Source organism: Pseudomonas sp. HN11 (assembly GCF_021390155.1).
Classification (GTDB): domain Bacteria; phylum Pseudomonadota; class Gammaproteobacteria; order Pseudomonadales; family Pseudomonadaceae; genus Aquipseudomonas.
Genome location: NZ_CP089985.1, coordinates 5,172,662 through 5,228,148, shown reverse-complemented (window position 1 = coordinate 5,228,148; position 55,487 = coordinate 5,172,662). Strand labels below are relative to the sequence as shown.

Annotated in this window: 54 protein-coding genes, 1 tRNA gene and 4 pseudogenes (2 of these 59 running past the window's edge); 31 read left to right on the top strand and 28 right to left on the bottom strand. The window is 58.4% G+C overall.

The genetic code is table 11. The annotated features are described in order from the left end of the window. Positions 1-159, top strand: the final stretch of a protein-coding gene (trxB, locus tag LVW35_RS23960; protein WP_016976180.1) for a thioredoxin-disulfide reductase. Its footprint begins 804 nt before the window's first position; only the last 159 of its 963 coding nucleotides appear in the window; the start codon falls outside the window, past its left edge; it ends in the stop codon at positions 157-159. A 79-nt stretch (positions 160-238) separates the two neighbouring features. On the opposite strand, the gene LVW35_RS23955 is transcribed toward trxB, so the two are convergent. From LVW35_RS23955 to LVW35_RS23930, 6 genes are all read right to left on the bottom strand, one after another. Further along, complete coding sequence (locus tag LVW35_RS23955) at positions 239-580, bottom strand: HopJ type III effector protein (RefSeq protein WP_233892311.1); 342 nt, start codon at positions 578-580, stop codon at positions 239-241. After that, positions 573-869, bottom strand: a complete 297-nt coding sequence (locus LVW35_RS23950) for a DUF1244 domain-containing protein (RefSeq protein WP_233892310.1) — start codon at positions 867-869, stop codon at positions 573-575. The genes LVW35_RS23955 and LVW35_RS23950 overlap by 8 nt, the downstream gene beginning before the upstream one ends. Positions 870-934: 65 nt before the next feature. Then, positions 935-1,339, bottom strand: a complete 405-nt coding sequence (gene folX / locus LVW35_RS23945) for a dihydroneopterin triphosphate 2'-epimerase (RefSeq protein WP_233892309.1) — start codon at positions 1,337-1,339, stop codon at positions 935-937. Positions 1,340-1,341: 2 nt separating this feature from the next. After that, positions 1,342-1,902, bottom strand: a complete 561-nt coding sequence (folE, locus tag LVW35_RS23940; protein WP_233892308.1) for a GTP cyclohydrolase I FolE — start codon at positions 1,900-1,902, stop codon at positions 1,342-1,344. Positions 1,903-1,922: 20 nt separating this feature from the next. After that, positions 1,923-2,633, bottom strand: coding sequence for a dihydromonapterin reductase (gene folM / locus LVW35_RS23935; RefSeq protein ID WP_233892307.1), 711 nt, complete (start codon positions 2,631-2,633; stop codon positions 1,923-1,925). Between the two features lie 57 nt (positions 2,634-2,690). After that, complete coding sequence (locus tag LVW35_RS23930; protein ID WP_233892306.1) at positions 2,691-3,251, bottom strand: antibiotic biosynthesis monooxygenase; 561 nt, start codon at positions 3,249-3,251, stop codon at positions 2,691-2,693. A gap of 215 nt (positions 3,252-3,466) precedes the next feature. Between LVW35_RS23930 and LVW35_RS23925 the strand changes: the two genes are divergently transcribed. Further along, entirely contained in the window at positions 3,467-4,417 is a 951-nt protein-coding gene (locus LVW35_RS23925) for a MerR family transcriptional regulator (protein ID WP_233892305.1), read from the top strand. A gap of 2 nt (positions 4,418-4,419) precedes the next feature. On the opposite strand, the gene LVW35_RS23920 is transcribed toward LVW35_RS23925, so the two are convergent. Both LVW35_RS23920 and LVW35_RS23915 read right to left on the bottom strand, forming a co-directional pair. Beyond that, a complete protein-coding gene (locus LVW35_RS23920) occupies positions 4,420-5,025 on the bottom strand; it encodes a hypothetical protein (RefSeq protein ID WP_233892304.1) in 606 nt (201 codons plus the stop codon). Positions 5,026-5,083: 58 nt separating this feature from the next. Further along, a complete protein-coding gene (locus tag LVW35_RS23915) occupies positions 5,084-5,551 on the bottom strand; it encodes a PAS domain S-box protein (protein ID WP_233892303.1) in 468 nt (155 codons plus the stop codon). Positions 5,552-5,681: 130 nt separating this feature from the next. Here LVW35_RS23915 and LVW35_RS23910 point away from each other — a divergent pair, with 130 nt between their 5' ends. The 7 genes from LVW35_RS23910 (at position 5,682) to LVW35_RS23880 (ending at position 15,458) form a co-directional block, all read left to right on the top strand. After that, a complete protein-coding gene (locus tag LVW35_RS23910; RefSeq protein WP_233892302.1) occupies positions 5,682-6,137 on the top strand; it encodes a flavodoxin in 456 nt (151 codons plus the stop codon). 206 nt (positions 6,138-6,343) lie between these two features. Continuing rightward, on the top strand, positions 6,344-7,126 hold the full coding sequence (locus LVW35_RS23905; RefSeq protein ID WP_233892301.1) for a class II aldolase/adducin family protein: 783 nt from the start codon (positions 6,344-6,346) through the stop codon (positions 7,124-7,126). After that, positions 7,126-8,028 (top strand): alpha/beta fold hydrolase, encoded by a 903-nt coding sequence (locus LVW35_RS23900; protein ID WP_233892300.1) that lies wholly within the window; start codon positions 7,126-7,128, stop codon positions 8,026-8,028. Before LVW35_RS23905 ends, LVW35_RS23900 begins: the two co-directional genes overlap by 1 nt. Positions 8,029-8,145: 117 nt before the next feature. Further along, positions 8,146-9,057 (top strand): SDR family oxidoreductase, encoded by a 912-nt coding sequence (locus LVW35_RS23895; RefSeq protein ID WP_233892299.1) that lies wholly within the window; start codon positions 8,146-8,148, stop codon positions 9,055-9,057. A gap of 483 nt (positions 9,058-9,540) precedes the next feature. Continuing rightward, positions 9,541-11,331, top strand: a complete 1,791-nt coding sequence (locus LVW35_RS23890; RefSeq protein WP_233892298.1) for a DUF1302 domain-containing protein — start codon at positions 9,541-9,543, stop codon at positions 11,329-11,331. 26 nt (positions 11,332-11,357) lie between these two features. Continuing rightward, on the top strand, positions 11,358-12,716 hold the full coding sequence (locus LVW35_RS23885; protein WP_233892297.1) for a DUF1329 domain-containing protein: 1,359 nt from the start codon (positions 11,358-11,360) through the stop codon (positions 12,714-12,716). Between the two features lie 240 nt (positions 12,717-12,956). Beyond that, positions 12,957-15,458 (top strand): LuxR C-terminal-related transcriptional regulator, encoded by a 2,502-nt coding sequence (locus LVW35_RS23880; protein ID WP_233892296.1) that lies wholly within the window; start codon positions 12,957-12,959, stop codon positions 15,456-15,458. Here LVW35_RS23880 and LVW35_RS23875 read toward each other — a convergent pair. Next, positions 15,455-16,330, bottom strand: coding sequence for a helix-turn-helix domain-containing protein (locus LVW35_RS23875; protein WP_233892295.1), 876 nt, complete (start codon positions 16,328-16,330; stop codon positions 15,455-15,457). The genes LVW35_RS23880 and LVW35_RS23875 overlap by 4 nt on opposite strands. A gap of 138 nt (positions 16,331-16,468) precedes the next feature. Here LVW35_RS23875 and LVW35_RS23870 point away from each other — a divergent pair, with 138 nt between their 5' ends. Then, positions 16,469-17,377, top strand: a complete 909-nt coding sequence (locus tag LVW35_RS23870) for a DMT family transporter (RefSeq protein ID WP_233892294.1) — start codon at positions 16,469-16,471, stop codon at positions 17,375-17,377. On the opposite strand, the gene norR is transcribed toward LVW35_RS23870, so the two are convergent. Beyond that, positions 17,363-18,886, bottom strand: coding sequence for a nitric oxide reductase transcriptional regulator NorR (gene norR / locus LVW35_RS23865; protein ID WP_233892293.1), 1,524 nt, complete (start codon positions 18,884-18,886; stop codon positions 17,363-17,365). The two genes, LVW35_RS23870 and norR, sit on opposite strands and share 15 nt — an antisense overlap. 146 nt (positions 18,887-19,032) lie before the next feature. Between norR and hmpA the strand changes: the two genes are divergently transcribed. The 8 genes from hmpA (at position 19,033) to ptaA (ending at position 27,723) form a co-directional block, all read left to right on the top strand. Beyond that, the gene (gene hmpA, locus LVW35_RS23860) at positions 19,033-20,214 is read left to right on the top strand and encodes an NO-inducible flavohemoprotein (protein WP_233892292.1); all 1,182 of its coding nucleotides are present in this window, start codon (positions 19,033-19,035) and stop codon (positions 20,212-20,214) included. A 145-nt stretch (positions 20,215-20,359) separates the two neighbouring features. Next, entirely contained in the window at positions 20,360-20,866 is a 507-nt protein-coding gene (locus tag LVW35_RS23855) for a disulfide bond formation protein B (RefSeq protein ID WP_065874484.1), read from the top strand. Between the two features lie 792 nt (positions 20,867-21,658). Next, on the top strand, positions 21,659-22,600 hold the full coding sequence (gene cyoA / locus LVW35_RS23850; RefSeq protein ID WP_233892291.1) for a ubiquinol oxidase subunit II: 942 nt from the start codon (positions 21,659-21,661) through the stop codon (positions 22,598-22,600). Positions 22,601-22,603: 3 nt separating this feature from the next. Continuing rightward, positions 22,604-24,622 (top strand): cytochrome o ubiquinol oxidase subunit I, encoded by a 2,019-nt coding sequence (gene cyoB / locus LVW35_RS23845; RefSeq protein ID WP_233892290.1) that lies wholly within the window; start codon positions 22,604-22,606, stop codon positions 24,620-24,622. 3 nt (positions 24,623-24,625) lie between these two features. Then, positions 24,626-25,252, top strand: a complete 627-nt coding sequence (locus tag LVW35_RS23840; protein WP_010206435.1) for a cytochrome o ubiquinol oxidase subunit III — start codon at positions 24,626-24,628, stop codon at positions 25,250-25,252. Continuing rightward, positions 25,252-25,593 carry a cytochrome o ubiquinol oxidase subunit IV gene (gene cyoD / locus LVW35_RS23835; protein ID WP_016979640.1) on the top strand — a complete coding sequence of 114 codons (342 nt, stop codon included), beginning with the start codon at positions 25,252-25,254 and terminating at the stop codon, positions 25,591-25,593. Before LVW35_RS23840 ends, cyoD begins: the two co-directional genes overlap by 1 nt. Positions 25,594-25,604: 11 nt before the next feature. Continuing rightward, positions 25,605-26,492, top strand: a complete 888-nt coding sequence (gene cyoE, locus LVW35_RS23830; protein ID WP_003194050.1) for a heme o synthase — start codon at positions 25,605-25,607, stop codon at positions 26,490-26,492. A gap of 145 nt (positions 26,493-26,637) precedes the next feature. Beyond that, positions 26,638-27,723, top strand: a complete 1,086-nt coding sequence (gene ptaA / locus LVW35_RS23825) for a pyoverdine biosynthesis transaminase PtaA (RefSeq protein ID WP_233892289.1) — start codon at positions 26,638-26,640, stop codon at positions 27,721-27,723. Positions 27,724-27,792: 69 nt separating this feature from the next. On the opposite strand, the gene LVW35_RS23820 is transcribed toward ptaA, so the two are convergent. Both LVW35_RS23820 and LVW35_RS23815 read right to left on the bottom strand, forming a co-directional pair. Beyond that, entirely contained in the window at positions 27,793-28,512 is a 720-nt protein-coding gene (locus LVW35_RS23820; RefSeq protein ID WP_233892288.1) for a hypothetical protein, read from the bottom strand. Positions 28,513-28,624: 112 nt separating this feature from the next. After that, entirely contained in the window at positions 28,625-29,878 is a 1,254-nt protein-coding gene (locus LVW35_RS23815) for a 2-aminoadipate transaminase (protein WP_233892287.1), read from the bottom strand. A 173-nt stretch (positions 29,879-30,051) separates the two neighbouring features. On the opposite strand from LVW35_RS23815, the gene LVW35_RS29275 reads away from it, so the two are divergent. After that, entirely contained in the window at positions 30,052-30,216 is a 165-nt protein-coding gene (locus tag LVW35_RS29275) for a hypothetical protein (protein WP_442799702.1), read from the top strand. 12 nt (positions 30,217-30,228) lie between these two features. Here the strand turns inward: LVW35_RS29275 and LVW35_RS23805 are convergent, their stop codons facing one another. Beyond that, entirely contained in the window at positions 30,229-31,242 is a 1,014-nt protein-coding gene (locus LVW35_RS23805; RefSeq protein ID WP_233892286.1) for a sensor domain-containing diguanylate cyclase, read from the bottom strand. A 140-nt stretch (positions 31,243-31,382) separates the two neighbouring features. Then, positions 31,383-33,281 carry an alkaline phosphatase D family protein gene (locus LVW35_RS23800; protein ID WP_233892285.1) on the bottom strand — a complete coding sequence of 633 codons (1,899 nt, stop codon included), beginning with the start codon at positions 33,279-33,281 and terminating at the stop codon, positions 31,383-31,385. A 137-nt stretch (positions 33,282-33,418) separates the two neighbouring features. Here LVW35_RS23800 and LVW35_RS23795 point away from each other — a divergent pair. Further along, positions 33,419-33,709: pseudogene (locus LVW35_RS23795) on the top strand (ATP-binding protein); the annotation flags it as partial. Between the two features lie 70 nt (positions 33,710-33,779). Here LVW35_RS23795 and LVW35_RS23790 read toward each other — a convergent pair. The 3 genes from LVW35_RS23790 to LVW35_RS23780 form a co-directional block, all read right to left on the bottom strand. Next, the gene (locus LVW35_RS23790; protein ID WP_233892284.1) at positions 33,780-36,023 is read right to left on the bottom strand and encodes an ATP-binding protein; all 2,244 of its coding nucleotides are present in this window, start codon (positions 36,021-36,023) and stop codon (positions 33,780-33,782) included. Next, on the bottom strand, positions 36,020-36,634 hold the full coding sequence (locus LVW35_RS23785) for a biliverdin-producing heme oxygenase (RefSeq protein ID WP_233892283.1): 615 nt from the start codon (positions 36,632-36,634) through the stop codon (positions 36,020-36,022). Before LVW35_RS23785 ends, LVW35_RS23790 begins: the two co-directional genes overlap by 4 nt. A gap of 195 nt (positions 36,635-36,829) precedes the next feature. Beyond that, on the bottom strand, positions 36,830-37,210 hold the full coding sequence (locus LVW35_RS23780) for a response regulator (protein ID WP_233892282.1): 381 nt from the start codon (positions 37,208-37,210) through the stop codon (positions 36,830-36,832). A gap of 225 nt (positions 37,211-37,435) precedes the next feature. Here LVW35_RS23780 and LVW35_RS23775 point away from each other — a divergent pair, with 225 nt between their 5' ends. The 3 genes from LVW35_RS23775 to LVW35_RS23765 all read left to right on the top strand — a co-directional run bounded on the left by LVW35_RS23775 (position 37,436) and on the right by LVW35_RS23765 (position 40,545). Further along, positions 37,436-37,810, top strand: a complete 375-nt coding sequence (locus tag LVW35_RS23775) for a c-type cytochrome (protein ID WP_233892281.1) — start codon at positions 37,436-37,438, stop codon at positions 37,808-37,810. A 52-nt stretch (positions 37,811-37,862) separates the two neighbouring features. Next, a complete protein-coding gene (locus tag LVW35_RS23770; RefSeq protein WP_233892280.1) occupies positions 37,863-39,911 on the top strand; it encodes a hypothetical protein in 2,049 nt (682 codons plus the stop codon). Positions 39,912-39,978: 67 nt separating this feature from the next. Further along, positions 39,979-40,545, top strand: coding sequence for a hypothetical protein (locus tag LVW35_RS23765; RefSeq protein WP_233892279.1), 567 nt, complete (start codon positions 39,979-39,981; stop codon positions 40,543-40,545). 144 nt (positions 40,546-40,689) lie between these two features. On the opposite strand, the gene LVW35_RS23760 is transcribed toward LVW35_RS23765, so the two are convergent. The 5 genes from LVW35_RS23760 to LVW35_RS23740 all read right to left on the bottom strand — a co-directional run bounded on the left by LVW35_RS23760 (position 40,690) and on the right by LVW35_RS23740 (position 43,757). Next, a complete protein-coding gene (locus tag LVW35_RS23760) occupies positions 40,690-40,977 on the bottom strand; it encodes a colicin E3-like toxin immunity protein (protein WP_233896543.1) in 288 nt (95 codons plus the stop codon). A 100-nt stretch (positions 40,978-41,077) separates the two neighbouring features. Further along, positions 41,078-41,701, bottom strand: coding sequence for a DUF3916 domain-containing protein (locus LVW35_RS23755; protein ID WP_233892278.1), 624 nt, complete (start codon positions 41,699-41,701; stop codon positions 41,078-41,080). Between the two features lie 24 nt (positions 41,702-41,725). After that, entirely contained in the window at positions 41,726-41,983 is a 258-nt protein-coding gene (locus tag LVW35_RS23750; RefSeq protein WP_233892277.1) for a colicin E3-like toxin immunity protein, read from the bottom strand. Between the two features lie 7 nt (positions 41,984-41,990). Next, complete coding sequence (locus LVW35_RS23745; protein ID WP_233892276.1) at positions 41,991-43,145, bottom strand: S-type pyocin domain-containing protein; 1,155 nt, start codon at positions 43,143-43,145, stop codon at positions 41,991-41,993. A gap of 240 nt (positions 43,146-43,385) precedes the next feature. Beyond that, positions 43,386-43,757 carry a PH domain-containing protein gene (locus LVW35_RS23740; protein ID WP_065926020.1) on the bottom strand — a complete coding sequence of 124 codons (372 nt, stop codon included), beginning with the start codon at positions 43,755-43,757 and terminating at the stop codon, positions 43,386-43,388. A 141-nt stretch (positions 43,758-43,898) separates the two neighbouring features. Between LVW35_RS23740 and LVW35_RS23735 the strand changes: the two genes are divergently transcribed. Then, positions 43,899-44,534: a LysE family translocator gene (locus tag LVW35_RS23735; RefSeq protein ID WP_233892275.1), complete on the top strand. Its 636-nt coding sequence runs from the start codon at positions 43,899-43,901 to the stop codon at positions 44,532-44,534. 5 nt (positions 44,535-44,539) lie between these two features. On the opposite strand, the gene LVW35_RS23730 is transcribed toward LVW35_RS23735, so the two are convergent. The 5 genes and pseudogenes from LVW35_RS23730 to LVW35_RS23710 all read right to left on the bottom strand — a co-directional run bounded on the left by LVW35_RS23730 (position 44,540) and on the right by LVW35_RS23710 (position 49,333). Next, positions 44,540-44,869: a hypothetical protein gene (locus tag LVW35_RS23730; protein WP_233892274.1), complete on the bottom strand. Its 330-nt coding sequence runs from the start codon at positions 44,867-44,869 to the stop codon at positions 44,540-44,542. Positions 44,870-45,088: 219 nt separating this feature from the next. Next, complete coding sequence (locus tag LVW35_RS23725) at positions 45,089-45,754, bottom strand: DUF4276 family protein (protein WP_233892273.1); 666 nt, start codon at positions 45,752-45,754, stop codon at positions 45,089-45,091. Beyond that, positions 45,751-46,878 carry an AAA family ATPase gene (locus LVW35_RS23720; protein WP_233892272.1) on the bottom strand — a complete coding sequence of 376 codons (1,128 nt, stop codon included), beginning with the start codon at positions 46,876-46,878 and terminating at the stop codon, positions 45,751-45,753. Before LVW35_RS23720 ends, LVW35_RS23725 begins: the two co-directional genes overlap by 4 nt. A 411-nt stretch (positions 46,879-47,289) precedes the next feature. Further along, positions 47,290-48,039, bottom strand: coding sequence for a hypothetical protein (locus tag LVW35_RS23715; RefSeq protein ID WP_233892271.1), 750 nt, complete (start codon positions 48,037-48,039; stop codon positions 47,290-47,292). 132 nt (positions 48,040-48,171) lie between these two features. After that, positions 48,172-49,333 (bottom strand): annotated as a pseudogene (locus LVW35_RS23710) (IS3 family transposase). Positions 49,334-49,419: 86 nt separating this feature from the next. Here LVW35_RS23710 and LVW35_RS23705 point away from each other — a divergent pair. After that, a pseudogene (locus LVW35_RS23705) lies at positions 49,420-49,808 on the top strand (IS5/IS1182 family transposase); the annotation flags it as partial. A gap of 405 nt (positions 49,809-50,213) precedes the next feature. Then, positions 50,214-50,521: pseudogene (locus LVW35_RS23700) on the top strand (DUF3077 domain-containing protein). A 166-nt stretch (positions 50,522-50,687) separates the two neighbouring features. On the opposite strand, the gene LVW35_RS23695 reads toward LVW35_RS23700, so the two are convergent. Then, positions 50,688-50,772: transfer RNA gene (locus LVW35_RS23695), tRNA-Leu, on the bottom strand. Positions 50,773-50,880: 108 nt separating this feature from the next. Between LVW35_RS23695 and queA the strand changes: the two genes are divergently transcribed. The 5 genes from queA to secF all read left to right on the top strand — a co-directional run. Further along, positions 50,881-51,930 carry a tRNA preQ1(34) S-adenosylmethionine ribosyltransferase-isomerase QueA gene (queA, locus tag LVW35_RS23690; protein ID WP_233892270.1) on the top strand — a complete coding sequence of 350 codons (1,050 nt, stop codon included), beginning with the start codon at positions 50,881-50,883 and terminating at the stop codon, positions 51,928-51,930. Positions 51,931-51,935: 5 nt separating this feature from the next. Then, positions 51,936-53,051, top strand: coding sequence for a tRNA guanosine(34) transglycosylase Tgt (gene tgt, locus LVW35_RS23685; protein WP_233896542.1), 1,116 nt, complete (start codon positions 51,936-51,938; stop codon positions 53,049-53,051). Positions 53,052-53,094: 43 nt separating this feature from the next. Then, positions 53,095-53,433 (top strand): preprotein translocase subunit YajC, encoded by a 339-nt coding sequence (gene yajC, locus LVW35_RS23680; protein ID WP_003175975.1) that lies wholly within the window; start codon positions 53,095-53,097, stop codon positions 53,431-53,433. A 62-nt stretch (positions 53,434-53,495) separates the two neighbouring features. Further along, on the top strand, positions 53,496-55,364 hold the full coding sequence (gene secD / locus LVW35_RS23675; protein ID WP_233892269.1) for a protein translocase subunit SecD: 1,869 nt from the start codon (positions 53,496-53,498) through the stop codon (positions 55,362-55,364). 9 nt (positions 55,365-55,373) lie between these two features. After that, positions 55,374-55,487 carry the beginning of a protein translocase subunit SecF gene (gene secF, locus LVW35_RS23670; RefSeq protein ID WP_233892268.1) on the top strand. Its footprint extends 801 nt past the window's final position, so the window shows 114 of its 915 coding nt (coding positions 1-114); its start codon is at positions 55,374-55,376; the stop codon falls past the right edge of the window.

Genomic DNA, 55,487 nt, shown 5'->3' with positions numbered 1-55,487 from the left:
GAAGGTAATGCGACTGCCACTAACATCGAAGGTATCTTCGCTGCCGGTGACGTGGCCGACCACGTCTATCGCCAGGCCATCACCTCGGCTGGCGCCGGTTGCATGGCGGCACTGGATGCCGAGCGTTACCTCGACGGCCTGCAGAACGCGTCGTTCTGAACCCGTTGAAGTAAAAAAACCGGCTGCGAGGCCGGTTTTTTTATGCCTGCGATATGACCCAAATTTTGATCTATCTGACTCAGGATTTACGGGTCAGTGGCTGTGCAGTGAACTTCACGCCGGCCAAACCGTGTGCAATCAACGCACGAATGTTGCCATGGTCGTTGCCCTCAGGCGTCCCCACCACCGAACGATAATGTTCACCAAACGCCAGCAGTGTTTCCTGATCGCTCAGACCTTCCAGCAGCGCCAGGCCCAGGGTCTTGCACGACCCTTCGTTTTGCCCGGCGGCATTTTCCACGTCGCCATTGGTAAAGGCTTGCGGCTGGTAGTCGTAACCGGCAGCTATAAACGCCAGGGTATCGGCAAAAACGTGTTCGCCGCTGTTAAGACTGGCGCGCAGGGTGTTCAAATCAGTCATGGGTATTTCCTTTGACAAACGCCGCCTGTTGGTCGGCGCTGGCTTCTTTCTGGTACTGGGCTTTCCACTCGGCGTAAGGCATGCCGTACACCACCTCACGGGCGTCATCGAGGCTCAGCTCGATCTGGCGCTCGTCGGCCTCGGCCTTGTACCACTTGGACAAGCAGTTGCGGCAGAAGCCCGAGAGGTTCATCAGGTCTATGTTCTGCACATCCTTGCGGCTGTCCAGGTGGGCCACCAGCCGGCGGAAGGCGGCGGCTTCGAGTTCGAGGCGTTGTTGGTCGTTCATGACGGTCTCTTCGAGACAGCTTCAAGCGGGTAGGCTTCAAGCTGCAAGTTGGAATGAAATTGGCTTTAACTTGTGGCTTGAAGCTTATCGCTTGAGGCTGAGCGGCTCGCCGCGAGTGTTATCGACACCGACTCGGCAAAGCGCAGCGCATGGGGCTTGTCCACTTCGACTTCGGCGTACAACACCGACTCATTGCTCATAACCAGGTCCAGCAATTCCTGGGTCAGGCGCTCAAGCAGGGCAAAGCGGTTGCCCTCGACGTGGGCAATGATCGCCTTGGTGATGGTGCGGTAGTTCAGCGCGTGGTCGATATCATTGTCGCGAACGGCTTCCTGGGCGGCATACAGGATGGTCAGGTTGATCAGCACGTCCTGCTTGTTGAGGATCTCATCCTCGTTAATGCCGATGTAGGTGCGCAGGCACAGGTCCTTGACCCGGATGCGCGCCATGCCTGGTTGAAGTTGTGGCATTGCTACTTGCTCCGTCCGATCAGTTGCAGGAACTCCATGCGCGTGGTGCTCGATTCGCGGAACGCGCCGAGCATCACCGAGGTGTTCATGGTTGAATTCTGTTTTTCCACGCCGCGCATCATCATGCACATGTGCTGGGCTTCGATCACCACCGCCACGCTGGTGGCCTGGGTCACGTCCTGGATGGCGTCGGCGATCTGCCGCGTGAGGTTTTCCTGGATCTGCAGGCGACGTGCGAACATGTCGACAATGCGCGCCAGCTTCGACAGGCCCAGCACCTTGCCGGTCGGAATATAGGCCACATGGGCCTTGCCGATAAAGGGCAGCAGGTGGTGCTCGCACAGTGAGTACAACTCGATGTCCTTCAGGATCACCATTTCGTCGTTGTCAGAGGCAAACAATGCGCCGTTGACGATTTCTTCGAGGTTCTGTTCGTAGCCATGACACAGGTATTGCATGGCCTTGGCGGCGCGCTTGGGAGTTTCTCGCAGTCCTTCACGCTCAGGGTCTTCGCCCAGGCCTTTGAGAATCTCACGGTAGTGTTGGGGCAGGGACAAGGTCATACAACATCCTCATAAACGGCTTACTTGATATGCCGCCCGCCGTTGACGGTCAGGGTGGTACCGGTGACATAGGGGTTATCCAGCAGGTAACGCACGCTCTGGTAGATCACCTCGGGCCCAGGCTCGATGCCCAGTGCCGACTTGGCCAGCACCCTGGCGCGATAGGCTGCATCGTCGCCGTCGTTGAACATCACCATCGCCGGGGCGATGCCGTTGACCTTGATCAGCGGCGCGAACTGCGCGGCAAACGACAGCGTGAGGCTGTCGAGCCCGGCCTTGGTGGCGCAATAGGCGATGTGCTGGCGGCTGCCCTTGCGCACCACGTCATCGCTGATGTGCACGATGTCGGCCGGTGTTGAGCGTTGCAGCAAGGGTGAACAATGCAGGTTGATCAGGTACGGCGCAAGCATGTGCACGCTGAACATGTCGGTAAAGGCGCGGCTATCGTCGTCGGGCGTTTCCGCGATCCAGGCCGAGGCGTTGTGGATGATCGCGCGCAGGCTCTGGGTGTGGGTGTTCAGTTCAGCGATAAACGCCAGGATACCGGCCTCGCTGGAGAAATCGGCGAACACAGCGATCGCGCCACGCTCGCGCAGGGCCTGCACGCCGGGCCGTTCGCTGCGGTAGCTGAAAATCACCGGGTGGCCTTCGTCCAGCAGGCGCATGGCGCAATGCAGGCCGACACGCTGGCCGGCGCCGGTGATCAGGATCGGGGCGTTTGTTGCAGTCATGGGAGGCTCGCGTCGCTGGCAGATTGAAACTATACCAGCGAGCGGCCGCCCCTGTATTCACGCCGCCGCTTCGGTGGCCTTGCGGGTTGCCGGGGCAGGATGCAGCCAGTTTGCCAACAGATGGGTCGACAGCGGGATGAACCAGTACACCATCAGCGGGGTAAGGGCCAGGGTGCTGACCAGTACACGCGGCGCAAGATCGAGCTCGCTGAGCAGCGGACCCAGGACAAAGTTGAACAGCAGGGACACCGGGAAAAATGCCAGCCAGATCGCCACGGCCTGTTTCCAGCGCGGAGGACGGGCGCCGACTGCGCCGAACCAGCCGTCGATGCCGCGTACGCGGTGCTCGGACGGGTCGGCAAACAGCTCGCTACCACGGCTTAACCAAGCACTGCGGGACGCCGAAAACTCCCAGGCATGCAGGGTCTTTTCATCGGCGAAGCGGAAAATGATCTGGAATTCATCATCGTTGGGGGGTGGTGCCAGGACACCTGAACCGAGGTAGCCGGGAAAGTCCGTGGCTAATTGCTCGCCTTCGCGCAGCCAGGCCATCAGTTCTTCGTAGCGACCCTTGGCCACGCGGCGCGCAACCATCAGGGTGACAGGAGAGGTAGACATTGTGTATCTCCAAATAAGCGAGTGCGCTGGGCCGGGTAGGCGGCACACAAACGAGGCTGCGGGGTGTTGCAGCGACGTAGAAAAAACAGGCAAGGATTATTCCTGTTTTATCGAAATACGCCAGATACTTTGGTCGGTTCGTCGTTCAGCTTGTGTGGATCAGCCGAAAAAGCGTTAAATACGGTTCAAATCGACACGGAAGTTTTTTACCTCTGATGCCCGAAATAATTGCTCCCCAGCGCGAAACGAGCGCTTTTCCCCCCCACGATACTGATGATCTTTTTCCGATCCGCGAAGTCGCTCGGCTGACGGGCGTCAACCCGGTTACCTTGCGTGCGTGGGAACGGCGCTACGGCCTTATCCAGCCTACCCGCACCGAAAGTGGGCATCGCTTGTATTCGCGCAACGATATCGACACCGTTCACCGGATCCTCGATTGGATCGAGCGTGGCGTTGCGGTAAGCAAAGTGGGCCGGATCCTTGCTCGCGACACGCTGCGTGACGAACCTGACGCAGCCTCGGGAACTGAGGTGGAGTGGGCGCAGTGGCGTGGGCAATTGCGCCAGGCGATCAGCGAATTCGATGACCGCCAATTGGACCGGCTGTACGGCCAGATCTTTTCCGCCTACCCAATGGCCGTTGTGTTTCAAGACATTCTCATGCCGCTCTGGCACGTGTTGTTGCGTCACCAGGGACGTTTCGGCCAAGCCAGCGAGTGGCTGTTCTTCGATAATTTTCTGCGCTCGCGTACCGCGCAACGTCTGCAGATGGCCGCCGCTGCGCCGGTGCCTCGGGTATTGCTGGCGGCTGTCGCGGGGGAATGCCGCGAGCTGGAGTTACTGGTCGCAGGCTTGCTGATGTCGGGGGAAAAGCAAGCGGTCAAGGTCTTGGGTGTGGGCCAGCCATTCGATGAGTTGACCCTGATCTGTGAAAAGATCCGGCCGCAAGCCTTGGTACTGTTTTCCAATCGCGCACCCGGCAGTGAGCTGCCGTTGCGGCTCAAGCGTCTGGCGCTGACCCTGGACTGCCCGTTGCTGCTGGCCGGTGACGCAGCAGACTTCGCGCAGGAAAGCCTCGCCGGTTCATCCATCGGTTGCCTGGGTAATGAAGGGCGGTTGATGCAGCGCCGCTTGCAGCAATTCCTGGGCGGTGGCCTGGATACCTGATCTCAGGCGTGGACTTCAGGATGGGCCAGGCGGTGCTGTTGCAGGATGAACTGGCGCAGGCGCTCGGTTTCATCGGCGTCGCTCTGGCTCAGCCGATAAGCGAGCAGCCCGCGCGCGGTTTCTCGTTCGAAGGTTCCGCGCAGCGCAATGCGTTCGTAACCCGAAGGGCTGAACCATAGGGAAAAGATTTTCGGCGGCTTGATCCGCCCCCGAATTTCTATGAGCACACCCTTGAACGACACCTCATGTACCCACAACGCCGCCGGGTTGCCCTTGATATTTTCAAGGGCCACGGGGGAGGCCAGTGCCAGGCGCCAGGGCCGGATCATCGGCCCGTCTTCGAATATGCTCGGAACTCCCAGACGCAGGTGAACCGCATGAAACTCATCTTCCACCAGGTGCAGCGGGAAGGTCAGTTGCTGATTGTCGAACTGTGCCTGAAGGGTGACGTGGTCATGAGCGGCGAGGCGGGTCAGCAGGTCGCGAATCTGCGCCCCGCCGTTCACGGTCAGGCTCGACGATGCATCCCGCAGGTTCAGTTGCGGGTTGTGCTGCATATTCTGAATGAAGTCCAGCTCATCCTGGGTCAGAAGCGCGTCACGCTGCATCACTCGTGCTCATCAGGGGGTATTAAAACGCCATTATCGCCTCTAATGGCGTCATGTTCTAAATTTTGTTGGATCCGCTCGTCGCTTTGAGCGCCGCCAGTTCGGCCTTGACCTGCGTCAGTTCGGTTTCCAGCTGGGTGACGCGCTGCTGGGCTCTGACTTGTAGGGTGACGTCCTTTTGCACACCGACGAAATACGTCTGTTTGTCCGCCTCGTTGTACACCGACGACAGCGACAATTCGTTCCAGAAATGGCTGCCGTCCTTGCGGTAATTGCGCAGGATTTCCCGACAAGCGCCGCCACTCTCCAGCGCCTCGCGAATTGCCATCAGGGCTGGCTGGTCACGGTCGCCCGATTGCAGGAAACGACAATCCTGATAGAGGATTTCCTCCAGGGTGTAGCCGGTCAGGCGTTCAAATGCCGGGTTCACGTAGATCAGCGGCTTGTCCTTGCCTTCGCGCTCGGCGACGACGATACCGTCGTTGGAAGCGTTGATGACCAGTTGCATGAGTTTGGCGTTAATCATTGAGCGGTCCATGGCTTGTGTTTTGAAGTGTGCAGTTTATGGCAAGGGGTGAATGTTGCACGGGCTGCGCCGAAAAATTTGCCTCAGCTGTTAATATCCCAGGCTTTCGCTCAACTACAGGATCAGATTGATGAAAGTCGCCATCCTTTCCGGCTCGGTCTACGGCACCGCTGAAGAAGTCGCCCGCCACGCTGCCGGCCTCCTCAAACAGGCCGGTTTCGACGCTTGGCACAACCCCCGCGCCAGCCTGGCGGATGTGCAAGCTTTCGCGCCGGATGCCTTCCTGGCGGTCACGTCCACCACCGGCATGGGTGAGCTGCCCGACAACCTGCTGCCCCTCTATTCGACTATTCGCGATCAACTGCCTGCCGCCTGGCGCGGCCTGCCCGGTGCGGTGATCGGCCTGGGCGACGCCAGCTATGGCGATACCTTTTGCGGTGGCGGCGAGCAAATGCGCGAGCTGTTTACCGAACTGGGCGTGCGCGAAGTGCTGCCGATGCTGCGCCTGGACGCCAGCGAAAGTGTCACACCGGAAGCCGACTCCGAACCGTGGTTGGCCGAACTGGTTAAAGCACTGCGCGGTTGAGCGCTGACTTGCGCAACAATGCCGGTGCCGTGCCTTTATTGGCGGCACTTCTCTGACGGCGCGTGTACGGATTTAAACTATCCTCAAAGCTGACTCGCACGGTCATCAAGCTGGCTGCCAAGGCAACTACGGTGGCCACGACGTCTGACTAGACTGGCCCATCACCCAAAAAAACAAGAAGAAAATGCGCCAAGGAGGTCGTTGCCGTGAGCCTAGCCCCCGTTCTATCGCCACAGAATGTCAAAGACCAGGTCAGCGCTGCCGAATGGCAAACCCGCGTCGACCTGGCCGCCTGCTATCGCCTGGTGGCGATGCATGGCTGGGATGACCTGATCTTCACCCATATCTCGGCCAAGGTGCCGGGCACCGATGACTTCCTGATCAACCCCTATGGGCTGATGTTCCATGAGATCACCGCGTCGAGCCTGGTCAAGGTCGACCAGGCCGGCAACAAGTTGATGGACAGTCCCTACGAGATCAACCCGGCGGGCTACACCATCCACAGCGCCATCCATGAAGTGCGCCACGACGTGACCTGCGTGCTGCACACCCATACTGCTGCCGGGGTTGCGGTAGCGGCGCAGAAGCAAGGCGTGTTGCCGATCAGCCAGCAGTCGATATTCGTGCTGTCGAGCCTGGCCTATCACGCCTACGAGGGCGTGGCGCTGAACCACGAAGAGAAAGCCCGCCTCCAGGCCGATCTGGGCGACAACAATTTCCTGATGCTGCACAACCATGGCCTGCTGACCTGCGGCAGTACCATCGCCGACACCTTTTTGATGATGTTCACCTTCCAACGCGCTTGCGATATCCAGGTGCTGGCGCAAAACGGCGGTGTCGAATTGATCAACATCGGGCCGCAGATTCTCGCTGGCGCCAAAGCGATGGTGGCGGCTGTCACAAAGAGCGCGCAAGGTATGGGGGGCGCGCTGGCCTGGCCGGCGTTGCTGCGCAAGCTGGACGCTCAAGACCCTGGGTATAGAAGCTGATGCCACTCGCCGAGATCCCGCTCAGAGCCTGGCGCAAACGCAGCCAGACGTTCGACTTTCGCGGCCGCACCATCCATTACTGGGCGGCGGGGCAGGGCGAACCTTTGTTGCTGATCCATGGCTTCCCCACCGCCAGCTGGGACTGGCATTACCTGTGGCAGCCCCTGGCCCAGCGCAATCTGGTGATTGCCTGCGATATGCTCGGTTTCGGCGACTCGGCCAAGCCGCTGAATCACAGTTATTGCTTGCTGGAGCAGGCCGATTTACAGCAAGCACTGCTGGACCATCTGCGTGTGGAGCAGCCGGTGCATGTGCTGGCACACGACTACGGTGACAGCGTCGCCCAGGAACTGCTGGCCCGGCACTACGAAGGGCGCTTTCGCATGGCCAGCTGCGTGTTTCTCAACGGTGGGTTGTTTCCCGAAACCCATCGCCCGGCGCTGGTGCAAAAGCTCTTGCTGAGCCCGTTGGGCTGGATGATCGGCCGTGCCTTCGGGCGCAATGCCCTGGCGAACAGCTTCAGCCAGATCTTCGGCCCCACTACCCGCCCAAGCGAAAGTGCGCTGGATGATTTCTGGAGCCTGATCGACTGTCATGACGGCACGCGCATCCTGCACAAACTCATCGCCTATATCCCTCAGCGCCGGCGTCTGCGTGAACGCTGGGTGGCGGCGATGCAACACAATGACGTGCCGTTGCGGGTGATCGACGGTGAGATTGACCCGATCTCCGGCGCGCATATGGTGGAGCGTTACCACGAGTTGGTGCCCCACGCCGACACGGTGCTGCTGGCCAATATCGGTCACTATCCGCAGATCGAGGCGCCGGTGCTGGTGCTTAAGCACTATTTGGCGTTTCGTGACCGGATTGGGCAGCCAGCGCCGAGATTGGCCTGTTCCTGAGCTGACGATTATCCCCTAGCCTTATCGAGCACCATTCAGCCTTGGCCGTATTTATTGTGACCAGGGCCCCCGTGCATGACACTCGACCCATTCCCCTTGTCGCCATTGGAGTTCGGTATGAGTGAGTCAGTGCAGTTCCAGGATAAGGTCGTGATCGTCACCGGTGCCGGCGGTGGATTGGGCCGGGCCCATGCGCTGCTGTTCGCCAAACATGGCGCCAAAGTGCTGGTCAACGATCTGGGTGGCTCCGCCCAAGGTGAAGGCGCCAATGCCTCGGCCGCAGACCGCGTGGTGGCCGAGATTCGCGAAGCCGGTGGCACCGCCGAGGCCAACCATGAATCTGTCACCGACGGTGACAAGATCGTGCAGAACGCCCTCGATGCTTTCGGCCGTATCGACGTAGTGGTCAATAACGCCGGTATCCTGCGCGACAAGACTTTTCACAAAATGGACGACAGCGACTGGGACCTGGTTTACCGGGTACATGTCGAAGGTGCCTACAAAGTCACCCGCGCCGCCTGGCCCCATCTGCGCGAACAAGGTTACGGCCGGGTGATCTTCACCGCGTCGACCTCGGGCATCTACGGCAATTTCGGCCAGTCCAACTACGGCATGGCCAAGCTCGGCCTGTATGGCCTCACCCGCACCCTGGCGCTGGAAGGGCGCAAAAACAACATCCTGGTCAACGCCATCGCTCCCACCGGCGGCACGCGCATGACTGAAGGCCTGATCCCGCCGCAGGTGTTCGAGCGCCTCAAGCCGGAACTGGTCAGTCCGTTGGTGGTGTACCTGGGCAGCGAAGCGTGCCAGGAAACCTCTGGATTATTTGAAGTGGGCGGCGGCTGGATCGGCAAGACCCGCTGGGAGCGCAGCCTGGGCGTGGGCTTTGACCCTGAAGCGGGCTTCTCGCCCGATGACGTGGCAGCGCACTGGCAGCAGATTTGCGACTTCGAAGGGGCCGCGCACCCCAAGGACAATATCGAAGCCTTGAAGGAGATGATGGCCAATTTGCAGAGATATAGCCTGTGATCGTTGCTTGAAAAAGCTTGAATCCTACGGGGGCGCCGATAGCGCCCCGTTTTATTTCTGGCAAAAAAAAGCCGCTGCAAACGCAGCGGCTGAAGTAAGACGTTGGATCAAGGAGCGATAAATCAACGTCAGTGAACACCGGTAACAGATTGAAAACTGGCATCAATCTATTTAAGTCTGGCTTTTCTTCCGGTTAGGGAAGCGGGGCATTTGCCCTGAAAGCCCGGTAAGAATAGCCGCTTGTAACAAAATGAGTAATGCCGAATTGTGACAAGGACTGTTGCTGAATCGGCAACAGTTTTAGCGCCCTCCATACATTCCCCTGATAACCCACCATCCACCCAATGCATGCCTGCGCCCCGAGCCCAGGCCAGAGCGCTTGTCATCCTTTTGAGCGACAACACGAATCCCTCCTTGGTGCGCTTATCGCTCCCGATGGGCGGCAGTAGGGTGGGGCCTTCTGTCACTCACCGGGGAAGACGCATGACAAAAACAACAATGCGCGCCATCTTCACGCCGCAGGCGCTGGCCGCTGCGGTTGCGTTGGGTTGCTGTGCCCAGGCACAGGCTGTTTCGTTCAACATTGGCGAGATCGAAGGGCAATTCGACTCCTCGTTGTCGGTGGGCGCGAGTTGGGGCATGCGCGACGCTGACAAAAAACTGGTGGGCACCGTCAATGGCGGTACTGGCCAAGCGTCTACCGGTGATGACGGCCGCTTGAACTTCAAGAAGGGCGAAACCTTCTCCAAGATCTTCAAGGGGCTGCACGACCTTGAGCTGAAGTACGGCGACACGGGCGTGTTCGTGCGGGGCAAGTACTGGTACGACTTCGAACTGAAGGACGAAGACCGCGAGTTCAAACCGATCAGCGACCACAATCGCAAGGAAGGCGCCAAATCCAGTGGTGCGCAGATCCTCGATGCCTTCGTCTACCACAATTATTCGCTGGGTGACCTGCCGGGCACCGTGCGTGCAGGCAAACAGGTGGTGAGCTGGGGCGAAAGTACCTTCATCGGCAACTCCATCAACAGCATCAACCCGATCGATGTATCGGCGTTCCGCCGTCCGGGTGCAGAGATCAAGGAAGGGCTGATTCCGGTCAACATGTTATTTGCTTCACAAAGTCTGACTAACCAATTGACCGTCGAAGGTTTCTACCAGTTGGAGTGGGACCAGACCGTGCTGGATAACTGCGGCACCTTCTTTGGGGGCGACGTGGCGGCGGATGGCTGTACCAACAACTACACCGTCGGCAACCCGGCGATCAGGCCATTGCAACCTGTGGCGGCGGCGTTCGGCCAAGGATTTGGCGCGACCAATGAAGGGGTGATCGTACGTCGCGCCGGCGACCGTGATGCGCGGGATTCCGGCCAGTTCGGCGCCGCGTTGCGCTGGCTGGGGGATGACACCGAGTACGGCCTGTACTTCATGAACTATCACAGCCGAACGCCAACGGTGGGGACCATCACCAACAACACCAGCCTGGCCACCCTGGGCGCTATCTCCGGCACCGCCAACGCCATCGCGCCCGGTTCCGGCGCGGGGTTGGTCCAGAGCCTTATGCTCGGCCGTGGCCAGTACTACTTGGATTACCCGGAAGACATCCGCCTGTTCGGGGCCAGCTTCTCCACTACCTTGCCCACGGGCACCGCGTGGACCGGTGAGATCAGCTACCGGCCGAATGCTCCGGTGCAACTCAATACGACCGACCTGACCCTGGCCTTGATCAACCCTGTCGCCGGCCAGGCCGCCTCGCCGATCCGCAGCAACTTCGGTGACGACAACAAAGGCTACCGCCGCAAGGAAATCACCCAGATCCAAAGCTCCATGACACAGTTCTTCGACCAGGTTCTGGGCGCCGAGCGCCTGACCGTGGTGGGTGAAGCCGCCATCGTGCACGTCGCGGGCCTGGAAGATAAATCCAAACTGCGTTACGGCCGTGACTCGGTGTACGGCGCCTACGGTTTCCAGGGTGACACCGACGGTTTTGTGACCTCCACCTCCTGGGGTTATCGCGCCCGGGCGATCCTGGACTACAACAACGTGATCGCCGGGATCAACCTCAAGCCCAACCTGTCCTGGTCCCATGACGTGGCTGGCTATGGTCCCAACGGCCTGTTCAACAAAGGCGCCAAGGCCATCAGCGCGGGCGTGGATGCGGACTACCGCAACACCTACACCGCCAGCCTGAGTTACACCGACTTCTTCGGCGGCGACTACAACACCCTGACCGACCGCGACTTTCTCGCCCTCAGCTTCGGCGTGAACTTCTGATCTGGCTTAAACAAGGACAAGCATCCATGCGTAAGACAATTGCAGTGTTGGCCCTGAGTCTGTTGGCCTCTAACGTGATGGCAGCGGTGTCGCCGGAAGAGGCGGCCAAGCTCGGCACCACCTTGACTCCAGTGGGCGCCGAAAAAGCCGGCAACGCCGACGGCTCGATCCCGGCCTGGACCGGTGGCATCCCGAAAAATGCCGGCGCCGTGGACAGCAAAGGCTTCCTCGCCGACCCGTTCGCCGGTGAAAAACCGCTGTTCGTGATCACTGCGGCCACCGTCGACAAATACAAGGACAAACTCTCCGACGGCCAGGTGGCGATGTTCAAGCGCTACCCCGAGACCTACAAGATCCCGGTCTACCCAAGCCACCGCACGGTCAACCTGCCGCCGGAGATCTACGAGTCGATCAAGCGCAGCGCGCTCAACGTCAAGCCGATCAACGACGGCAATGGACTGGAAGGTTTCACCGGTAACCGCTACTACGCGTTCCCGATTCCGAAGAATGGCGTGGAAGTGCTGTGGAACCACATCACCCGTTACCACGGTGGCAACCTGCGCCGCATCATCACCCAGGCGACCCCGCAGACCAACGGTAGCTACACGCCGATCCGCTTTGAAGAGGAAGTGGCGGTGCCGCAATTGATCCCCGACATGGACCCCGCCAAGGCGGCCAACGTGCTGACCTTCTTCAAGCAGTCGGTAACGGCCCCGGCGCGCCTGGCGGGCAACGTGCTGCTGGTGCATGAAACCCTCGACCAGGTGAAGGAGCCGCGTCTGGCGTGGATCTACAATGCCGGCCAGCGTCGCGTACGCCGCGCGCCGCAAGTGGCGTATGACGGGCCGGGCACCGCCTCCGACGGTCTGCGCACCTCGGACAACTTCGACATGTTTTCCGGCGCCCCGGACCGCTATGACTGGAAGCTGGTGGGCAAGAAAGAGATGTACATTCCGTACAACAGCTACAAGCTGGACCAGCCGACACTCAAGTACGACGACATCATCAAGGCTGGCCACATCAATCAGGACCTGACCCGCTATGAGCTGCACCGCGTGTGGGAAGTGGTCGGCACGGTCAAGCCGAGTGAGCGGCATATCTACGCCAAGCGTCACATGTACATCGACGAGGACAGCTGGCAGGTGGCGCTGGTGGATCATTACGATGGCCGTGGCCAACTGTGGCGTGTCGCCGAAGGTCACGCGCAATTCTATTACGATCACCAGACCCCGGCCTACACCGTGGAAACCCTCTACGACATCATTGCCGGGCGCTACATCGCGCTGGGCATGAAGAACGAGGAGAAGCGCAGCTTCGTGTTCGGCTTCGACGCCAAGGCGGCGGACTACACCCCGGCCGCATTGAGGGCCGAAGGGGTTCGCTGATCCTTGATGTAAAATGCAGTTCCAATGTGGGAGCGGGCTTGCTCGCGAATGTGGAGTGTCAGTCACCGAATTCATAGACTGATCCACCGCCTTCGCGAGCAAGCCCGCTCCCACATTGGGTGTGGATACCTTGAATTTTATGGCCGGAAATCACCCCGCTGAATACTTCTTCAACAACTGCCGGCCACAGGACTAGGGTAGGCGCCACGTTGCATAACAATAAAAAAGCAGGATGCAGCAATGACCGCCATGACACGCTGCCTGGACCGTCCTGGATTCATGCCTCGGCTGTCCGCCCACCATCTTTTGCGCCCACGCTTGGCCGAGCCGTTGCTGGCGGCGCAGGTCAGGGTCAAGTTGCTGTGCGCGCCCGGCGGCAGTGGCAAGAGTGCGTTGCTCGCCGAGTGCGCGTTGCAGGCACCCAAGGAGTGCCCGGTGTACTGGTTGGCGCTCAATGGTGTTGCCCTGAGCCCCGTCGATCTTTGCCGGCGCCTTACGCAAAACCTGGGTTTGCCGTTCACCGATGAAGCGACGCTGCTGTCGGACCTTGCGCGTTGGCAGACGCCGGCGTGGGTGTTCCTCGATGACTTCTGCCGCTTGCCCGCGCCGGAAACGGACGCCTTGCTCGACCGCCTGTTCACCGCCAGCAGCCCGGCCCTGACCTGGTGGCTGGGCGCGCGGCGTCGCCCGCTGTGCAACTGGCCGCGGTTGCTGCTGGACGACGAATTGCTGGAGTGCGGCGCCGATTTGGCGTTCAGCCCGGTCGAGATCCAACAATTGCTCACGCATGCGCCAGGACAGTCCGTCGACACTGTGCTGCAGTTCAGTGCCGGCTGGTGTGCCGGTGCGCGCATCGTCTTGCTGGGGGACGGTCACCCGCAAAAGACGTTGCTCGATTACCTGCAACACGAACTGTTCAGCACCTTGCCACCCGAACTGGCCGAGGCCTGGCGCGTACTGGCCCATCTGCCGCGCTTCAACGCGCGATTGTGCGAGCACCTGTTCGGCTTCGGCGACGGTAATCAATACCTGCACGATCTGCAGGCACTCGGCGCGTTTATCCAGCCCTGGGAAGACACCGAGTGGCTGCAGGTCTTTCCGCCACTCGCCGATTTACTGTGCGACGAGCCCTGGCCAGCCAAACGCTCATGGCACCGCCGGGCCTGCCAATGGTTCACCGCCGAACAGGACTGGCAGGCCGCGTTTGAACAGGCATTGCTTGCCGAAGAATATGAAGTGGCGGTAAGCCTGTTGCAGCACTTCAGTTTCGAAGACCTGTTCCGCCAGCAGAACGCAATGCTGTTGTTGCGCCTGCATGAACAGCAGGGCGATGAATTGATGCTCGGCTCGGCGCAATTGGTCGGGCTATTGACGGCGGCGTTGCTGTTCGCCGGGCGCTTCGAACAGGCCGCGCAATGCATCCATCAACTGGCGCGGTTCGCGCCGCAACCAACGGCGGCGCAACAACGCTATCTTCTGGCGCGCTGGCAGGCGCAATGGGGCTGGTTGCTGCATCTGGGCGGCGATGCCGAGCGCTCTCGCGAACACTTCCTCGAAGCGCTGCAAGCCTTGCCCGACAGCGCCTGGACGTCGCGGTTGATGTGCCTTTCAGGCCTGACTCAGCAAGCTTTGCTGCGCGGTGAGCTGGATGTCGCCCAGGCGCTGAGCCGCGAAGCCTTGTGCCTGGCCCGTGCCCATGGCTCGTTGCTGCTCGAAGCCTTGTTGGAGTTGGATCACGCGCAACTGCTGGAGCAGCGTGGCGCACCTTATCGGGCGCAGAGCCTGCTGGAAAATGTGCAGGCGATGTTGCTCAAGCAGCGTCTCAAGGCCGGGCCCCTGGTCGGGCGCATCGCCCTGCGGCGTGGGCATCTGGCGTTGCGTCAGGGGCAGGACAGCCTGGCCGCCGAGTGTTTCGAGGCCGGCTTGAAAATGTGCCTGCACAGCCAGGACAAGCGCGTGCTTTATGGCTTTCTCGGTCTGGCGCTGCTGGCCGCCAACCGTGGCGATTACGCCCAGGCTTTCGTGCAACTGCGTGAGGCCGAACGGCTGATGCAACAGCGTCAGGTGCCCGACACGGTGTACCGTGCGGTCTTGTTGCTGGTCAGCGGGCACTTCTGGTTGCAGCAGGGGCGCGCGGAGCTGACGGTGGAAGCAGTGCGCCGCGTCCTTCGTCACTTTCATGGGCCCCAGGCCAAACAGGCACCGCCGGCCACCCTGGAACTGGTGCCGCGTCTGGAGTACCTGTTGGTGCTGGCTGAAGTGAAACTCGGTTGCGCCGATCAACCCGTGGCGCGGCTCACGGCATTGCTGGATACCGTCCATCAGCGCGGCATGCTCTGCCTGGAAACCGAGCTGCATTTGGTACTGGGCGAAGTGGCCTGGCAAGTCGGTGATTCCGCGCTGGCGCGGCGCTCGTTGCAAACCGGCTTGGAATTGGCGGCGCGCTGCCAGGTGCAGCAGGCCATCCGCGAGCTGCGTTTGCGCTCGCCGGGGTTGTTGAGTGAACTGGGCATGGAGCCGCAAGCGCCCGTTTCGGGCACGGTAGAGAGTCCACTCAGCCAGCGCGAGCTGGAGGTGCTGCAGTTGATCGCCCTAGGCAACTCCAACCTGGAAATCGCCGATCGCCTGTTTATCTCCCTGCATACGGTCAAGACTCACGCGCGGCGTATCCACAGCAAACTCGGCGTGGAGCGCCGTACGCAAGCAGTGGCCAAGGCCAAGACCCTGGGATTGATGACCTAGGCGCAGAACGCCTGGCGGTATTCGCCGGGTGTAGCGCCCACGGCCTGGCGCAAGCGATGGGTAAAGTGGCTGGCGCTGGAGAAACCGCACATCAAGGCGATTTCACTCAAGGGCCGCGAGCCACCGCGCAGCAGGGCCTGGGCGCGGGTGAGGCGACGCGCCAGCAGGTATTGATGGGGCGGCAGGCCGAAGCTCTGGCGGAACATCCGCGCGAAATGGTATTCCGACAGCGCACACATCCCGGCCAATTGGCCCAGGCTGATCGGGTCTTCCAGGTGCTGCTCGATGTACTCCACCAATAGCCGTCGCTGATGCGCCGCCAGTCCGCCTTTCAAGCGTAATCCGTCGCGGGCGCCGACCTGGCTGAGCAGGGTGTGGCTGAGCATTTCATGGGCCAGGCTGCTGGTCAGCAAGCGCTCGGCGGGCTCGTGCCAGTTCAGTGCGCTCAACTGGTGAAAGCGCCGGGCCTGGCTGGCGTCTTCCAGGAAGGTGCTTTCGCGCAGTTGCAGAGTGCGCGGTTCGCGGTCGAGCAGGGTGACGCAGCCTAAAGCGAACTGCTCCGGGCTGAAATACACGTGAGCCAAGCGGATTTCGCCGTTGATCACCCAGGCCGACTGATGCTCGGCGGGCAGGATGCACAACTTGTCAGGCCCACCCTTGGTGCCGGGCTGGTCACGCCGAAACGTGCCGGTGCCGCCGCCGATATAGCAGGACAAGGTGTGATGACTGGGTGCCTGGTAATCCTGAGCATCGTGATGGTTGCTCCACAAGGCTGCAGACAAGCCGTCACCGAGCTCGGCGCAGGCTTCGAGGCGTGCATTGGGCGAGCGGTTAAGGGCTTGAAAGACTTGCAGGGATTCCAGATCAGGCATGGTTCGTACTCTCGGACGCCTTGCATCCTACTCCGCGCGGGGAATGCTGTGAGCCCACCGCCCGACAAAAGCGCAAGATTGTGCAAGAGCGCGCCAGCGATCGTAGGCCACACTGGGGCTCAATCGATGGAGCCCGCTATGAACCTTTCCCTGTATTTACTCACCGTGCTGATCTGGGGCACCACCTGGATCGCCCTTAAATGGCAGCTGGGCGTGGTGGCGATTCCGGTGTCCATCGTCTATCGCTTTGGCCTGGCGGCGCTGGTGCTGTTTGCGCTGTTGCTGGTGAGTCGCAAGTTGCAGGTGATGAGCCGGCGCGGGCATTTGATCTGTCTGGCCCAGGGGCTGTGCCTGTTTTGCGTGAATTTCATGTGTTTCCTGACGGCCAGTCAATGGATCCCCAGCGGGTTGGTGGCGGTGGTGTTTTCCACGGCGACGCTGTGGAATGCGCTGAATGCCCGGGTGTTTTTCGGCCAGCGTGTTGCACGTAATGTGTTAATGGGCGGCGGGCTGGGCTTGACGGGCTTGGGCCTGCTGTTCTGGCCGGAACTGGTGGGGCATACCGCGAGCCCGCAGACCTTGCTCGGCTTGGGATTGGCGTTGCTGGGGACGATGTGTTTCTCAGCTGGCAATATGCTATCGAGCCTGCAACAGAAGGCCGGACTGAGGCCGTTGACCACTAATGCCTGGGGCATGTTGTATGGTTCGTTGATGCTGGCGACCTATTGTGTGTTGCGCGCGATTCCCTTTGAAATGGACTGGAGCGCGCGGTACATCGGCGCCCTGTGGTACTTGGTGATCCCTGGTTCGGTCATCGGCTTTACCGCGTATCTGACCCTGGTCGGGCGTATGGGGCCGGAGCGCGCCGCGTATTGCACGGTGCTGTTCCCGGTGGTGGCGCTGAATGTGTCGGCGTTTGCCGAAGGCTACCAGTGGACGGCACCGGCGTTGGCGGGGTTGGTGCTGGTGATGCTGGGCAATGTGTTGGTGTTTCGCAAGCCCAAGCCAGCACCTGCCGCCGCCGAGAAAGCCTTACTTCAACCCTAAACGCTTGGCCATCCGCCCGAGGTTGGCGCGGTCCAGGCCGAGTTCGCGGGCAGCGCTGGCCCAGTTGTGCTGATGGCGCTCCAGGCAGGCGCTGATCACCTGGCGCTGATACTGTTCGGTGACTTGACGCAGGTCGCCGGTCACGACGGTTACCACGTCGGTTGGCTCCTCGATCAGCGGTATGCTGACATCGGGCAAGTCCAGGTCCTGGGCATTCAAGCTGAGAATTTTCGGACGCTCGCGACAGTTCCCCAAGGCTTTGAGCGCGCTGCGTCCGATCAAATGCTCCAGTTCTCTCACGTTACCCGGCCAGTTATAGGCCAGCAGTGCCGCCTGGGCATCGCTGGTCAGGCGCAGGCTGCCCAGGCCCATGCGTGAGCGGTTCTGTTCGAGGAAGAAACCGGCCAGCAGCAATACATCGCGCCCGCGCTCGCGCAGCGCCGGTACTTGCAGCGGGTACACGCTGAGGCGGTGATAGAAGTCGGCGCGGTAGCGGCCATTGCGCACTTCATCGGCGAGGTCGCGGTTGGTGGCGGCGATCAGGCGCACATCCACTTGGTGTTCCTTGTCCGAGCCCAGGCGTTGCAACTGACCACTTTGCAGCACCCGCAGCAACTTGGCCTGCACGGTCAACGACAGTTCGCCCACTTCATCGAGAAACAACGTGCCGCCATTGGCCAGTTCGAACTTGCCGCGACGTTCGTTCAACGCGCCGGTAAAGGCCCCGCGCACATGGCCAAACAGCTCGCTTTCCACCAGGGTTTCCGGCAGGGCGGCGCAATTGAGGCTGATCAGCGGTTTATCCGCACGCGTTGAGGCAGCGTGGATGGCCTGGGCCACCAGTTCTTTACCAACGCCGGTTTCGCCGGTGATCAGCACGGTGAGGTCACTGCCGCCCACCAGCTTGATCTCTTCCACTAAGCGCTTGTGGGGTTTGCTCTGGCCGATCATTTCCTTGTGCTGCTGGCCGCTGGCTTCGCGGTAGATTTCGGCGCGCAGGGTCAGGTGTTCGATGCGTTCGGCTACATTGACGGTGGCGGCGGCGAGGCTGGCGAAGGCTTGCAGGGCATCCAGTTCCACGCGCTCGAAGCGTTCGGTGTCGAGGGCGTCCAGGGTCAGCAGGCCCCAAGGCTGATCGTCGACGAACAGGGGACACCCCATGCAATCGTGGACTTCCAGATGTCCGTGTAATCCATCGACCAAGCCGTCGTAGGGGTCGGGCAATTCGCTGTCACTGTCAAACCGCGTGGGGCCGGCGCTGCTCAGCAACACGGCGAAACGCGGGTGTTCGCTGACCTTGAAACGTCTGCCCAGGGTGTCGGCGCTCAAACCGTCTACGGCCAGCGGCACCAGCCATTCACCGTCCAGGCGCAACAGCGCGGCGGCGTCACAGGGCAGCAGGGCGCGCATGGCTTGCAACAGGCGGCGGTAACGCTCGCCTTCGGGCAGTTCACGGGACAGGTCGGCGACCAGGGGCAGCAGGGTGGTGAGCAGCGAATGCGCAGTCATAATGACTCCTTGTAGTCCTTATGACTATACGGTGTAGGAAGTCATATTGACTACATTTTAATCAAGCAATTGAAATTAAACGTTTTATTAGTTGGCACGAATACTGAGTAGGTAAGGCAATCGATAAAGAAGCCCAGGAGGCTCCCATGCTGAATGCCCAAGACCGTGCCATCGTCAAATCCACCGTGCCCCTGCTGGAAAGCGGCGGCGAAGCGCTGATCACCCATTTCTACCGCATGATGCTTTGCGAGTACCCGGAAGTTCGCCCGCTGTTCAATCAGGCCCACCAAGCCAGCGGCGACCAGCCCCGCGCCCTGGCAAACGGCGTGTTGATGTACGCGCGGCATATCGACCAGTTGGACCAACTGGGTGACCTGGTGGCCAAGATCATCAACAAGCACGTGGCCCTGCAGATTCTGCCGGAGCATTACCCGATCGTCGGCGCCTGCCTGCTGCGCGCGATTTCCGAAGTGCTGGGCAGCGAGATCGCGACCCCTGAGGTGATGAGTGCCTGGGGCGCGGCCTACGGCCAACTGGCGGATATCCTGATCAGCGCCGAGGCGGCCATCTATGAAGAGAAAGCCCTGGCCCCTGGTGGCTGGCGGGGGGCGCGACCGTTCCTGCTGGTCAAGCGCGTGGAGGAGAGCGACGAGATCATCTCCTTCTACTTTGCACCCGTGGACAATGGTCCGATCCTCGCCGCTGCACCGGGCCAATACATCGGCATGAAGTTGGTACTGGATGGCGAGGAAGTACGCCGCAACTATTCCTTGTCAGCCCTGACCGATGCTGGCCTGTACCGCATCAGCGTCAAGCGCGAAGCCGGTGGGAGGGTGTCCAATTACTTGCATGACCAGATGCATGTGGGGGCGACCATCGACCTGTTCCCACCTTCGGGTGAATTCACCCTGGCGGCCAGCGACAAACCGTTGGTGCTGATTAGCGGTGGGGTGGGTATTACGCCGACCTTGCCGATGCTGGAGGCCGCCCTGGCCACCGAGCGACCTGTGCACTTCATCCACTGCGCCCGTAATGGCGGGGTGCATGCGTTCCGTGATTGGGTGGATGCCCTGGCGGCGAAGCACCCGCAGCTCAAGCGCTTCTATTGCTACGCCGAAGATGATGGCGTGAGCCCGGCAGCGGACAAGGTCGGCCTGCTGAGCCAGGAGCAACTGGCCGCCTGGTTGCCCGAGCAACGCGACATTGACGCTTACTTCCTCGGGCCTAAAGGCTTCATGGGCGCGATCAAGCGTCACCTCAAGGCCTTGGGTGTACCCGCGAAGCAAAGCCATTACGAGTTCTTCGGCCCCGCCGCCGCCCTGGAGTAACACGCTCAAAAATGTGGGAGCGGGCTTGCTCCCACATTTGCTTATCTATTTCTCAGATTAATCCCCCGTTAACCCCTCTCTGTTTAAACCACTCCCTGTGTGTAAACTTGCGGCCATTGGCACAACCAAACAAAGGGAACCGGAAATGAGTGACGAATTGCGTTTAGGCAGGGAGCGGCGCTTTCTGGTGTTGCTGGGCATCATCTGCCTGGCGCTGATCGGCGGTGCACTGTACATGCAGGTGGTGCTGGGCGAGGCACCATGCCCGCTGTGCATCCTGCAACGCTACGCCTTGTTGCTGATCGCGATCTTCGCGTTCATCGGCGCGGCCATGCGCACCAAAGGGGCGCTCACGTTTTTCGAAGGGCTGGTGATACTCAGCGCCCTTGGCGGCGTGGCAGCCGCCGGCCACCACGTGTACACCCAGTTTTATCCACAGGTCAGCTGCGGCATTGATGTGCTGCAACCGATCGTCGATGACCTGCCACTGGCCAAGGTGTTCCCCCTGGGCTTTCAGGTCGATGGCTTCTGCAGTACCCCGTATCCGCCCGTGCTGGGCCTGTCCCTGGCACAGTGGGCGCTGGTCGCGTTTGTACTGACCGTGATCCTGGTGCCGTTGGGCATTTACCGGAATCGCCAGCGCAAAGCCTGAGCCCATCCTTGCAACGCCCCGGTTTTTCTTGAGGGAGGACCGGGGCGTTTTTGCTTGTAGGGATTTGTGAACAGAACGTGACGCCGGACAATTTCAGGTGCGCGCAGTGTGCGACATGTTGTCACACGGAAGCGGCCGCAGGACGTTTCTGGCCCGCAGAGTGACCGCTTAAATTTGCATAAAACAGTCAAGATGTGCTGTCAGTTCATGGTTCTGGCGCTTCCACGAACCTCAGGCCATGCCAGCAAATGCATGGTGTCCGAATGCCTTGTTTTATGGGGGCTTGCATCGCTTTGGCTTGTCCTTACAGGCCGTAAGGGTTGCGATGGATTGCCCTATAACACTGCAATTTTTGTGGTTTTTGTTGAGAATCTAACGCGATAAGATCGCGAACCTTTGCAATATTGGTGAAGGATTATTGCTGTAATCGATAAAAATTATTTCTTTATAAGACATGGTTTATACAACGCTAGCTAACTACAATCGCCCGCACTGAATGTCCGGTGCTGTTCAATATTTGAGCGCTGGAGCGGTCGAGGGGCAGATGGATGGCTCTGTGCGACCCCAAGGTTCCGACAGCCTTTCAACTATCCGCACCAAATGGAATTGGTCTGTAACAAGGCCTTTAACCACGAAATCGAATAAGAACTCACCGCAGGTCCGTGAAACGCCTCTTTATGGCGCGATGGGCAGGCTCTTATTCAATCGAAGAGAAATGCCAACCCTTGGCAGGGTGAAGTGTTGGCGATCAAAACCCAACTGCATTGCGCAAGCTGCTTTAGAGGTCGTGAGATGAGTAAAAACAGGTACCCCCGATTACTAGGCTTTTTGCCGCTGCTTGGCATGATGTTAATGCTGGGAGGCTGCAAGTGGACCTTGATGGACCCAAAAGGACAGATCGGTCTGGATCAACGAAACCTGATCATCACCGCCACCCTGCTGATGCTGCTGGTCGTGGTCCCTGTGATCATCATGACCTTCGCCTTCGCCTGGAAATACCGCGCGTCGAACACCAGCGCTACCTACGCGCCTAAGTGGTCGCATTCCACCAAGATCGAAATCGCGGTGTGGCTGGTGCCGATCCTCATCATCATCGCCCTGGGTTACATCACCTACAAGTCGACCCACGAGCTGGACCCGTACCGTCCGCTGGAGTCCGACGTCAAGCCGATCAACATCGAAGTGGTCGCGCTGGATTGGAAGTGGCTGTTCATCTACCCGGACCTGGGTATCGCCACGGTCAACGAGATCCAGTTCCCGGAAAACACCCCGCTGAACTTCCGGATCACCTCCGATGCCGTGATGAACTCGTTCTTCATCCCGGCCCTGGGCGGCCAGATCTACGCGATGGCAGGCATGCAAACCCGCCTGCACCTGATTGCCAACGAAAAAGCTGAAATGGAAGGCATCTCCGCAAACTACAGCGGCGCTGGCTTCACCGGCATGAAATTCAAAGCGATCTCGACGAGCCAGGAAGGTTTCAACGCCTGGGTAGCCGAAGTCAAGGCCGCACCTAAACAGCTTGATCAAGCTGAATACGACGCCCTGACCAAACCAAGCCAGAACAACCCAGTCGCCCTGTACTCCGCGTATGAGCCGAACCTGTTTCAGAAAATCGTCGACAAGTACGAAGGTATGAAGCCAGGCAAGCCGGTCAAGCACGAGAAGAAAGAAGTGGCCGCGGTTGAAGGTTCTGACACGGGCTCGCATTCAACTGCTGGGGCAGAGGAGTAAACGATGTTTGGTAAATTAAGTTGGGATGCGGTCCCGTTCCACGAGCCGATCGTAATGGTGACCATCGCCATGATCGCGCTGGGTGGTCTGGCACTCGTAGCGGGTATCACCTATTTCAAGAAATGGTCCTACCTGTGGACCGAGTGGCTGACGTCGGTCGACCACAAGAAAATCGGCGTCATGTACGTCATCGTTGCCATGGTCATGCTGCTGCGTGGTTTTGCCGACGCCATCATGATGCGTACCCAGTTGGCCATGGCCACCGAGGGTTCGCCTGGCTACCTGCCACCTGAACACTATGACCAGATCTTCACCGCTCACGGTGTGATCATGATTATCTTCATGGCGATGCCATTCTTCACCGGCCTGATGAACCTTGCCTTGCCGCTGCAGATCGGTGCCCGTGACGTTGCCTACCCGTTCCTGAACTCCCTGAGCTTCTGGCTGCTGGTTTCCGGCGTGGTGCTGATCAACGTGTCCCTGGGCGTCGGCGAATTCGCCAAGACCGGTTGGGTTGCGTATCCGCCATTGTCGGGCCTGCAATACAGCCCTGGCGTGGGTGTGGACTACTATATCTGGGCCCTACAGTTATCAGGGCTCGGGACGACATTGACGGGGGTCAACTTCCTGGCCACCGTCCTGAAAATGCGCGCCCCTGGCATGAAACTGATGGACATGCCGATCTTCACCTGGACCTGCACCTGGGCAAACGTACTGATCGTGGCATCGTTCCCGATCCTGGCCGCTACCATGGCGCTGCTGTCGCTTGACCGTTACCTGGATTTCCACATTTTCACCAATGAACTTGGTGGCAATCCAATGATGTACGTGAACCTGTTCTGGGCATGGGGTCACCCTGAGGTGTACATCCTGATCCTGCCAGCGTTCGGTATCTTCTCCGAAGTGATCTCGACCTTTACCGGCAAGCGCCTGTTCGGTCACCACTCGATGGTCTACGCATCGGGCGCAATCTCGGTACTGGGCTTCATGGTGTGGCTGCACCACTTCTTCACCATGGGTTCGGGGGCCAGCGTCAACGCCTTCTTCGGCCTGGCGACGATGCTGATTTCCATCCCGACGGGGGTAAAGCTATTCAACTGGCTGTTCACCATCTACCACGGCCGTCTGCGCATGACCAGCCAGGTGCTGTGGACCCTGGGCTTCATGGTGACCTTCGCCATCGGCGGCATGACCGGCGTACTGCTGGCCATCCCGGGTGCTGACTTCGTGCTGCACAACAGCCTGTTCGTGATCGCTCACTTCCACAACGTGATCATCGGTGGTGCTGTCTTCGGTTACATCGCTGGCTTCAGCTTCTACTTCCCGAAAGCGTTCGGCTTCAAGCTGCACGAAGGCTGGGGCAAGGCTGCATTCTGGTTCTGGATCTCGGGCTTCTTCGTCGCGTTCATGCCGCTCTACGCACTGGGTTTCATGGGCATGACCCGTCGTCTGAACGCCACTACCAACCCTGAGTGGGTGCCGTACCTGTACGTCGCCATGTTCGGTGCGGTGATGATCGCGGTAGGTATCGCCTGCCAGCTGATCCAGCTGTACGTGAGTGTCCGTGACCGTAAGCAGAACGCTTGCGAATCCGGTGACCCATGGAATGGCCACACCCTGGAATGGTCGACCTCGTCGCCACCACCGTTCTACAACTTCGCCGTGATCCCTACTGCGAACACCATTGATGCGTTCACCGAAGCCAAGGAAGACGGTACTGCGTACCAGCGTCCTAAGCACTACGAACCGATCCACATGCCAAACAACACTGCCACTGGCGTAGTGATGGGCGCGCTGTTGACCGTGTTCGGTTTCGCGATGATCTGGCACATCTGGTGGCTGGCAATCGCGAGCCTGGTGGGCACTATCGGTTACTTCATCATTCACGCTGCCCGTGATGATCAAGGCTACATGGTGCCGGTCGAAACGATCGAACGCATCGAAGCCGAGCAGCACGCTCGCCTGGTAGCCGAGAAGAAGATTCCGGCCAACCGTGTAGAAACCTCGTTGGAACAGGCTTAAACCATGTCGAACTTAGTGACCAATGCTGGACACGCCCATGTCGATGACCATGGGCACGATGACCATCACCACGACTCGGGGCCGATGACCGTTTTCGGTTTCTGGCTCTACCTGATGACCGACTGCATCTTGTTTGCGTCGATCTTCGCGGTGTACGCGGTACTGGTAAACAACGTAGCGGGTGGCCCGTCGGGCCACGACATCTTCGAACTGCCTTACGTGCTCGGCGAAACCGCCTTGCTGTTGTTCAGTTCGATCACCTACGGCTTCGCCATGTTGGCCTTCTACAAGGGCAACAAGAAAGGCGTACTGAGCTGGTTGGCACTGACCTTCCTGTTCGGCCTGGGCTTCATCGGCATGGAGATCAACGAGTTCCACCTGCTGATCTCCGAAGGCTACGGCCCGCACCGTAGTGGCTTCCTGTCTGCGTTCTTTACGCTGGTAGGCACCCACGGTCTGCACGTAACAGCCGGCCTGCTGTGGATGGCGGTGATGATGTATCAGGTCAATAAACACGGCCTGACCAACACCAACAAGACTCGCCTGAGCTGCCTGAGCCTGTTCTGGCACTTCCTGGACGTGGTCTGGATCTGCGTCTTCACCGTTGTTTACCTGATGGGGACTCTGTAATGGCTAATGCACACTCCCATGACCATGACAGCCATGATGCGAGCCACGGCAGCGTTAAGTCGTACGCCATCGGCTTCATCCTGTCGGTAATCCTGACGCTCATCCCGTTCGGTCTGGTGATGTACCCGACCCTGCCGAAGTCGATCACCTTGATGATCGTCCTGGCGTTCGCGGTGATTCAGGTGCTGGTCCACCTGGTGTACTTCCTGCACCTGGATCGTTCCAAGGAGCAGCGCGACAACGTGGTTGCGTTCGTGTTCGCAGGGATCGTAATCGTACTGCTGGTTGGCCTGTCGATATGGATCATGTTCAGCATCCATACGTTCATGATGGCGAAGTGAGGTAAGACCCGATGTCGCTTAAGCACTTTATCCAAATCACCAAACCGGGGATCATTTTCGGTAACGTGCTTTCTGTGGCGGGCGGTTTCTTCCTGGCCTCCAAGGGACATGTCGATCTGGCCATCTTCCTGGCTGCAATGATCGGCACTTCCCTGGTGGTAGCTTCCGGATGTGTGTTCAACAACTGCATTGACCGTGACATCGATATCAAGATGGAGCGCACCAAGAATCGCGTGCTGGTCCAGGGCCTTATCTCCCTGAAGCTGGCACTGATCTATGCGACCGTCCTGGGTGTTGCCGGTGTGGCGTTGTTGTACAAAGTGGCCAACCCGTTGGCGGCACTGTTTGCCGTGATCGGTTTTGTCATCTACGTCGGCCTCTACAGCCTGTACCTCAAGCGCAAGTCGGTTCACGGCACGCTGGTGGGCAGCCTGTCGGGGGCGATGCCGCCGGTGATTGGTTATGTGGCTGTAACCAATAGCTTCGATATGGCCGCGCTGACGCTACTGGTGATGTTCAGCCTGTGGCAGATGCCGCATTCCTACGCCATCGCGATTTTCCGCTTCAATGACTACCTGGCTGCGTCGATTCCGGTCCTGCCGGTCAAGCGTGGCATCCAGGTCGCCAAGAAACACATCCTGCTGTACATCCTGGCCTTCCTCGTGGCGACCTTGATGTTGACCTTCAGTGGCTACGCCGGCATGAGTTACCTTGCCGTCGCCGCCGCCATGGGCATGTACTGGTTGTACATGGCCTGGACCGGCTACAAGGCGGTGGACGACACCGTCTGGGCACGCAAGCTGTTCGTGTTCTCGATCTTCACCATCACCGCGCTGAGCGTGATGATGTCCCTGGATTTCCAAGTGCCGAAAGAGCTGTTGCTGACCTACGCTCACTGAGTGGTCCCGCAGTGAAAAAGCCCCGCCTTCGAGAGAAGCGCGGGGCTTTTTCTTGGGCGTGGTTTTAAATTCGCGGGCATGTTTCTCGTCATACCCCTCTGTACGAGCTGTGCGAATCCATTACCCGTCTACAAGGAGTTGCCATATGGTCAGCGTTAGTCGTCGCTCCCTTCTCGCCCTGGGCGCGGCCCTGCCATTGTTGGGACGCCTGGATTGGGCCGTCGCCAGCCCACCGCCGACCAAGGCCGACAAGGTACTGCTCAACTACAACGAAAGCCCCTACGGGCCCTCCCAGGCCGCCCGTGAAGCGATGCAGCGTGGCATCGCGACGTCCGGGCGTTATCCCTACAACCACATGTACGCCCTGGCCGGATTGTTTGCCCAGCAGCAGGGCATTGCCGAAGAACAGGTGGCAGTGTTTGCCGGCTCCATGGCCGCCTTGCGTTATGCGGTGCTGGCATTTACCAGTGAAACCCGCGGGCTGGTGATGGCCGCGCCGTCCTACGAAGTGCCGCGCCAGGCCGCGCAGGCGAACAAGACGCCGGTGCAGCAAGTCAGCCTCAACGCTGACCACGCCCACGACATCCCGGCCATGCTCACCGCCGATCCACAGGCCGGCATGCTCTACCTGTGCAACCCCAACAACCCCACTGGCACCGTTACGCCCGTCGACGCCATCCGCCAGGCATTAGCGGACAAACCCAAAGGCAGCGTGCTGGTGGTGGACGAGGCCTACATCGATTTCGCCGATGTGCCCAGTGTGGTCAGTTGGGTCAAGGATCACGACGACCTGCTGGTGCTGCGCACGTTCTCGAAAATATACGGCATGGCTGGCGCCCGCCTGGGCTTGGCGATCGGCCATCCAGCGTTGCTGGAAAGCCTGGCCGTGTTTGGCGGCGACAATGTCCCGGCCGGCACCACCTTGCTCGGCGGCCTCGCCAGCCTGGAAGACGTGAAGCTGTTGCCACAACGCAAGGCCCTCAACAATCAGTTGCGTGATGAAACCGTGGCCTGGTTGAAGGGGCGCGGTTTCAGTTGCACGGCCTCCCAGGCCAACTGCTTCATGATCGACGTGAGGCAACCGGCGGAGCAGGTGATCGAGAGGCTTGCAGCGCAAGGCGTGATGATCGGCCGGGTGTTCAAAGGCTGGCCGCAGTGGGTGCGGGTGACGGTGGGGGATAAGCGCGAGATGGCGCGGTTTCGCGAGGTGTTTGCGGCACAGGTCAGTTGATGCGACGCAGAACAAATGTGGGAGCAAGCCCGCTCCCACTAGGGTTTCAGCAGTGCTGCTGGTAATGGGTTACTGCTGCGCGATGCTGTACCCATCGAACGCACTCTGCTGCTGCAACGCAGTAATCACGCTCTTGCGGCTCAACGGTTGCTCGGCACCGGAGTTATCTACGAAGCTCTCGACTTCCAATTCCGCCTCATCCCCTTCACCCACAAAGCTGAAGCCCAGGAACTCGAACGCCTCACGGTCGACGTTCAGCTTCGAACGTGGCGTGCGCAGCGGCAGGGTGACGCTGATGCCATCCTTGCTGATCACAAACACTTCGGCTTCTTTCTTGGGCCGTGACGCCTTGTTCTTGCCGGCACTCGGGTTGCTGATGGCCTGGTGGCTCTGGTTCAGCACTTTCAATGCCAGGCCGTAGACCAGTTCCTGGAACTCGGGGTCGTCCTTGAAGCTGGACAGGATGCGGCTAATGGAAAACTGGCTGCTCAGGTTTTCCAGGGCAGCGTTATCAGCGGCCTCGGCATCCTTGAGTTGCTTGAGCTGACCCATCAGGTCATAGGCCTTGTCGTCGTCGAAAGCATCATGGGCCTGACGGATAGCCACGCGCAGCTCGCGGATCTGGTCGCTTTCCTTGGACGTGTGGAACGCGTCCAGCACCATCTCACTGATGATTTTAGCGGCGGGCACATGCTGTGAAAGATTGATGGCGTTTTCGTATTCGGCTTTTGAGTGCAAGGCGACTACGGATTCTTCGGCGGCGGATGTTTCGGTGTAAGAATCGGACATTGAAATTTCACTACTTCAGTAAACGAGGACAAAAAAGCGTCGGGCATTTTCAGGGGGGAGGGAGGTCAGGTCAAGGCAGCACTCTGCCCCCATCAATTTGTCCGGCCGTTTCTTAAGCGATGAGCTGTTTGAAGCAGGCTTCCAGGATATCCAAGCCTTCCTCCAGTACCGCAGGCTCGGTGGTCAGCGGTGCCAGCAAGCGGATGATATGCCGCGACTTGCCACTGGGCATCAGCAGCAGGCCGGCGTTGCGCGCCAGCTCCAGCAGTTGCGCCAGTTGCCGGGGGGCAGGCGTGCCGTCCGCGTTAGTCAGCTCGATACCGCGCATGGCGCCTACGCCGGTCAGGTGCCCGAGGTAAGGCGACAGGCCCTGCGCGCGCCAGGTTTGATAACGGCTGACGATGGCTTCTTCCTGTTGTGAACCCCAGGTTTCCAGGTGTTCATCGGTCATCGCATCGAGAGTTGCCAATGCTGCGGCGCAGGCAATAGGGTTACCAGAGTAGGTGCCGCCCAGGCCGCCTTTGGGCAGGTTGTCCATCAGTGTCTTGCGTCCAACGACCGCGCCCAGCGGTACACCGCCAGCGATGCTTTTACCCAGCAGGATCAGGTCCGGTTCGATCCCCAGGCGCGAGAAGGCAAAGCGCTGGCCGGTACGGCCAAAGCCGGATTGGATTTCATCGGCAATCAGCAGGATGTTGTGCTCATCGCAAAAACGCCTTAGTGCTTGGGCGAACTCGATATCCAGTGCGAGAAATCCCCCCTCACCCTGTACAGGTTCGATGATGAAACAGGCTACATCGTTGACGTCGATTTCTACGTTGAACAGACGCTCCATAGCCTTCAGCGCCTCGGCGCAGGTTACGCCGTTATCGGCACTGGGGTAGGGCAGGTGATACACGGGCCCTGGTAGTACACCGACCTTTTGCTTGTAGGGCGCGACCTTGCCATTGAGGTTGAGCGTGGCCAGGGTGCGGCCATGGAACGCGCCGTCAAACGCGATCACCGCCGTGCGGCCGGTGGCGCCGCGCACGATCTTCAGCGCGTTTTCCGCCGCCTCCGCGCCGCTGTTGGTGAGCATGCCGCTGACCGGGTAGTCCACCGGGATAAACGCGGTAAGGCGATCCATCAGCTCGATATAGGGCGCGTGAGGTGCGGCATTGAACGCGTAGTGGGTCAGTTTGGTCGCCTGGTCACGAATCGCCTCGACCACGCCGGGGTGGCAATGCCCGAGGTTGAGCACCCCAATACCGCCGACAAAATCGATATAGCGTTTGCCCGAGGTGTCCCAGACCTCGGCGTTTTTACCGTGGCTGAGGCTGATGGGGTGAACGATGGAAATCGACTGGCTAATGGTTTCGCGGCTCATGAATCGAGGACTCGGCAGTGGCGGACTTGTTTTTATCTAAGCCGGGCGCCCGCCCTTGTCGCAAACGAAATAAAGTCGCCGGGTCATGACTGAAAGTCGGGATGTGCGCCGGTGCACTCCACCATCCTGTTCAGGAATGCCTGCGCTTTGGGAGGCTCGCCGGCATGTTCGGCATGCGCGATAAAGTACGCGCCGCTGCTCGGCATTGCGTAGTCCCATGGCATCATCAAACTGCCCTGGGCCAGTTCTTCGGCCAGGGCAGCGTGCTGAAGATCAAGCGCGGGCTCAACGCGCTGTGGAACAATGGTGGCATCCAGTACGCGCCGCCGATTCGATAACACGCTGGGGTGTTATTCGGACACGCCATCCTTCCCCGCCGCCTTGGCGCGATACAGCGCTTGATCGGCACGCGCTATCAAGGCAGCGGGGGCTTCATCGGTTTGACGCTCGGCCACACCCAGGCTCAGGGTGACCTTGAAGTCGTCCCTGTGCGGGCTGTTCTTCAACTTCAGACGGATACTCGCCGCCATTGTTTTTGCGATCTCCAGCGAGGTTCTGGGCAGTACCAGCACAAACTCATCGCCACCCCATCGGGCCAGCAGGTCATCAGGGCGGATACAGCTTTGCAGGCATTTAACCGCCTGCACCAGCGTCTGATCGCCCACCCCGTGACCGTATCGGTCATTGATCGATTTGAAGTCATCAACGTCCATCGCAACAAGAGACAGCGGCAGACGAAAGCGCTGGGCGCGGTCGCATTCTTCCAGCAGGAATTTTTCCAGGCGGTAGCGATTGGCGACGAGGGTCAAGGCGTCCCTTTCAGCCAGAGAGCGATTCTCGTCCAGCTGCAGCTGCAACTGCTGGTTGACCCGCGACAGCTCGCGTGTGCGCTCCGCCACCAGTGCTTCAAGGGACTGGTTGCGCCGCTCTAACTGTTCGACGGAGCTTTTGCGTAGGTCTATATTGCGGTGGGCACCCACCATGCGCGCGACCGAGCCGTCAGCATTGCGCTCAATCACGTAGCCCCGGTCTTCGATCCACAAGTAGCTGCCATCTTTTTTGCGGCAACGGTATTCAGCTTGATAGTGAGGGGCACGGCGGTGGATGTAGTCGTCAAACAGCTTCATCACCCGAGGGTAGTCATCCCGATGGATCACGTTCTCCCAGGTGAATACGCTGTTCTCCAGCGCATGGCGGTGATAGCCCAGCATTTCGTACCAGCCTGGGTTGCGGTAGACGAACCCGGTATTGGCGTTCCAATCCCATATTCCGTCGCTGACCAGCTCCAGAATGGTGTGCAGCATGTCAGCGTTGAAGTGAGAGAAATCTTGCTTTAAGGAGTTATTGTCGGAGGCATCGTTCATCTGCGCTTTCCTTGCACGAGCAGGTGTTCGAGGCCTGCCGTTGTTGACGCCCATACTCCGTGGCTGGCGCTACTGTACAACAGCACTGGGGTGCTTTGAACAGGTCAAATGTACGATCAAAGACTGATAGCGATTAGCTATTATTCTGGTGCGATCATTTTCGTCTGCGGTTTCCCATCCGCGTTGTGCTGGTAAATTGCCTCAGGCTGGCCCTGCTCGTTAAAAAACACCTGGCCGATCCCTGCCGAATTCCACAACCGTTCTCCCGCTTCAGCATGCTCCGGAATATGTGGCACCACCTGCATGGTGCGACGGCGCGTAAACCAGTTGAGCGGCGAGCGGGGCGAATAGAACCAGCGGTTTAGGCGGTCGAACCACTCCAGTAATCGCGGTGGGAATTCGTTCTTGATACCGCTGCTGGTAATCTGCCAGATCCTGGGACCGGCATTGCGGTGGCGGATCAGCACTTCATAGACGAACGAGTAGTGCACATCACCCGAGAGGATCACGTAGTTCCCCGGGGTACGTGAGTGACGGAAGATATTGAGGATCACCTGGGCAGCGCCGCGATGGGCCATCCAGTTCTCTGCGTCCACCAGCAAGGGGTGGCCGCACCAGCTGAAAATCTTCTGTACTGTCTCGATCAATTTCACGCCAAAGATCGGTGCGGGCGAGACGATGATGGCCGAGGGGTGGTCGAGCAGTTCCTGCTGCAGTTCGCTCAAGGCTTCCCAGTCCAGCAAGCCGGAAGGTTGCTTGAGGGTGAACTCGCTGCGCCAACGTCGAGTGCGGGTGTCGAGCACCACCAACGCGGGGGTGGTGGGCAGCACGTAATGCCAGCGTTGGAATCTGAGCAACGTTTCGAGCAATTCATCCTGCGCGGCTGCATTCAGGTGGTTGGCCTGGGCCTGAGCAGTGAGCGTTTGGGTTTGGTCGATCAGCTCGTCAAACGCATCCGGTTGGTTACCCCAACCTTGGCACAGCAGGTAAGCCAGCAGGGCGTTGCCGATGATGCGCTTGGAGAAGGGGTGGCCGTAGGCGGTCTCTTCCCATTGGGCGCTGAGGTTCCAGTCGTCGGTGATGTCGTGATCGTCAAAGATCATCAAGGTAGAGAGGTGGGCGAAGACCCGCGCAGCACCCGGCAGTCCGTCGCGGAACCGGTCGATCTGCACCTGCTCGCGAGCGTAGCGCTGTTGTCTTTCCACGCTCAATTGTGGCGGTTCCGGCGTGATCAATGCCCAGGGCGTGGGCGACCACACCAGCAAGTACATCGCGATGACTTCAGCGAAGGTCACCAGATGGTTGTCGGCGGTACTACTGGTGAAGATAGGTTTTTTTACACCGCCAAAGAAGCGTTCGCGCAGGGTCTCATTACTGTCCAGCGCTGGCAGCAGATCGGCGCGATGGTAATAGCTGGCGCTATGCCCGTAGAGACTGGCACTGTCGTCGACCACGGCACCCTCGAGGTATTCATCGAACAGGCCCAAGCGGGTGATCAATGCATGTATCGCCCGCAGCATCGGTCCGGCCACATCGTCGGCGTAGACCTGATCGCCACTCATCATCAGCAGGGCGGGGCGTTCTGCCGGGGTGCACGCGTCGGCCAGCAAGCGGTCGACACACAGCAGTCCTTCGTCGGCACTGTGATGGGGTTTGCGACATGAGCCGTGTACCAACTGATGGATGCGGCTGTGCAATACGAAACTTGGGCAGTGGGTATTGGCATACAGCAGATGTGGAGCCCAGTCGGCGATGCCGATATCGTCGACCCGCAAGTCGTAGCCGATGACTACATTCTGGGGGAGAGGCTGAGGCAGCCGAATGTCGATCAGGTGAATGAACGCGTGACGCCCGACGGGCACGGTTTGGCAGTGTTCTGCGCCAATGCGGATGTCTTGGGTCTCAGCTTGGGGTAATTGCAACCTCAATGACAACGTCAGGGTACGACTTCCCACCAGCCATATGACCAGGCGCTGTGGCTCCAGTCGCCGCAATATCGGGCCGGCAATCACGGTGGGCAGTATTTCGGGTTGAGGCATGAAGGCAGGAACTCACACAGGGTAAAACCAAAAGGGTAACCCAGAGAATGTCGGCGTTTTGTTAACAGAGCGCAATACCAGGCGCTGCGCTCCTCGGCCATGATCAGGTGAGTTGCAAGCTCAATGATGTCCTTGCGATGATGACCAACCTGATGGACAACGCGATTCACTACGGCGCGGCGCCGCAGATCGAGTTGCAGCAGAACAATGGTGAGGTGGTGATTCGTGGGGCCGGGCATTCCCGTTGAGTATCGCGAGCAGGTGTTCCTGCCGTTCTATCGCCTTGAGGGCTCACGCAACCAAAGCTCGGGTGGTGTCGGGCTGGGGCTTTCGACCGCCCGAAAGATTGTGCTGGAACATGGCGGTACCCTCACCATGGGCGAGCGCCAGGGGGGCGGGTTAGGGCCGTAGTGGTGTTGCCGGTTTAACGTGGCAAGCGGGGATCTCGTGGTGAGCCCGCTCACCACAAAAAACCGGTCTTCCAGCAGAGACGATCAGTCAGGTGTGTGAGACTTCAATCACCTTTGGCACCGTAAACCGAAACTCACTGCCACGCCCCACTTCACTTTCAGCAACGATCTTGCCACCGTGGGCGTGAACGATACCTTGCGTGATGTACAGCCCCAGTCCACTGCCGGTCGGGTTGTTTTCCGCCTGTGTCCAGTAACGATCAAATACGTGGGGCAGTTGCTCCGGGGCAATGCCGTCGCCCGAGTCACGCACCGCAAACACAATCTCCTCGCCATTACTCATAGCGCTGATACCGATATTGCCCTGCCGCGGCGTGAACTTAATGGCGTTGCCAATCAGGTTCGACAGCACCTGGAACAGACGCTCCGGGTCAGCATTGATCTGCAGGCCCGGTTCGGCGTTGAACGACAGGTCGATGCCTTTTTCCATTGCCAGCGGCGCGAGCAATGAGTAGGCCTCGTCGAACATCTGGCTTACGTCCAGCGCCACCGGCTTGACCACATAACGCCCGGCCTCGATTTTTGAAGTGTCGAGCAAATCTTCCAGCAACACGTTCATGCGCCCGGCGGCCTGCTGCATGGTGTCGATGGCCGAAGAAATACGCCGCGATGTATGTGGGCCTTCGGAGCTGAAGGCCTTCTGCATCATGCCGCACAGCATCGAGATGACCGTCATCGGGTTGCGCAGGTCGTGGGACACCACCGCCACCAGCTCATCACGGGCGCGCACGGCCTGTTGTTCGCGCAGCACTTGGCGGGCCAGGTCGTTTTCCAGAGCCGAGCGCCGCAAGTCATTGGCGGCAAAGCGATCGCCATGGCTCCACTTGGTGGAGATACCGGCCATTTCCACCTTCCAGATTTCAAACGAGGTGCGTGGGCGAAGGCGCAGACCTGCGTCGGAATTTTCCAGGTCCAGCGGCTTTTTCGGGTCACCGCTCCAATTGATATTCTGTTTGACTTCCGGACGAAACCACAGCACGCCGTTATCCACAGGCTTGGGCAAGCTCATGGCTAACACGCCGCTGGCGACCTGCTGGAACTCGGCGGCCGGCGGGTAGACCGAGGCCAGGTTATGACTGGAAAACACCGGCTCGCCGCCTTCCTGCAACCACTTGTGCAGCGCACGGATCTGCGCCGGTTCCGGGCAGTTGCCGTAGCGGTGCAGTTGCTTGTCTTCGATGATTGCCACGCCGTCGGACAGGGTCAGGTCCATCAGCAATTGCGGTTGCTGGGCCAGGCCGTCGAACACGTTTTCTTCCGACGCTTTCATGGCCTTATCCAGGCGGGCCAGGGCCTCGATTTTCTCCTCGCGTTGACGGCTCAGGTCCAGTGCTTCCATGGCGCTGATCTGCAACGACAGCACCTGGCCGATGGTCTGGCAGGCCGTGCGCAGGTCATTGGGCACCAGCAGCGGTTCGCGGTTACCGCAGCTGATCAGGCCCCAGAGTTTGTCGCCCTTCATCAGCGAGATGCTCATGGACGACAGCACGCCCATGTTCTGCATGTACTGGCAGTGAATCGGCGACACGCTGCGCAGTGTGGCGAAGCTCAAGTCCAACGGTAGGCCGGTGTCCGGGCGCAGCTTGGGTAGCAGGGGCACCGGCTCATAGGCTGCATTCGGGATGATGCGCAGCCAGTTGGTGCGATACAGCTCGCGGGCCTGCTCGGGGATGTCGGACGCAGGGAAGAACAGCCCGTTGAACAGTTCCATGGACGGCGCTGACGCTTCGGCGATCACCTGGCCATGGCCTTCCTCTTCGAAACGATAGATCAGTACGCGGTCGTAGCCGGTCATGGCCTGGATTTCGGTCACGCTGATTTCATACAGCGCTTGCAGGGTTTTCGCCGACTGCAAGCGTTGCAGCATTTTGCCAAGGTCGCTGGTGCGACCATTCAGTGCCCGTGGGCGGAAATCCTGGAGGCGAGGTTCGAACTCCAGCACCAGTACATTCTGATGGCGGTGTAGCAGGCCTTCGAACTCCGCGCCGTTGAGGGTGACGTGCAGCCGCGGTGCGTCGAAGAACGTATTGTGCTCCGCCATCGTCTGCACGGCCTTCGCGTGTTCGGAGCCGATCAGCGTGTGCAGCGGCTCGCCCAGTAGCGTCTCGGGTGCGTGTCCGAACAACGTGCCGATGTTGGCGCTGACCTGGATGATATTCAGCTCCGGCTCTGACAGTGTCAGCAACACACCGTGAGGTTGGATCGCCCCTGGGAAGCGGATGGGCTCGTCGGCACAGTTGGCAAGCAGCTCTTCAAAATCTTCGGGTTTCATAGCAGTACCTCCTGGCTGTCGAGCCATTGCTCAAAGCAGCGAAATGTCGAACGAGCGGCCTCCACGGCGCGCTGTTTCGCCGTCGCATCCAGTGGCTGGTCACCCAGGTAATCAAGAAAGTCTTTCCAGCGCCGGCCGGTTTCTACGCCATAGATATTGAGAAAGGCACCGCCGTTCTCGGCAGTTACGCCCAGGCGCTGGACCATTTCGCGGCGCAGCACTTGGCCGCCCAAGGTCGCGCCTTCGAGGACATAAAGCGCGCCAAGGCAAGCAGCGGGGGTATCTAACGTCGGGAGCTCGAAGCAACGGGGCAGGTTGTTGATGGTGTGATCATCCAGGCCCAACGCGTAGAGGTCATGCACCAGCGTGGGAGTTTTCACGCGCAACGCGCCATCGTATCCATCGGGAATCAAGCCACTGTCATGCAGCACTGACTCCACCTGCCTATAAAAGCCGTAATACGCCTGGAGCAAGCGCCTATACCAGTCGGCATCGAGGCGCTCAGAGAAAAACGGCAGGCGCTTTTCCAACGCTACATGCAGCAGGGCGGTGCCTGTGCGCAACGCTTCCAGCAATGAGGGCGCACCGACGTCATGGGCCTGTGAATGCATTCAATAAGCTCGAACTGTGGGCCTCTCGGCCATGAATGACGCGTGGAAATGGGCGACGATTCTACACACCTCAGAGCCTTCATCTGTGCGCGCAAGGCGAAAAGGCTGACCGACGGATCAAAAAAGTCGCTCCTTGCGTCAATAATGACCACAGCGCATTGCGCGAAGTTCGGTTTAAGTGATGTCGCGACGCTATCAATGCATGTATAAACCCTGCTGAGTCAGCGCCGTCTGCACACATTCAATCAAATGTTCGGTGCTCCACGGTTTGGGCAGGAATCGCACCGACCCCCCCAATTGCGCCGCCAGTTTGGTATTGCCCGATGTCAACACCACCGGCACCGTCGGCCAGCGATGCGCCACCACTTTGCTCAAGTCGTAGCCATTCAGCAAACCGGGCATTTGAATGTCACTGACAATCAAGTCAACCGGGTCATCGCCCCGTTCCAGGTAAATCATCCCTTCATCCGCCGAAGGAAACGACGTCACCACCGCGCCGAAATCTTCCAGCACATCCACCATCAACGCCCGAATGATTTCGTCGTCTTCCAATACCAAAATCGATGGCTGAGCCATGATCCATACTCCACCATCAGGGTTCATAGAGGTGGAGTGGAACTTGTCTGGATAGGTTCGATTGGAAGTGTTCAAGGCGATGGATGGTCGTTTTAGAGGGCTAAGGTGCGCATTGCCGGGTGGTTGAACCCAGTGGCCACCGCCTGGTCCGAAACCGTGATCTGGATGGGCATGCATTCCTGACAAACAGGCATAATCACCGCTACACCTGCAGTGGAACCGTCCATGAAGTACGCCTTGTTAACCCTCGTCCTGGTCCTCAACGCAAGCCCCGCCTTTGCGGCCGGCGATGCCGAAGCGGGCGGCAAGCTCTTCACCAAGACCTGCGGCGGCTGCCACAGCATCGGTGAAGGCGCCCGCGGTGGCTTCGGCCCGGAACTTAACGGCATCATCGGCCGGCCCGCCGGCACTACCACCGACTACCAGTATTCCGACGCAATGAAAAACTCCGGTGTGATCTGGACCCGCGACAAGCTCGCGGCCTATATCGAGGCGCCGAAGAAGGTGGTGAGTGGGACGCGGATGATCTTCTGGGGCATCAGTGACCAGGAGAAGATTGAAAACATTCTGGCGTATCTGGAAACCTTCCAGCCCAAGTGATGTGTGTTGATCGAAGCCCGGGCTTCACCTTACAAAACCCAGAGGCACGCTGATGGACCGGCAACTGCTCAAGCTCGCCCGCAACAAACAACTGGCACATCCCGCGATGCTCGACGAGTTCGACATCAACGATTGGATTGTGAAGTACCAGGCGCTTTATCCAGGACACAGCATCGAAAGAGGCTTTTTGGAGGGCGCACGCTGGCTGAACACCCAATTTCAACGGGTGAAGAGCAGCCGTCTGCACTATTCGTTCAGTGCAAATGAGCCGCTGACGTATGACGCGCTGATCAGCGCGCATATCGGGTCGGCCAATCACTTCTTCTGCGCAATGGCCGCCGAGGCCCTGCAGGCCGTCAAGGCCAACCCGACAGCATCCCTTGAAGAGCACCTTTCATTCCGTTCTTCATTGACCAACGGTGAATCCGGCCTGCCACCGGATCACCTCAATATGCTGCGGCTGGATTCGCTCTGCGGGCCGATCTGGGATCTGTATCAAAACCGCCATGACCTGCGTGTGCTGTTCCCCGACAATTGCCCGCATATGCTCAGCGCTATCAATTTTTTTGCCTATGAAAGCGACCTGGTTCAACTGACCCATAGTTTCAAAAAAATATGGCAAGAGTTGTTGTACGGCGGCATGGAGTTTTTTGCCGATTCCAAAGGCGTACTGCTCTCCTCTGCGTCGGAGCATCTGGATCTGGTCAAAGTGATTTATGAATACCGCCGTGATCACCACAACGGCACCAACGGTCTGAGAATTTCCAATGACATTCGTCAGGGTCGCCAAACCTATGTGCCCCGGCTCGGGTGGCAGCGCTATATCCAATGCGTCGACACTGACGTGTTGTCGATCGGCAACTGGTCTGAATTAAGCGACAGCGTCCAGACAGCCGCGCTTTATGCGTATCTATCGCCGTATTACATGATCGACGAGTACCTGCATCCGTTGTTCGACGCCTCTCCCGACCCGGCTGTAAAAAGCACCGAGTGCCAAAACCTGCTGCATATCTGGCTGCACCTTTCGGTGATCGCGGCTCAACTTAAAGAGCACTATGGTCAGATGCCTGCGCCTCGGCAGTGGGAAGATCTGCTCAAGCTGTGTCCGAGGTTTTCCCGTAACACCCTGGTCGTGCGGCTTGCTGAGTGCACGGGGCTTGCGTTTGACCAGGTAAACGCGGCCATTGATCTGCTCGTTTACGAGGCCAAGAGCCTGCAGCACGACCTGTGGTCGCGACCGTTGGTGAAGGTGGATGAAGACGTACTGATTCCGATCAGTGCGCCGTTGACGGCCAGCATCTCCAGGAATTTTGATATCTGGCTCAACATCATCGACCCCAAAGGGAAGCAACGCGGACGACTGTTTGAACGTTACCTGCTCGCGGTGTTGGAAGATTGTCGCAGAACCAACCCGATCATGGCGGGCTTGACATGGTTGGGGGCGGTGAAGTTCAGAGGAACGTCCAACGTTGTCGAGGAGATCGACCTTGTGTTCTCGTTTGGCAGTCTGCTGGTGGTGTGTGAACTGCGCAGTCGTCGAGCACCGATAACACCGCTGGATTACCACAACGATTTTTCCGATAACAATGGCGTCACCCATAAAGCCCGCCAGGCGCGGCGAAAAGCCCAGCATATTCAGCAAGGACTGGGGGTATTTTGCAGCCAGTATTTTCCACACCTCAGTGACGCGTCCGAAGTCACTGTGCTGCCGCTGGTGATCGTCAGTGGTCCTTACCACGCCGGTTTTGCATGTGACGACGTGCCCATTCTGGACGCTCACTTGCTCAGGCATTTTCTCAAGGATGGCGAAGTTCGGTTTGGAGGACGTTCGGACTCTGATACCGCTTACGACTACGGCTATGCCTTATATAGCGATGTCGAAGGCGCACAGCGTGAGTTCGCAGGTTATGCTGCGAATCCGGCCTTGATCAGGGTTCTCCGGGCCATGGCCCAGCCTCGGCTGCACAGGTACCCCCTGCGTGGCGAACAGGCTCAGCCAGTGCGGAGTTTGTTCTACGAGCTTTCGGGTTTCAGCTTCGAGGAACAATTGGCCGTGGCGCAGTCGGTTTCAGGCGGCAAACTGCGCAAAATTGACAGGTGACAAGGTTTGGAACATTCCCTGTGAGCCCTAGTCTCTTCATCACCCTCATTCGATAAGGATATCCCCCGTGAAGCCAATCGCGTTGCTCTCCCTCGCTCTGGCCCTGGGCGCCTGCCAATCCAACCAACGCGACTCATCATCCAGCCTGTTCAAGGACGGCATTCAGTTTCGCCAGAAAACCGTGGCTGTGGATGCGGAACATGCCAAAGTCATTATGAAGTCCAGTGGCGGCACCCCCGCCGTCGACTTCTCGATCAGTCGCGAAGGCGACCCCGACTCACGCATGGAAGCCCTCGGCACGGTGATGGACATCGGCGAAGGCAAGGTCTTGAACTGGATCGCCAAGCTCAACCAGACCGTGGCCAGTGCGGGCTTCAAGCGTTTCCCACAACTGGAAATCCAGGCCGACCCCGGCAAGAAACTCACTGTATCGGGTTACGCGAACGACACCCGTACTGGTTACTACTACACCTGCGGGCCGGAGATGAATACGTTCAGCCCGGAGAAGGCAAAAGTGTATCTGGTGGAATTCCAATTCAAGGGTTCGGGGTGTGAGCAGCATGTGTATGACGTGACGGACCCGGCAAATCGGGTACCGGTGGCTGAGGCGGGGAGTGGGGTTAAGTCGGGTTGAGAGCTGTGCATCGAACCGCGATTTGATGGTTTGTCTTTTTCGCCTTTGGTGTACCGCTCATATCGGTAGGCGCGACAACTGCCGTGGCGCACGCCATGGGTTCGGGTGTTGACTGAGCGGTAGAGGAGAGGCTTTTGCATTGCATCAAGACGCCTTTTTGAGTTGCTTTGGCGGAGGTGGCCAGGCGCCTTGATAGCGAAAGGAAATCTGATAGTCGAGGCGGTCGGGTTCGATCGTGTGCTGAAAGTACGGCTGAATAATCGTTATCCAACTCGGCAGCACGTTGAATACGTCGGCATATATTGCGGCCTCTTCGCCTAAGTCCAATGCTTCAAAAACACTGTCTGGGTCTGCGATATCCGCTGAGTACTCATCCGCTTTCAAGTCGTTGCTGTGCTTTTCGTACCATCGTAGTCTGATTTTCATCACTATTTTTGGACGCCCCTCTCTGTCGGTAATTGCGATAGTTTTAGTGAGGACACAACTGGGAAACCTGATGTTGTTCCGGGACGGAGAGTGAGATAAATGCGGGTTAAATGGACGGACCAAACAAATGCGGATGCTGCGCTTGGAAGGACCTGAAGGTTTGATACTTCCAGCGCCCTGCGTCAGGGTCGTCATCGGTCGTGCTGACTTCACCGAAGTACCAATGCTCTGATTCGAAGATGTTTCCTTCTTCGTCCTCGTGGATGAAGTGAAAGCCAACTTCGTGTAGGCCTGGAGGAACCACCAAGCCCCATTCGCAAGCCAGGCTTCGACCGGTGATGCGGATTTGACGGAAGTACTCATAGTCAAAGGGTTGGGTGTGACCGAGGTAGCGGCCTTTGTCGGTGTAGACACAGACTCGGCTTGAGAACATGTCCGGGACCATGATGCATGCGACAATCCAGCACTCAGGGGCATCGTCTGGCCGGGCTTTAAATAGGTGGCCTGCTACGTTAATCAACTGTTGAGCGCAATGCGTCTGAATGTCTGGTGTAGTTTGTTTACCTTCGACAAGGTTTTCAATAACTGGGATTCTTAAATCTACATAGTCCGGTGGCGACGATAACTCTTCGTAAAAGCAGCCTTCGAAGCTGTCTGCCCAGCGGGTTAGGGCTCTGAGGTGTCTAGGGATGTTGCGGAGTTTTTTGTTTGTGAGTGACAGTCTACGCATGAAGCTGAATTCTCGAAGTTTGTGTTATTCGTTTGTATCTTCGTAATCAAACGCGATGAAGTAATCGCTTTCTGACAGAGCAATTTCATGAGAGAAGTGTGTCTGTATCAGTGCTAGCCACTCCCGGCGCAGTTCAAACATGCCGTTATTGATGTCCTCGGCTGGCGACAGCCCAAGCTCGGAAATAACCGAGTAGTCGTCTCTTAGGTCTGCCGACTCCTCCGCTCCACGTAGCTGCTCTGTGGTTCTGTCGAACCATTCCAATCTCACTTTTAGTCCCATGTAGCCCTCACAGGTATTTTCTGATATTTCGCTTTTTCTTCGGTCCTTTTAGCTGCTCGCCGGTTACGTGGCTGAACGCACCCAGATGGCTCCCATCACTTGCTAGATAAACTTCCAATTCCCCATGTTGAGAGTCCCACTCATAGACTCTCCGGCCTTTTTCCTCAATCCAACGCTCCCTCAACCCGGCACCACCCTGTCTGGGAGTCATGGGTTTTGCTTTGATCAGGCCTGAAAAGCCGGTTATTTGTTCAGTATTAGGTGCCTTGTGGTACTTGTGATCCCCGGCCTTGACACTGACAACCACATAAAGCGGCCGAACCCCCGACTCCACCGGGAACACCAGAATAAAATCCCGATACTCCGGTGGATAAATCGGGTTCACCAGAATCTGCGCGGCCTTCTCCGTCGGCGGATAAATCCAGATCACCGGCGCTTGTGGCGCAGCCTCCAATGGCGGAATCCCCAGCGTGTCACTGGGATCAACGGCGGGCGTCCAGATCAGCTCTACACCTTCATCCAGATCCGCCACAAACTGATCGCCACGGTTTTGGAACTGCACCACATCAATCATTTGCCAATCGGCATGGTTGCCCGTGTAAAACCCATACCCCTTGAGCGTGCCGTCCGCCCGTTGCTCGATATGTAACCGCATCTGCGACCGCGCCTGTTGCATTGAACGCAACTGCTCCTCGCTGTAGAGCGCGCTATCACCCAGCTCGGACGGCCAGGCCAGCGCCACCAATCCCGTCAGCAGGCCACCGGCGACCGATCCAACAGCAGTGGCCGCCGACTCCCAAACCGCCGACCGCAACGCCAACTGACCCAAGCCAGCGGGCAATGTGCTGCCGCCGATCTTGCGCAAGGCAACCCCGCCCCTGCTGTCCACCTCACGCCCACCCAGCAGGCTTAAGTGGCCGTATTCCTTGATCAGCTCCAACGGCACATACCCGGCCGGGTTGAAATAATGAGTGATGCCATCAGGCAGTTGGCATGGCTTCATGAAGACGCAACCGGGAGGTCTGGCCAGCGTGGGGGCTGGGGCAGGGGATGGCTCGAAAAAATCAACAGCCGGTGAATACGGAACCCGCGACGGCTGCGGCGTCAGGATGCGTCGTTTGCGTAACTCTTCTTCGGTGGGTGGGTAAAAGCGTTCTGGCATGACGGGCTCACTTCCTTGTGCGAGGAGGTGAGCCTACGAAGGTGGAGCGATGGGAGGTATTGGCTTTGTTCGATGGCTGGCGTGGGAAAAGGCAACAGGTTGTCAGCGCTCTAGAAGGCGAGCGTTTGAGCGCCTTGGGGTTTAAGACTGTAGTTTGATGGTGTGGGAGGGGGCCCCATCGGGGGCAGGCCCCCTCCCACACTTTGATTGGGGTTCAGGCAGTCAGCGACGGCCTGCCGATCAGGTCAGCAGATGTTTGGAAATCAACCGCGAGATTTCCACAATCGAGGTTTTGCCGGTAAATTCGAATTTCACTTTGCCCAGCGATGAAAAGTAAATCTCCAGCTCCGAGTCCAGATCAAACGTCCCGGATGTCTCCACCGAATACGCCACGATGTTTTTATATGGCAGCGACGTGAAGTCCTTCTTGCTCCCGGTAATCCCCTGCACGTTCACCGCGATGATGCGCTTGGTGGTGAACACCACGCCGTCGCGCATGGCCTTGTACGCGTCGATCACTTCTTCGCCGTCCAGCAGCAGGGCGGCGACGCGTTCGGCGTATTCGTTGTTTTGCTTGAGCTTGAAGAAGCCTTTGTTGTTGAAGTCGATCATGTCCTGCCTCTTGGGTGTATGCCGTTTTACTCGCGGATCTGTATCTAACGCGCGCATTTTGAACGCCCTACCATGGCATCCAAGCCTACAACGTTGGCCAAATGTTTCACGTCGACAGAAAAACGACCAAGGAGCCGAACAATGCCTGAAGTGTCCAGCTGGCTGGCCTATGCGCTCATCTCGCTCGGCATGGTGCTCACGCCCGGGCCGAACATGATTTACCTCATCTCTCGATCGATTTGCCAGGGGCGCACGGCGGGGCTGATTTCCCTGGGTGGCGTGGCGTTGGGTTTTTTGGTCTACATGGTGTGCGCGGCGTTGGGGATCACGGCCTTGGTCATGGCAGTGCCGTTTGCCTATGACGCGCTGCGCTTCGGCGGTGCGTTGTACCTGGCCTACATGGCTTGGCAGGCCATACGGCCGGGCGGGCGCTCGCCATTCCAGGTGCGGGACTTGCCCATGGACAGCCCGCGCAAGCTGTTCACCATGGGTTTGGTGACCAACCTGCTCAACCCCAAGGTGGCGGTGATGTATTTGTCGTTGCTGCCCCAGTTCATCGACCCGAATGGCCATGGCAGTGTGCTGGCGCAATCCCTGGTGCTGGGCTTTACGCAGATTTTCATCAGCGTGAGCGTCAACGCGATGATTGCCACGATGGCGGGGGCGATCGCGGTGTTTTTCGTCACCCGGCCGGGTTGGCAGGTGGTGCAGCGCTGGCTGATGGGCTCGGTGCTGATGGGACTGGCGGTGCGGATGGCGGTGGAAGAACGGCGGTAGGCGCCTTACAGGATGGCTTTCAGGTAGTCCTTCAGGTTGGTCAGTGGCCCGCGCAGCTCATCCAACTGAGCAGTGTTTTGCACGTCACTTGCCAACCGTTGCAGCTCGCGGCCCATCACCGTATCGACCCCGCCCAATGCCTCGAGTGCTTGATCGACACATTCCGCGAGTTTGGATTGTATAACGGCCAGATCCCGCTGCCGCACCAATAACCCAAACATTTCCCGCTCATAACCATCCATCACCGGATCATCCCGCAAAACCGGGCTGCCGCCGTCCGTCTCGTGCGCGATTTTCAGTGCAAAGAGCGCAACCGCTTCCAGCGTCAATTCCATGGTTTCGGTTCTTGGGACTTTTGGGGAGGGCGATGATCACTGTTCTGCACAGGAAAAAAAAGACCCAATAGTGTGACCCGGTTGGATCGCGCGCCCGTAATGTCATCTGCCCAAGGAATGAAGTCAATTGGCCATGCTCCAACGATCACGCTGTTGAAACAAACTCACCAACCGCTCGGCAAGGGCGGTCGGGTTTCAACATATTCGAGGCTCGCTGTTCTACTCCAATGATTCCAACTGCCTGATCCAGGCATCGAACCGAGTGCATTGCTCGCGGATGATCGGCAGGCCGATCTCAATCGCGGCGAGAGAACCATGCAGTGGCTTGTCATAGCCAGCGTAGAGCTTCTGAAGCCTTTTGCTTGGCGCAGTCATTGGACTGTTGTTGATTGTTTCCGGGCTTTCAAATTCGTTTCGTATTTGCACAAACCGTTCTTCAAGAATTGGCTGGTTGATCCCGACCGCTAGCCGTCTCGGGCAACTGAAAAGCAAGCCTTCGAATTCGTACATCTGCACATAGGGAATGAATCGGCGCATGGCGTCATCGCCGAGTTTGTTTGTGAGCCTCTTCACCATGGCATCAAGCAAGCAATCAGCTTTTTCATCCATGGTGTTTTTGCCGGCGGCATTTGTTTTGCCAGGAAACTCCTCGGGCAGGCCATAGAAGTCGAAGAATGTGGTGCAGTAAGCTTGGCGGTCGCCAAGGAGGCGTTTCTCTACGTCAGTCAGCAAGCGCTCGAAGCGAAAGTTGCCGCCTTTGTGGCCGGGTTTACCAATCAGCGCGGGCATCAGATAAATACCCTTGTGCTGGAAAGCATCCGCTAATACCTCATTGATGAACATTTCTTCTGTCTGGCCCTCGCAGATGACGTGGACTCGAATCATTTACGCGGCCTCCCGCCCAGAATGTTTTTCTCCCACAGCTCACCTACCGAATAATCGTCCAGCCATGTTTCGAAGGCTTCTTCGTCAAGGCGCTTGAAGACGGTCGCACCTTTTTCCCGCTCGACGATGATCAGGTCATCGATTGAGAATTCATTCACCAGAGGCACTGACTGCGTTGAGACAATCACCTGCATTCGGGTGGAGGCTGATCGCAGCATTGAACCCAGTAGGGTGATGGCGTAGGGATGCAGGCCGAGTTCCGGCTCATCAATGATGATGGTCGATGGCGGGTCAGGCTGGAGCAGGGCGGTTACCAAGCAGATGAAACGGATCGAACCGTCCGAGAGCTGGCTCGGCCAGAAGGTGTAGTCGCTGTCCTTCTGACGCCATTGCAGGTTGATCAATTCTTCCTGGGTGTCCAGTCGCACAGGCTTGAGCACAAAGTCGTCGAAGAACGGAATCGCCAGTTGGATCGTCTTTCGGATCTGGTCATAGACCTCAGGCGTCTCGGTGGCTAAGCGGTGCAGATAGGCCGCCAGGTTCGACGCGTCTGGACGGAGATAGTCGTCGATATGAGCCGGTCCGTAGCGTTTGACGCTCGCGGTTTCGCTGGTGTCGTGGAAGTGGAAAACCTTCCAGCTGGAAATCGATTCGTAGCAGTACGCTACAACATTGTTTTTGTAGGGGGCTTGGAACTGTTTGATGTCGTAGGCTTTTTTAAGCTTGGTCTCCTGATGCCCGGAGCCCAGTGGAATCCACTCGGAGCCATACATGGGGCCGTCAAAAAAGAGCCGTTCATTGGAAAAAACAAAGTCACCGTCCACGGTCGGTTCCAACTCGAACTCATAGCCGTTCAAGCCAAAATGGACATAGGAACTGATCTGCTGAGTTTCCTTGACGCCGAAGCTGACAATTCGGTCCGCCGAGCCTTGTTGGGTCGTCCACTTTTTAAGACGCAAATCCATCATTTCGCTGAGCATGCGAAAGTAAGAAACGAAGCTGCTCTTGCCCGCACCGTTGGCACCCAGCAGCACGTTCAGGCTGCCCAGATGCAAGTCTTCAAGGCTTTTGATGGACTTGAAGCCTTTGATGGTGAGCCGGCTGATCGGGTTCTTTGTGCTCATTGCTGCTTGATTCCTTTAGCGGCGCTGCTCGTTGAGTCCAAAGCCGCTGTCGTTGATAGCTGTGGGGGATTTTGCCATTGATTTTGCATTCTGGCTTGCCGGTTGATAGGGTCATCCTAACGTTAATCTTTACTGCCTTATACCAGCGCGACTGTTGCAGTCACGCAACCCCGCATATCGGTGTGGATCAGGAGGTTATCGCGTAGGTCGCAGCGTGGGAGGCTGAATTGGGAAACGCGCGCAGCGATTAACGCTGTTTCCTCAAGGTGGCTATCGGCGAGAAGCAGCCGGTTAGTATTTTTTCTTCAATGACGGCTTCGGAATGGCTTCGGTCATACAGTCATGGTGGGCATACGGCCGCTGTCGTATAGACTTTTTACCGAATTTTTTCAATGGCCTGGATTGTGGGCGTCAAGGTTGGAGCTTCTTCAAGACATCGTTTAGTTCCACACCAATGTTTACGGTCAGATGCTGAATACGGTCATGCTCTTTCCGCATGAACTCGCGAGCGTTGGTTTTTTCAAAAAACTCTCCTGCGTACCAAAACGATTCCAAGAACAGAATCCACTTTTCTTCCCGCCTGCCGGTGGCATCCTCGTTAAGTTCTGAGCGGACGATGCTGCGGTGCTTTGAAGTATTAGTCAGGGCATTAAGGTACTTGTAGTCATCGGCAGTTGTAATCTCGCGGAACAATTTACAGAGCTTGCCGTACTCGGGATATCCGTCATCACGTTGCTGCTCCAAGAGCTTGAGGACTTTGTTGGCATAAATGTCTCGTTCCTTCAAGGGAGTTGGGAGTCTATCCAGCGCCAGAGAGTAATAGAGCATGTGAGAACAAGTATCCGCCACGGCGTGCAAACTCTGGACGAAGGCAGTGATATTCGCCCTGATCTTCAGCATTAGGTAACTAAACTCATCGTAGTCCTCGTAGACACCCCACAAGCCTGTCTCCTTCAGTTTGGATTCGATATATGCACTCATCATGTCCAAGGCTTCGTGGTAGTGGTAGCGGCAGAACTCAGGCCTGTCCGTCATGGACCTTACGCTAGGGTGCGCCTTCTTCCACTGCGCCGCGCCGAATACCGCAGTGACGAGTTCCCCCGTCAATCCGATGTTCCATGTGGGGCTCTTCTTATCTTCAGTTTCAGAGTCGACGTCCATTCTTCCCCTTATCTGGTTGGGAAACCTCTAAGTTTTTAGTCCGCATACTTACTTTAACTGTCCATGAAACTTTGTTCTTAAGGTCAGCAGTGGGTCGCTTCTTGAAAGTTTCCTTTTCTGCCGAATGTAGTGTCAACTAATCCCGGACACGACGTTAAGTTTTTCCTCGGCCCGCGCTGGAGCCAACCCATCGTTGAATGATGAGGCCTAATCCAGTTGTAGCGACGCATCAAGAAATGGCTGATGTCGCGCTGTGCTTCCTGCGCAGTTCGATAGCCCACGGTCGGTATCCATTCTGTTTTCAAGCTGCGAAATACGCGCTCCATCGATGCGTTATCCCAGCAGTTTCCTCGTCGACTCATGCTCTGGCGCATGCGGTATCGCCACAACCGCTGGCGAAAGAGTCGGCTTGCATATTGCGATCCCTGGTCCGAGTGGAATAGCAGATCCGAAGGCCTGCCACGCTGCTCGTAAGCTATATCCAGCGCCTTGATCACCAGCTCAGCGTCTGGCTTTTCCGACAGTGCCCAGCCCACGACCCGACGCGTATAAAGATCCAGGACGACTGCCAGGTAATGCCACTTTCCTTGCGCCCAAATGTAGGTGATATCGCCGCACCAGACTTGATTGGGCGCTGGCACGTCGAACTCGCGGTTCAATGTGTTCGGGATATCCAGTCTTTCTACTGTTGCTCGTTTGTAGGCATGGGAGCCGGGTTGTTTGCTGACTAAATCAAGCTCGCGCATCAAGCTACGCACTTTGAATCGACCGAGTTGCTCACCGTCTTCACGCATCAGCGACAGGATGCTGCGACTGCCCGCAGAGCTGCGACTTTGCGAGAACAGCTCACTGACGCGACTACGCAATCGAAGCCGTTCAACATTGGGCGTGCGGCGCCGCAGGCGCTGGGCGTAGTAACACGAGCGAGTGACGTCAAACACCTTGCACAGCCAATCAACCGGCTCATGTGCGCTCAACTGGTCAATCAGCGCGAACGCTCGTGATCTTCCGACATCAAGAGCGCGGTAGCCTTTTTTAGTATGGATTTCTCTCGTTCAAGCCGAGCAATCCGGGCTTCCAGTTCCTGAATTTTTTGCTGTTCCGAAGTCAGTGCCTTGCTTTGCGGGGTGATGCCTTTATGTTCTTTCTGAATCTGGTCAACCCAGCGACGCAATGCCGACTCACCAATGCCGAGTGAACGGCTGGCTTCGATGTAGCTGTAGTTTTGTTTGAGCACGAGGTCGGCAGCCTCGCGCTTGAATTCAGGAGTAAAGGAACGGCGTTGTTTGGTCATCTGACACCTCGATCTAGCGAGCATTCTCGCCTAAATGGGTGTCTGGTTTCATTAGACCACTACAGAATGACCGCTTCTGGTCGATTGCCGTGGACGCCAGCATCATCAAGGCGGATGCGAGTCGGCAGCGCGGCGTACCGGGTGATGAACAGATCAACTGGAGCGATCCAGCCCTGAGCACTCGCGCCGTGCGTGAGTACCTTGAAGGCCTCGATGAGGAGGCTTTGGCAGAAACGCTACCGAAACGCCTGTCGCTGACGGATCCTCAGGCCCGCCGACGGCTGCTCCAGGCGGCCCTGCTTTCTACGCTTACTCCACGAATTATCTGATCGATACCGAGCACGGCGTGATCATGGATGTGGAGTCCACACCGGCTCATCGAACCGCAGAAGTCGAGAGCACCAAAACGATGATCGATCGGGTCGAAGCGCAGTTCGACATCAAGCCGGAGCGCCTCATCGGCGACACCGCTTACGATTTTGTTTGAATTGATACCCTCAGCCTGTCTATCGGAAACTTCTCGCCACAGATCCCAGCTTTTAGAACCACACGCTTCTGAGCTACTTTCCCACCGTCACTGCAAATTCAGTGACCGGGCCTGATAACCCGTGGAACAATAGGCGCTCAAGCGTCTCCAGCACCATGCCGACGCTTTTTTTGCGTCCGCACATCCGTGTTATGGCGGCTGTGCGCGGGAGGCCTTCGGGCCTGCCGGGTTCCTATTGTCCCGGTTTATCAGCCTGCGCACAGCTGCCACCCTTTCGCCTGATAACGAATGTGGCAGCTTCTCGACATTAGGAGCTAAAGCCATGAGCGTTTCTGACAGGTCGTACCCTCGCAATTTCCCACTCTGTACCTCCACCCACCTGGGAGGTGCCCAATGATCAACCCACCCCTCAACAAAACCCTCGGCGTCATCACCTTTCCACCTGCGGCAAACAGCCCAACCTCCACCGCCTATTCCGCGTCAATTCCGGCGTGCCTATCCGTGATGCCCTGGAGCATGCTTCCGAGCTTCTCCACTGTTCAAAAATGCTGGCATTGGATGCAGCGATGGATACGGGCGCGGATCGTTTTGCCTGGGCGGCGCATTATTTGGGGGAAATGGCGAAGGCGGTGGTGGATGATTTGGCGAATGGGATGTTGTCGAATGGGGTGATGGAGGAGGATGATTCGGCGGGAGTGTAGGCAGGTCGTTTGAGGGTGTTTGGGCTGGCGTCTTCGCAGGCAAGCCAGCTCCCACATTTGGATTGTGTTTCAGGCTGGTAGTGGGCGGTGAGCGAGGAATCAGCGGGCCATCCACTTTTCTACAGGCGAAAAAAAAGACCTTGAATTTCAAGGTCTTTTTTTAAGATGGTGCCCCGAGGGAGACTCGAACTCCCACTCCTTTCGAAAACGGATTTTGAATCCGCCGCGTCTACCAATTCCGCCATCAGGGCTCAATGGCGGCGAAGTATAGAGATGAGATTACCGTTGGTCAATCACGTTTCATGGTCAATTTTCACTATTTCCGCTAGACTTCCCGGCCCTGCTAGACGAACCCCATCATGCGCGTTGCTGACTTTACTTTTGAGCTCCCTGATTCGCTGATCGCTCGCCACCCGTTGGCCGAGCGTCGCGCCAGTCGACTGCTGACCCTGGACGGGGTGAGCGGTGCCCTCGCACACCGTCAATTCACTGATTTGCTTGAGCATTTGCGCCCAGGCGATCTGATGGTGTTCAACAATACCCGGGTGATTCCGGCACGGCTGTTTGGCCAGAAAGCTTCCGGCGGCAAGCTGGAAATTCTGGTGGAGCGGGTGCTGGACAGCCATCGTGTGCTGGTCCATGTGCGCTCCAGCAAGTCGCCGAAACCGGGTTCTTCCATCCTGATCGATGGTGGTGGCGAAGCCGAGATGGTGGCGCGTCATGATGCGCTGTTCGAACTCAAGTTCGCCGAAGAGGTGTTGCCGTTGCTGGAGCGTGTCGGCCATATGCCGTTGCCTCCTTATATAGACCGTCCCGACGAAGACTCGGACCGCGAGCGCTATCAGACGGTGTACTCCCAGCGTCTGGGTGCCGTCGCCGCACCGACTGCCGGGCTGCATTTCGACCAGCCGCTGCTGGATGCGATTGCTGCCAAGGGCGTCGAGACCGCTTATGTGACCCTGCACGTGGGGGCCGGGACGTTTCAGCCGGTTCGTGTGGACAAGATCGAAGACCACCATATGCACAGCGAGTGGCTGGAGGTCAGCCAGGACGTGGTGGACGCGGTTCAAGCGTGCAAGGCACGCGGCGGGCGGGTGATCGCGGTGGGCACCACCAGCGTACGCTCGCTGGAGAGTGCGGCGCGTGATGGCGTGCTCAAGCCGTTCAGTGGCGACACCGATATCTTTATTTACCCAGGCCGACCGTTCCATGTGGTCGATTGCCTGGTCACCAACTTCCATTTGCCGGAATCCACGCTGTTGATGCTGGTGTCGGCATTTGCCGGTTATCCCGAGACCATGGCTGCTTATCAAGCCGCGATCGATAATGGGTACCGTTTTTTCAGCTACGGTGATGCGATGTTTATCACCCGTAACCCGGCGCCACGCGGCCCAGAGGAACAACTATGAGTCGTATGTCGTTTGAATTGCTCGCCACCGACGGTAAAGCCCGTCGCGGTCGCCTGACCTTCCCGCGTGGCACCGTCGAGACCCCGGCCTTCATGCCGGTCGGCACCTACGGCACCGTCAAGGGCATGCTGCCGCGCGACATCGTCGCCACCGGCGCCGAGATCATCCTCGGCAACACCTTCCACCTGTGGCTGCGCCCGGGCACGGAGGTGATCAAGAAGCATGGCGACCTGCATGACTTCATGAAGTGGCAAGGCCCGATCCTCACCGATTCGGGTGGTTTCCAGGTGTTCAGCCTGGGCGCCATGCGCAAGATCAAGGAGGAGGGCGTGACCTTCGCCTCGCCGGTGGACGGTTCCAAAGTGTTCATGGGCCCGGAAGAGTCGATGCAGGTGCAGCGCGACCTGGGCTCCGACATCGTGATGATTTTCGATGAGTGCACGCCGTACCCGGCTGACGAAGACGTTGCGCGGATTTCCATGGAGTTGTCCCTGCGTTGGGCCCAGCGTTCGAAGAATGCCCACGGCGAAAACACGGCCGCGCTGTTCGGTATCGTCCAGGGCGGCATGCACGAAAGCCTGCGCAAGCGCTCGCTGGAAGGTCTCGACAAGATCGGTTTTGACGGCCTGGCCATCGGCGGTTTGTCGGTGGGCGAGCCCAAGCACGAGATGATCAAGGTGCTGGATTACCTGCCAGGCCTGATGCCGGCTGACAAACCTCGTTACCTTATGGGCGTTGGCAAACCGGAAGATCTCGTAGAGGGTGTGCGCCGCGGTGTGGACATGTTCGATTGCGTGATGCCAACCCGTAATGCCCGCAATGGGCATCTGTTCATCGATACAGGCGTGCTGAAGATCCGTAACGCGTTCCATCGCCATGATGATTCGCCGCTGGATCCCACCTGTGATTGCTACACCTGCCAGAACTTCTCTCGTGCTTATCTGCACCATCTGGACAAGTGCGGGGAAATGCTGGGTAGCATGTTGAATACCATCCACAATTTGCGTCACTACCAAGTCCTGATGGCTGGTTTGCGCGAGGCTATTCAACAGGGTACATTGGCCGCCTTCGTCGATGCCTTCTATGCCAAGCGCGGGCTCCCTGTGCCGCCCTTGGACTGAGTTTTCCGACCCTAAGATTCACTATTTGCAACTGGAGTGCTAAATGAGCTTTTTTATCTCTAACGCCATGGCGGATGCCGCTGCGCCTGCCGCTGCCGGTCCTATGGGCGGTGGTTTCGAGTGGATTTTCCTGGTCGGCTTCCTGGTCATCTTCTACTTGATGATCTGGCGTCCACAGGCCAAGCGCGCCAAAGAGCAGAAGAACCTGCTCGGCAGCCTGCAAAAAGGTGACGAAGTTGTGACCACCGGCGGTATCGCCGGCAAGATCACCAAGGTGTCCGATGCTTTCGTGGTGCTGGAAGTCTCCGACACCGTAGAAATGAAGTTCCAGAAGGGCGCCATCGCCGCCACGCTGCCAAAAGGCACGCTCAAAGCGATCTGAGTAACAACCTTTACCAATCGACGGGGCGCGCAAGGCGCCCCGCGTTATAAGCGGGCGGCGTGATGCTGAACAAATACCCTCTGTGGAAATACGTACTGATCCTGGCGGTGCTGGCGATCGGTTTTATTTATTCCGCTCCCAATCTTTATCCTGACGACCCGGCGATCCAGATCACTGGCGCCAGCACTTCGCTGCAGGTCAATCAGGCTGATCTGGAACGCGCGAGCAAAGCGCTCGTTGACGCGGGTATCCAGGTCAAAGCGGCAACATTGGCGGCTGATGCGAAAGGCGGCTTGTTGCGCCTGACCAAGCAAGAAGACCAATTGCCGGCCAAAGACGTCGTACGCAAGGCCTTGGGTGACGACTACGTTGTCGCGCTCAACCTGGCACAGACCACGCCAAAATGGCTGCGCAGCATTGGCGCGCACCCGATGAAGCTGGGTCTGGACTTGTCCGGTGGTGTGCACTTCCTGCTGGAAGTCGACATGGACAAAGCCCTCGACGCTCGCCTGAAAGTCTACGAAGGCGACGTGAAGAGCCTGCTGCGTAAAGAGCGCCTGCGTTATCGCAGCCTGCCGCAGCTCAACGGTGCCATCCAGCTGGGCTTCTCTGACGAAGCTTCCCGCGAGCAGGCCCGTGCGCTGATCCGCAAGAACTTCAACGATTTCGACATCGTACCGGCTGACCTCAATGGCCAGGCTGTACTGCGTCTGGCCATGAGTCCGGCCAAAATCGCGGAAATCCGCGAATACTCCATCAAGCAGAACTTGACCACGGTACGTAACCGCGTCAACGAGCTGGGTGTAGCAGAGCCGATCGTTCAGCGCCAGGGTGCCAACCGTATCGTGGTAGAACTGCCGGGCGTGCAGGACACCGCTGAAGCCAAGCGTATCCTGGGTAAAACCGCCAACCTGGAATTCCGCCTCGCGGCTGAACCGGGTGCTACCCGTGCGACTTCCGAAGAGTTCGAATTCCGCGAAGGTAACCGTCCTCCTGCGTTGATCGAGCGTGGCTTGATCATCACGGGTGATCAGGTAACGGATGCCAAGGCTGGTTTCGGCGAGCACGGTACGCCTGAAGTGAACATCCGCCTGGATGGACACGGCGGCGAACTGATGAGCCGCGCCACGCGCAGCAACGTCGGTCGCAGCATGGCGGTAATCTTCATCGAGCAACGCCCGGTGACCACCTACACCAAGCAGATGATCAACGGCGTCGAGAAAGACGTGCCGGTACAGACTTTCAAGGAAGAGAAGAAAATCATCAGCCTGGCGACCATCCAGTCGCCGCTGGGTGCTCAATTCCGCATCACTGGCCTGAACGGCCAGGGCGAATCCTCGGAACTGGCGCTGCTGTTGCGTGCCGGTGGTTTGGCTGCTCCGATGTACTTCGCTGAAGAGCGTACCATTGGCCCGAGCCTGGGTGCCGACAACATCACCAAGGGTGTCGACGCAGCCTTGTGGGGCATGCTGTTCGTATCGCTGTTCATCATTGCCATCTACCGTTTCTTCGGCGTCATTGCCACTGTGGCGCTGGCGGGCAACATGGTCATGCTGCTGGCGCTGATGTCGCTGCTGGGTGCTACGCTGACCTTGCCAGGTATCGCCGGTATCGTGCTGACCATGGGGATGGCGGTAGACGCCAACGTGCTGATCTTCTCGCGGATTCGTGAAGAGATCGCCAATGGCATGACCGTACAACGTGCAATCAACGAAGGCTTCGGCCGGGCATTTACCGCGATTCTCGACTCCAACCTGACCACTTTGCTGGTGGGTGGGATTCTCTTTGCCATGGGTACGGGCCCGGTCAAGGGCTTTGCGGTGACCATGTCCCTCGGTATCTTTACCTCGATGTTCACGGCCATCATGGTGACCCGCGCAATGGTCAACCTGATCTATGGCGGGCGTGACTTCAAGAAGTTGTGGATTTAAGGGGCTGCCATGTTACGTACAATCAACTTCATGGGCGTTCGCAACATTGCGTTCGGCGTCACTGTGCTCCTTACCGTTCTGGCGTTGTTCAGCTGGTTCCATAAGGGTCTGAACTACGGTCTG

Bases quoted from the DNA above. Each gene is read 5' to 3' on its own strand.
- LVW35_RS23885 (WP_233892297.1), top strand. From the start codon at position 11,358: ATGCGTAAGACAATTGCAGTGTTGGCCCTGAGTCTGTTGGCCTCTAAC.
- LVW35_RS23820 (WP_233892288.1), bottom strand. From the start codon at position 28,512: ATGTCCGATTCTTACACCGAAACATCCGCCGCCGAAGAATCCGTAGTC.
- hmpA (WP_233892292.1), top strand. From the start codon at position 19,033: ATGCTGAATGCCCAAGACCGTGCCATCGTCAAATCCACCGTGCCCCTG.
- LVW35_RS23895 (WP_233892299.1), top strand. From the start codon at position 8,146: ATGAGTGAGTCAGTGCAGTTCCAGGATAAGGTCGTGATCGTCACCGGT.
- yajC (WP_003175975.1), top strand. From the start codon at position 53,095: ATGAGCTTTTTTATCTCTAACGCCATGGCGGATGCCGCTGCGCCTGCC.
- LVW35_RS23740 (WP_065926020.1), bottom strand. From the start codon at position 43,757: ATGATCGACTTCAACAACAAAGGCTTCTTCAAGCTCAAGCAAAACAAC.
- LVW35_RS23815 (WP_233892287.1), bottom strand. From the start codon at position 29,878: ATGAGCCGCGAAACCATTAGCCAGTCGATTTCCATCGTTCACCCCATC.
- LVW35_RS23875 (WP_233892295.1), bottom strand. From the start codon at position 16,330: ATGCCTGATCTGGAATCCCTGCAAGTCTTTCAAGCCCTTAACCGCTCG.
- ptaA (WP_233892289.1), top strand. From the start codon at position 26,638: ATGGTCAGCGTTAGTCGTCGCTCCCTTCTCGCCCTGGGCGCGGCCCTG.
- LVW35_RS23785 (WP_233892283.1), bottom strand. From the start codon at position 36,634: ATGCATTCACAGGCCCATGACGTCGGTGCGCCCTCATTGCTGGAAGCG.
- LVW35_RS23955 (WP_233892311.1), bottom strand. From the start codon at position 580: ATGACTGATTTGAACACCCTGCGCGCCAGTCTTAACAGCGGCGAACAC.
- LVW35_RS23890 (WP_233892298.1), top strand. From the start codon at position 9,541: ATGACAAAAACAACAATGCGCGCCATCTTCACGCCGCAGGCGCTGGCC.
- folE (WP_233892308.1), bottom strand. From the start codon at position 1,902: ATGACCTTGTCCCTGCCCCAACACTACCGTGAGATTCTCAAAGGCCTG.
- queA (WP_233892270.1), top strand. From the start codon at position 50,881: ATGCGCGTTGCTGACTTTACTTTTGAGCTCCCTGATTCGCTGATCGCT.
- LVW35_RS23920 (WP_233892304.1), bottom strand. From the start codon at position 5,025: ATGCAGCGTGACGCGCTTCTGACCCAGGATGAGCTGGACTTCATTCAG.
- LVW35_RS23735 (WP_233892275.1), top strand. From the start codon at position 43,899: ATGCCTGAAGTGTCCAGCTGGCTGGCCTATGCGCTCATCTCGCTCGGC.
- LVW35_RS23780 (WP_233892282.1), bottom strand. From the start codon at position 37,210: ATGGCTCAGCCATCGATTTTGGTATTGGAAGACGACGAAATCATTCGG.
- LVW35_RS23725 (WP_233892273.1), bottom strand. From the start codon at position 45,754: ATGATTCGAGTCCACGTCATCTGCGAGGGCCAGACAGAAGAAATGTTC.
- cyoD (WP_016979640.1), top strand. From the start codon at position 25,252: ATGGCTAATGCACACTCCCATGACCATGACAGCCATGATGCGAGCCAC.
- LVW35_RS23750 (WP_233892277.1), bottom strand. From the start codon at position 41,983: ATGGGACTAAAAGTGAGATTGGAATGGTTCGACAGAACCACAGAGCAG.
- LVW35_RS23925 (WP_233892305.1), top strand. From the start codon at position 3,467: ATGCCCGAAATAATTGCTCCCCAGCGCGAAACGAGCGCTTTTCCCCCC.
- LVW35_RS23775 (WP_233892281.1), top strand. From the start codon at position 37,436: ATGAAGTACGCCTTGTTAACCCTCGTCCTGGTCCTCAACGCAAGCCCC.
- LVW35_RS23930 (WP_233892306.1), bottom strand. From the start codon at position 3,251: ATGTCTACCTCTCCTGTCACCCTGATGGTTGCGCGCCGCGTGGCCAAG.
- LVW35_RS23915 (WP_233892303.1), bottom strand. From the start codon at position 5,551: ATGATTAACGCCAAACTCATGCAACTGGTCATCAACGCTTCCAACGAC.
- tgt (WP_233896542.1), top strand. From the start codon at position 51,936: ATGTCGTTTGAATTGCTCGCCACCGACGGTAAAGCCCGTCGCGGTCGC.
- cyoA (WP_233892291.1), top strand. From the start codon at position 21,659: ATGAGTAAAAACAGGTACCCCCGATTACTAGGCTTTTTGCCGCTGCTT.
- LVW35_RS23805 (WP_233892286.1), bottom strand. From the start codon at position 31,242: ATGAACGATGCCTCCGACAATAACTCCTTAAAGCAAGATTTCTCTCAC.
- LVW35_RS23800 (WP_233892285.1), bottom strand. From the start codon at position 33,281: ATGCCTCAACCCGAAATACTGCCCACCGTGATTGCCGGCCCGATATTG.
- LVW35_RS23855 (WP_065874484.1), top strand. From the start codon at position 20,360: ATGAGTGACGAATTGCGTTTAGGCAGGGAGCGGCGCTTTCTGGTGTTG.
- LVW35_RS23950 (WP_233892310.1), bottom strand. From the start codon at position 869: ATGAACGACCAACAACGCCTCGAACTCGAAGCCGCCGCCTTCCGCCGG.
- folM (WP_233892307.1), bottom strand. From the start codon at position 2,633: ATGACTGCAACAAACGCCCCGATCCTGATCACCGGCGCCGGCCAGCGT.
- LVW35_RS23870 (WP_233892294.1), top strand. From the start codon at position 16,469: ATGAACCTTTCCCTGTATTTACTCACCGTGCTGATCTGGGGCACCACC.
- LVW35_RS23745 (WP_233892276.1), bottom strand. From the start codon at position 43,145: ATGCCAGAACGCTTTTACCCACCCACCGAAGAAGAGTTACGCAAACGA.
- folX (WP_233892309.1), bottom strand. From the start codon at position 1,339: ATGCCACAACTTCAACCAGGCATGGCGCGCATCCGGGTCAAGGACCTG.
- LVW35_RS23770 (WP_233892280.1), top strand. From the start codon at position 37,863: ATGGACCGGCAACTGCTCAAGCTCGCCCGCAACAAACAACTGGCACAT.
- LVW35_RS23755 (WP_233892278.1), bottom strand. From the start codon at position 41,701: ATGCGTAGACTGTCACTCACAAACAAAAAACTCCGCAACATCCCTAGA.
- LVW35_RS23910 (WP_233892302.1), top strand. From the start codon at position 5,682: ATGAAAGTCGCCATCCTTTCCGGCTCGGTCTACGGCACCGCTGAAGAA.
- LVW35_RS23880 (WP_233892296.1), top strand. From the start codon at position 12,957: ATGACCGCCATGACACGCTGCCTGGACCGTCCTGGATTCATGCCTCGG.
- LVW35_RS23840 (WP_010206435.1), top strand. From the start codon at position 24,626: ATGTCGAACTTAGTGACCAATGCTGGACACGCCCATGTCGATGACCAT.
- LVW35_RS23900 (WP_233892300.1), top strand. From the start codon at position 7,126: ATGCCACTCGCCGAGATCCCGCTCAGAGCCTGGCGCAAACGCAGCCAG.
- LVW35_RS23720 (WP_233892272.1), bottom strand. From the start codon at position 46,878: ATGAGCACAAAGAACCCGATCAGCCGGCTCACCATCAAAGGCTTCAAG.
- LVW35_RS23790 (WP_233892284.1), bottom strand. From the start codon at position 36,023: ATGAAACCCGAAGATTTTGAAGAGCTGCTTGCCAACTGTGCCGACGAG.
- secD (WP_233892269.1), top strand. From the start codon at position 53,496: ATGCTGAACAAATACCCTCTGTGGAAATACGTACTGATCCTGGCGGTG.
- LVW35_RS29275 (WP_442799702.1), top strand. From the start codon at position 30,052: ATGCGCGATAAAGTACGCGCCGCTGCTCGGCATTGCGTAGTCCCATGG.
- LVW35_RS23730 (WP_233892274.1), bottom strand. From the start codon at position 44,869: ATGGAATTGACGCTGGAAGCGGTTGCGCTCTTTGCACTGAAAATCGCG.
- norR (WP_233892293.1), bottom strand. From the start codon at position 18,886: ATGACTGCGCATTCGCTGCTCACCACCCTGCTGCCCCTGGTCGCCGAC.
- cyoB (WP_233892290.1), top strand. From the start codon at position 22,604: ATGTTTGGTAAATTAAGTTGGGATGCGGTCCCGTTCCACGAGCCGATC.
- LVW35_RS23715 (WP_233892271.1), bottom strand. From the start codon at position 48,039: ATGGACGTCGACTCTGAAACTGAAGATAAGAAGAGCCCCACATGGAAC.
- cyoE (WP_003194050.1), top strand. From the start codon at position 25,605: ATGTCGCTTAAGCACTTTATCCAAATCACCAAACCGGGGATCATTTTC.